This is a genomic window from Alkalicoccus luteus (genome assembly GCF_012034335.1).
GTDB lineage: Bacteria > Bacillota > Bacilli > Bacillales > Salisediminibacteriaceae > Alkalicoccus > Alkalicoccus luteus_A.
The window spans coordinates 173,015-214,514 of record NZ_JAATHJ010000002.1 but is presented as its reverse complement, the minus strand read 5'-3'; the positions used below and the strand labels follow the sequence as shown (position 1 = coordinate 214,514).

49 protein-coding genes (1 of these 49 only partly in view) are annotated in these 41,500 nt (G+C 47.0%); 41 read left to right on the top strand and 8 right to left on the bottom strand.

Annotated features, from left to right (window positions below; genetic code table 11):
- Positions 1–134 precede the first annotated feature (134 nt).
- Positions 135–395: a hypothetical protein gene (locus HCN83_RS02655; protein ID WP_168004768.1), complete on the top strand. Its 261-nt coding sequence runs from the start codon at positions 135–137 to the stop codon at positions 393–395.
- 127 nt (positions 396–522) lie between these two features.
- Here HCN83_RS02655 and HCN83_RS02650 read toward each other — a convergent pair whose 3' ends face one another.
- The gene (locus HCN83_RS02650; RefSeq protein WP_168004767.1) at positions 523–705 is read right to left on the bottom strand and encodes a DUF5325 family protein; all 183 of its coding nucleotides are present in this window, start codon (positions 703–705) and stop codon (positions 523–525) included.
- A 180-nt stretch (positions 706–885) separates the two neighbouring features.
- On the opposite strand from HCN83_RS02650, the gene HCN83_RS02645 reads away from it, so the two are divergent.
- On the top strand, positions 886–1,239 hold the full coding sequence (locus tag HCN83_RS02645) for a YlaH-like family protein (RefSeq protein WP_168004766.1): 354 nt from the start codon (positions 886–888) through the stop codon (positions 1,237–1,239).
- A 106-nt stretch (positions 1,240–1,345) separates the two neighbouring features.
- On the opposite strand, the gene HCN83_RS02640 is transcribed toward HCN83_RS02645, so the two are convergent.
- On the bottom strand, positions 1,346–1,549 hold the full coding sequence (locus HCN83_RS02640; RefSeq protein ID WP_168004765.1) for a YlaI family protein: 204 nt from the start codon (positions 1,547–1,549) through the stop codon (positions 1,346–1,348).
- Between the two features lie 164 nt (positions 1,550–1,713).
- Here HCN83_RS02640 and HCN83_RS02635 point away from each other — a divergent pair, with 164 nt between their 5' ends.
- Entirely contained in the window at positions 1,714–2,169 is a 456-nt protein-coding gene (locus tag HCN83_RS02635; protein WP_168004764.1) for a pyridoxamine 5'-phosphate oxidase family protein, read from the top strand.
- A gap of 33 nt (positions 2,170–2,202) precedes the next feature.
- A complete protein-coding gene (locus tag HCN83_RS02630; RefSeq protein ID WP_168004763.1) occupies positions 2,203–3,522 on the top strand; it encodes a PhoH family protein in 1,320 nt (439 codons plus the stop codon).
- Between the two features lie 82 nt (positions 3,523–3,604).
- On the opposite strand, the gene HCN83_RS02625 is transcribed toward HCN83_RS02630, so the two are convergent.
- Positions 3,605–4,099, bottom strand: a complete 495-nt coding sequence (locus tag HCN83_RS02625) for a peptidyl-prolyl cis-trans isomerase (RefSeq protein ID WP_168004762.1) — start codon at positions 4,097–4,099, stop codon at positions 3,605–3,607.
- Between the two features lie 161 nt (positions 4,100–4,260).
- Between HCN83_RS02625 and HCN83_RS02620 the strand changes: the two genes are divergently transcribed.
- Positions 4,261–4,557 carry a DUF1507 family protein gene (locus HCN83_RS02620; protein WP_168004761.1) on the top strand — a complete coding sequence of 99 codons (297 nt, stop codon included), beginning with the start codon at positions 4,261–4,263 and terminating at the stop codon, positions 4,555–4,557.
- 152 nt (positions 4,558–4,709) lie between these two features.
- Positions 4,710–5,159: a Dps family protein gene (locus HCN83_RS02615; protein ID WP_168004760.1), complete on the top strand. Its 450-nt coding sequence runs from the start codon at positions 4,710–4,712 to the stop codon at positions 5,157–5,159.
- A gap of 49 nt (positions 5,160–5,208) precedes the next feature.
- Here HCN83_RS02615 and HCN83_RS02610 read toward each other — a convergent pair whose 3' ends face one another.
- Entirely contained in the window at positions 5,209–6,108 is a 900-nt protein-coding gene (locus tag HCN83_RS02610; protein ID WP_205774459.1) for a COX15/CtaA family protein, read from the bottom strand.
- 392 nt (positions 6,109–6,500) lie between these two features.
- On the opposite strand from HCN83_RS02610, the gene cyoE reads away from it, so the two are divergent.
- From cyoE to HCN83_RS02580, 6 genes are all read left to right on the top strand, one after another.
- Entirely contained in the window at positions 6,501–7,430 is a 930-nt protein-coding gene (gene cyoE, locus HCN83_RS02605; protein WP_168004758.1) for a heme o synthase, read from the top strand.
- Between the two features lie 31 nt (positions 7,431–7,461).
- The gene (gene coxB / locus HCN83_RS02600; RefSeq protein WP_168004757.1) at positions 7,462–8,523 is read left to right on the top strand and encodes a cytochrome c oxidase subunit II; all 1,062 of its coding nucleotides are present in this window, start codon (positions 7,462–7,464) and stop codon (positions 8,521–8,523) included.
- 28 nt (positions 8,524–8,551) lie between these two features.
- Entirely contained in the window at positions 8,552–10,387 is a 1,836-nt protein-coding gene (gene ctaD / locus HCN83_RS02595) for a cytochrome c oxidase subunit I (protein ID WP_168004756.1), read from the top strand.
- Positions 10,387–11,010, top strand: a complete 624-nt coding sequence (locus HCN83_RS02590) for a cytochrome (ubi)quinol oxidase subunit III (RefSeq protein ID WP_168004755.1) — start codon at positions 10,387–10,389, stop codon at positions 11,008–11,010. The genes ctaD and HCN83_RS02590 overlap by 1 nt, the downstream gene beginning before the upstream one ends.
- 4 nt (positions 11,011–11,014) lie before the next feature.
- A complete protein-coding gene (locus HCN83_RS02585) occupies positions 11,015–11,359 on the top strand; it encodes a cytochrome C oxidase subunit IV family protein (protein WP_168004754.1) in 345 nt (114 codons plus the stop codon).
- Positions 11,360–11,460: 101 nt separating this feature from the next.
- Entirely contained in the window at positions 11,461–11,925 is a 465-nt protein-coding gene (locus HCN83_RS02580; protein WP_168004753.1) for a DUF420 domain-containing protein, read from the top strand.
- 105 nt (positions 11,926–12,030) lie between these two features.
- Here the strand turns inward: HCN83_RS02580 and ytvI are convergent, their stop codons facing one another.
- Entirely contained in the window at positions 12,031–13,086 is a 1,056-nt protein-coding gene (gene ytvI / locus HCN83_RS02575; protein WP_168004752.1) for a sporulation integral membrane protein YtvI, read from the bottom strand.
- 98 nt (positions 13,087–13,184) lie between these two features.
- The gene (locus HCN83_RS02570; protein WP_168004751.1) at positions 13,185–13,541 is read right to left on the bottom strand and encodes a YugN family protein; all 357 of its coding nucleotides are present in this window, start codon (positions 13,539–13,541) and stop codon (positions 13,185–13,187) included.
- Positions 13,542–13,706: 165 nt separating this feature from the next.
- Here HCN83_RS02570 and HCN83_RS02565 point away from each other — a divergent pair, with 165 nt between their 5' ends.
- The 5 genes from HCN83_RS02565 to HCN83_RS02545 all read left to right on the top strand — a co-directional run bounded on the left by HCN83_RS02565 (position 13,707) and on the right by HCN83_RS02545 (position 16,843).
- Positions 13,707–14,150: a YlbF family regulator gene (locus HCN83_RS02565; RefSeq protein WP_168004750.1), complete on the top strand. Its 444-nt coding sequence runs from the start codon at positions 13,707–13,709 to the stop codon at positions 14,148–14,150.
- A gap of 15 nt (positions 14,151–14,165) precedes the next feature.
- The gene (locus HCN83_RS02560; RefSeq protein WP_168004749.1) at positions 14,166–14,438 is read left to right on the top strand and encodes a YlbG family protein; all 273 of its coding nucleotides are present in this window, start codon (positions 14,166–14,168) and stop codon (positions 14,436–14,438) included.
- A gap of 143 nt (positions 14,439–14,581) precedes the next feature.
- Entirely contained in the window at positions 14,582–15,130 is a 549-nt protein-coding gene (rsmD, locus tag HCN83_RS02555; RefSeq protein ID WP_168004748.1) for a 16S rRNA (guanine(966)-N(2))-methyltransferase RsmD, read from the top strand.
- 87 nt (positions 15,131–15,217) lie between these two features.
- The gene (gene coaD, locus HCN83_RS02550; RefSeq protein WP_168004747.1) at positions 15,218–15,700 is read left to right on the top strand and encodes a pantetheine-phosphate adenylyltransferase; all 483 of its coding nucleotides are present in this window, start codon (positions 15,218–15,220) and stop codon (positions 15,698–15,700) included.
- Between the two features lie 93 nt (positions 15,701–15,793).
- Positions 15,794–16,843: a SepM family pheromone-processing serine protease gene (locus HCN83_RS02545; protein ID WP_168004746.1), complete on the top strand. Its 1,050-nt coding sequence runs from the start codon at positions 15,794–15,796 to the stop codon at positions 16,841–16,843.
- 108 nt (positions 16,844–16,951) lie between these two features.
- On the opposite strand, the gene HCN83_RS02540 is transcribed toward HCN83_RS02545, so the two are convergent.
- Positions 16,952–18,127 carry a nucleotidyltransferase gene (locus HCN83_RS02540; protein WP_168004745.1) on the bottom strand — a complete coding sequence of 392 codons (1,176 nt, stop codon included), beginning with the start codon at positions 18,125–18,127 and terminating at the stop codon, positions 16,952–16,954.
- A gap of 201 nt (positions 18,128–18,328) precedes the next feature.
- Between HCN83_RS02540 and HCN83_RS02535 the strand changes: the two genes are divergently transcribed.
- The 4 genes from HCN83_RS02535 to HCN83_RS02520 all read left to right on the top strand — a co-directional run bounded on the left by HCN83_RS02535 (position 18,329) and on the right by HCN83_RS02520 (position 20,339).
- Positions 18,329–18,850 (top strand): YceD family protein, encoded by a 522-nt coding sequence (locus tag HCN83_RS02535; RefSeq protein WP_168004744.1) that lies wholly within the window; start codon positions 18,329–18,331, stop codon positions 18,848–18,850.
- 21 nt (positions 18,851–18,871) lie between these two features.
- Positions 18,872–19,045 (top strand): 50S ribosomal protein L32, encoded by a 174-nt coding sequence (gene rpmF, locus HCN83_RS02530; RefSeq protein WP_168004743.1) that lies wholly within the window; start codon positions 18,872–18,874, stop codon positions 19,043–19,045.
- Between the two features lie 118 nt (positions 19,046–19,163).
- On the top strand, positions 19,164–19,895 hold the full coding sequence (locus HCN83_RS02525; RefSeq protein ID WP_168004742.1) for an enoyl-CoA hydratase/isomerase family protein: 732 nt from the start codon (positions 19,164–19,166) through the stop codon (positions 19,893–19,895).
- Between the two features lie 297 nt (positions 19,896–20,192).
- Entirely contained in the window at positions 20,193–20,339 is a 147-nt protein-coding gene (locus tag HCN83_RS02520; RefSeq protein WP_168004741.1) for a hypothetical protein, read from the top strand.
- Between the two features lie 335 nt (positions 20,340–20,674).
- Here HCN83_RS02520 and HCN83_RS02515 read toward each other — a convergent pair whose 3' ends face one another.
- On the bottom strand, positions 20,675–21,148 hold the full coding sequence (locus tag HCN83_RS02515; RefSeq protein ID WP_168004740.1) for an N-acetyltransferase: 474 nt from the start codon (positions 21,146–21,148) through the stop codon (positions 20,675–20,677).
- A 189-nt stretch (positions 21,149–21,337) separates the two neighbouring features.
- Here HCN83_RS02515 and HCN83_RS02510 point away from each other — a divergent pair, with 189 nt between their 5' ends.
- The 20 genes from HCN83_RS02510 to HCN83_RS02415 all read left to right on the top strand — a co-directional run.
- Positions 21,338–22,180 carry a 2-dehydropantoate 2-reductase gene (locus HCN83_RS02510; protein WP_168004739.1) on the top strand — a complete coding sequence of 281 codons (843 nt, stop codon included), beginning with the start codon at positions 21,338–21,340 and terminating at the stop codon, positions 22,178–22,180.
- The gene (locus HCN83_RS02505) at positions 22,177–22,548 is read left to right on the top strand and encodes a DUF3397 family protein (RefSeq protein ID WP_168004738.1); all 372 of its coding nucleotides are present in this window, start codon (positions 22,177–22,179) and stop codon (positions 22,546–22,548) included. Before HCN83_RS02510 ends, HCN83_RS02505 begins: the two co-directional genes overlap by 4 nt.
- 177 nt (positions 22,549–22,725) lie before the next feature.
- Positions 22,726–24,336, top strand: coding sequence for a bacillithiol biosynthesis cysteine-adding enzyme BshC (bshC, locus tag HCN83_RS02500; protein ID WP_168004737.1), 1,611 nt, complete (start codon positions 22,726–22,728; stop codon positions 24,334–24,336).
- A gap of 509 nt (positions 24,337–24,845) precedes the next feature.
- On the top strand, positions 24,846–25,271 hold the full coding sequence (gene mraZ / locus HCN83_RS02495) for a division/cell wall cluster transcriptional repressor MraZ (RefSeq protein WP_168004736.1): 426 nt from the start codon (positions 24,846–24,848) through the stop codon (positions 25,269–25,271).
- Positions 25,272–25,290: 19 nt separating this feature from the next.
- Positions 25,291–26,220, top strand: coding sequence for a 16S rRNA (cytosine(1402)-N(4))-methyltransferase RsmH (rsmH, locus tag HCN83_RS02490; protein ID WP_168004735.1), 930 nt, complete (start codon positions 25,291–25,293; stop codon positions 26,218–26,220).
- 15 nt (positions 26,221–26,235) lie between these two features.
- Complete coding sequence (gene ftsL / locus HCN83_RS02485) at positions 26,236–26,592, top strand: cell division protein FtsL (protein WP_168004734.1); 357 nt, start codon at positions 26,236–26,238, stop codon at positions 26,590–26,592.
- 98 nt (positions 26,593–26,690) lie between these two features.
- Positions 26,691–28,901: a penicillin-binding transpeptidase domain-containing protein gene (locus HCN83_RS02480; protein ID WP_168004733.1), complete on the top strand. Its 2,211-nt coding sequence runs from the start codon at positions 26,691–26,693 to the stop codon at positions 28,899–28,901.
- Between the two features lie 61 nt (positions 28,902–28,962).
- On the top strand, positions 28,963–30,432 hold the full coding sequence (locus HCN83_RS02475; protein WP_168004732.1) for a UDP-N-acetylmuramoyl-L-alanyl-D-glutamate--2,6-diaminopimelate ligase: 1,470 nt from the start codon (positions 28,963–28,965) through the stop codon (positions 30,430–30,432).
- Positions 30,429–31,622 (top strand): Mur ligase domain-containing protein, encoded by a 1,194-nt coding sequence (locus HCN83_RS02470; RefSeq protein WP_168004731.1) that lies wholly within the window; start codon positions 30,429–30,431, stop codon positions 31,620–31,622. The genes HCN83_RS02475 and HCN83_RS02470 overlap by 4 nt, the downstream gene beginning before the upstream one ends.
- A gap of 16 nt (positions 31,623–31,638) precedes the next feature.
- Positions 31,639–32,610, top strand: coding sequence for a phospho-N-acetylmuramoyl-pentapeptide-transferase (gene mraY / locus HCN83_RS02465; protein ID WP_168004730.1), 972 nt, complete (start codon positions 31,639–31,641; stop codon positions 32,608–32,610).
- Positions 32,611–33,987: a UDP-N-acetylmuramoyl-L-alanine--D-glutamate ligase gene (murD, locus tag HCN83_RS02460; RefSeq protein WP_168004729.1), complete on the top strand. Its 1,377-nt coding sequence runs from the start codon at positions 32,611–32,613 to the stop codon at positions 33,985–33,987.
- Positions 33,984–35,072: an undecaprenyldiphospho-muramoylpentapeptide beta-N-acetylglucosaminyltransferase gene (murG, locus tag HCN83_RS02455; protein WP_168004728.1), complete on the top strand. Its 1,089-nt coding sequence runs from the start codon at positions 33,984–33,986 to the stop codon at positions 35,070–35,072. The genes murD and murG overlap by 4 nt, the downstream gene beginning before the upstream one ends.
- A 23-nt stretch (positions 35,073–35,095) precedes the next feature.
- On the top strand, positions 35,096–36,001 hold the full coding sequence (locus HCN83_RS02450) for a cell division protein FtsQ/DivIB (RefSeq protein WP_168004727.1): 906 nt from the start codon (positions 35,096–35,098) through the stop codon (positions 35,999–36,001).
- A complete protein-coding gene (locus tag HCN83_RS02445) occupies positions 35,988–36,638 on the top strand; it encodes a DUF881 domain-containing protein (protein ID WP_168004726.1) in 651 nt (216 codons plus the stop codon). The genes HCN83_RS02450 and HCN83_RS02445 overlap by 14 nt, the downstream gene beginning before the upstream one ends.
- Positions 36,635–37,303, top strand: a complete 669-nt coding sequence (locus HCN83_RS02440; RefSeq protein WP_168004725.1) for a DUF881 domain-containing protein — start codon at positions 36,635–36,637, stop codon at positions 37,301–37,303. Before HCN83_RS02445 ends, HCN83_RS02440 begins: the two co-directional genes overlap by 4 nt.
- A gap of 2 nt (positions 37,304–37,305) precedes the next feature.
- Positions 37,306–37,638, top strand: coding sequence for a small basic family protein (locus HCN83_RS02435; protein WP_246238073.1), 333 nt, complete (start codon positions 37,306–37,308; stop codon positions 37,636–37,638).
- A gap of 110 nt (positions 37,639–37,748) precedes the next feature.
- The gene (gene ftsA, locus HCN83_RS02430; RefSeq protein WP_168004723.1) at positions 37,749–39,050 is read left to right on the top strand and encodes a cell division protein FtsA; all 1,302 of its coding nucleotides are present in this window, start codon (positions 37,749–37,751) and stop codon (positions 39,048–39,050) included.
- 47 nt (positions 39,051–39,097) lie between these two features.
- Complete coding sequence (ftsZ, locus tag HCN83_RS02425) at positions 39,098–40,231, top strand: cell division protein FtsZ (protein ID WP_168004722.1); 1,134 nt, start codon at positions 39,098–39,100, stop codon at positions 40,229–40,231.
- A gap of 170 nt (positions 40,232–40,401) precedes the next feature.
- Positions 40,402–41,082, top strand: a complete 681-nt coding sequence (locus HCN83_RS02420) for a YggS family pyridoxal phosphate-dependent enzyme (protein ID WP_168004721.1) — start codon at positions 40,402–40,404, stop codon at positions 41,080–41,082.
- Positions 41,083–41,106: 24 nt separating this feature from the next.
- Positions 41,107–41,500 carry the 5' portion of a cell division protein SepF gene (locus tag HCN83_RS02415; protein WP_168004720.1) on the top strand. The gene runs 38 nt beyond the window's last position, so the window shows 394 of its 432 coding nt (coding positions 1–394); its start codon is at positions 41,107–41,109; its stop codon lies beyond the right edge, outside the window.

Here is a 41,500-nt window from a genome sequence, read left to right as displayed (position 1 = left end):
TTCCTCTCTGTTTACCGGCGGAAGCTTGCCGTGGGCTGGCCTTCAGCTATTTCTCAGGGTGACCCCTGAGAAAGGATCTTCAGACTGCGCGGCTTCCACTGGCGTCTCCGCCGGACACATCGGGGAACGGATCTGTGCTTAGTGGAGAACAACGTCACAACAGGCAGACGCGACTGTTTTTTTCCGTTTATTATGCATTCGATGAAGGACTGGCAGCCCTATTTAACATCGAAACGTCTCATCGGGAAGGTTCTATCCGTATGGAAGTCGATCGTGCCTTCATAACCAGGCACATGAAACTCACTGCCAGCTGCCGGCATCGAAGGATCTCGACTCCGGGAGGATCAGAACGAGGCGAAGATCCAGCGATTCCGACAGCAGGAGGAATCGGTTAGCTGAGGCTGTTCCCTCCGGAAAGCGAGTGTCCGCAGATACAGGCAGATGCAACGTTATTCACTTAAAATGACTTTATCCACACTCTGAAAAACAGAGGCCCCTGAAAGGGGCCTCTGTTTATTGGATTCAGGCTGATGTACTCTGAAGTCTTTTTTTTCTTCTGAAACCGACAGCAAGAGATCCACCGAAAAGTCCGCCAAATAGAAGCAGCAGCGGAATGCTAAGCTGAGCCAGCGCAATGCCCAGCCCCATTATTCCAATTGTCCCCGTGCAGGCTAAAATAAAAAAAATAATATCAAACGAACGCATGTAAACGCCTCCTCTACTGATTTAGTTTACGATAGATCGGACTGAAATAAAAGCGTGCTGACAAAATGTGATTTCTTCCTGGTCGTGTGAACAATATGTGAATAAGTTATGTCCCGCCTGGCAAATGTGCTATAGTATGGTAGGCAGTGATTTATATCTTGATTTAGGAGTGTTATCATTATGCTTTTTGCCTCGCCTGAAGCGGCTCCCGCACCTTCCATGACACCGCTGGCAGAATTTTTGGGAGCATCTGATCCTGAAAACTTTTTAACCGCCTTTTTAGTGCTTTATCTTTTAACTAATGCGTTGAGTATTATCGTGTTTAATTTAGGCTTCGCCCGGAAGCTTCCCCTCTTAAAAAATGTCGTTATTTATTCATTAATGCTTTTTGGAAATATCTTTATTACGTTTTTGGCATTTACGCTGCCAATAATCGAATCTCTGTTTATTGCCGGCCTTGTCTTAGGTATTTACAAACTTCAGCTCAGGCGCCATAAAAAAGAAGAAGCAGATCCGGAAGAAGATCGTAGCTGATACGGTCTTTTTTTAGCACCGGGTTCTTTATTGAAAAGCGGCAAGCGAAAAGACGTACCGGTGTTAAAAGGCACCGGTACGTTTTTTTGCAAGTGGTTCCAGCTGATTAAATATAATCGTCCGTTTCCTCCACTGCTTTATGAGAACGGAATTTACCTGTCTGATGGCGCTCCGCTGTCCGTTCTGAAATACGATCATGACAGTCCCTGCACATGTACGTGTGAATAGGACGATTCCGAAGTTTCTTAGCGAGCGGAAGCGTGGAGGAAATCGTTTCAATTTTGTCACAAAGTACACATTTGACCCGCATGAAGTTCACCACCCGATTCATTTTACTTGTTCAGTATATCATGTGCGTTGACGGAAAAATATGTGTTTGCATGATTTACAGGAAGGAAAATAGAACAGATCCAGCGAATAATATATAGTATACGCGCTGCATGCGCGGGCGAAGTGATGAAAGGAGTGCTGACAATGGGAAACAGAATTGAGCAGGAGCTTACCGAGGACCTGCTCCGGGAACTTCAGGAAGAACATTACGTTATGTTAGCGACAATTGATCAAGATACAAAAGGGCCGAGTGTGAATGCTATATCATGGATTTACGCTGCAGACCGTAACACGATTCGCTTTGCAGTTGACCGGAAATCCAGAATCATTTCTAATATTCATGAAAACCCTGCTGCTGTAATGACAGTCATTGCGGATGGTTCTACGTATGCACTTTCCGGAAAGTCAAAAATTGTTCAGGAGAAAATAGATAATGTTCCAGTAAAACTCTCGATGATGGAGCTTCATATCCAGGAAGTAAAAGATGTGATGTTTTATGGGGCGAGGCTCACACATGAGCCGCAGTTTGAGAAAACGTACGATGAAGATGCAGCAGCGAAACTGGACAGACAGGTAATGGATGCACTTCAGTCTGTATAATCCGGTTGCGTATTTTGCAGTGGAGGGATTCATATGATCAAGACATATATCCTTGATACGAACGTGTTATTGCACGACCCTCTATCCATTCATTCCTTTGCGGAGAACAAAGTAGTAATTCCGGCAGTTGTATTAGAGGAAATCGATACGAAGAAGAGGCTGACGGACGAGATAGGCAGAAACGCAAGAGAGGTTGGCAGACTGCTGGATAAATTGAGGGAAACCGGAAAACTTCACGCGGGCGTTCCGCTTGAAAATGGCGGGAGACTAATGGTTGAACTGAACCATAAAGCAGCCGACCAGCTCGAAAAGCACGGACTTGAAAAGACTAACGATAACCGGATTCTTGCAATTGCTTTGAATTTAAAGGAAGAAAGTGACCATCCGGAGTCGGTCGTTCTTGTTACGAAGGATGCCCTGCTGAGGGTGAAGGCAGATGCACTCTATATAAAAGCAGAAGACTTTTTAACCGACAGAGTTGCACAGTTTGATCACATTTATAAAGGCTACAGTGAACTATATTTAGACAGTGAATTGATGGATGAGTTATATGAGAAAAAATCGCTCTCTATCAAAGACGCCGGAACAGGGGAAACGTACCCGCATCATTTTTACCTGTTTAAAGATCCTGCTCAGCCAAGCAGATCGGCTCTTGGCATGGTTGATGAACGATCACAGCGTGTGAACTTGTTTCTAGGTGATTCTGACGGAATATGGGGAATCCGACCCCGGAATGTCCAGCAGCGGATGGCTATGGAGCTGCTTACCAGAAAGGACATACCTCTTGTCACTCTCGTCGGTAAAGCCGGAACAGGGAAAACGCTGCTTTCTCTTGCGTGCGGCATGTTTTTAACAGAAGATGTACAGGCGTATAAAAAGCTGCTTGTTACAAGACCAGTTGTTCCGGTGGGGAAAGATATCGGATACCTTCCCGGCGAGAAAGACGAAAAGCTCCGGCCGTGGATGCAGCCAATTTACGACAATCTTGAATTTCTTTTTAACACGAAAAAAGATACGGAGCTGGAGGACATTTTAGCCGGTATGTCATCTGTGCAAGTCGAAGCTTTGACGTATATTCGGGGCAGGAGTATTCCCGATCAGTACATCATCATAGATGAAGCGCAGAATCTGACAAAGCATGAAGTGAAAACCATCATTACCCGAGTGGGGGAAGGCAGTAAAATTGTCCTCATGGGTGACCCGAAACAAATCGATCATCCTTACCTGGATGAATATACGAATGGACTTTCCTATGTAATTGAAAGAATGAAGCACGTAACGATATCGGGTCATATGAAGTTTGAAAAAGGGGAACGATCCAGTCTTGCACAGCTGGCGGCTGATCTGCTGTAAATGATAAAAAAGACGCCGACAGAAAATTGTCGGCGTCTTTTTTAAACGTTGTTAATGCAAATACAGACTAATTAAGAGTCGGTTACAGGACTTCAATTCTTTCAATTCCGGTAATTGGATTGTCGCGATTGGAGCCGTCGCTGTAGAAGAAGTGTACAGGACCGTCCTCAGTTAAAGGACTGCCTTTATGTGAAAATTGCAAGATACCTTCACCTGCTTCTTCAAGCGTGAGCGTGACATCTGCGTCTGACGCGCGGATGAATTTTACGGTGTCGGCGGTCTCATCCGGAGAACTGTTTAGTAAAAAAGGCCGAAGTCGAATGCCAAACGATTTTTCTTGCATATCTTTTCTGCTGACAGTGATTTTATTTGTCTGTTGCTGTGGGACCGCGCCTTCTGTGCGCTGTCTGTCAAATGCTTTTCCAAGCGCTGCAAATGACTCGTTGCTTTCTGACTCAGCAGATTGATCGAACGCCTTTTCCATATCGATGCGGCGTTCATCGAAAATCCAGGTTCCCGGGTCTAGCATCACGGGGTGCTTTACGTTCCCTACTATTTTTACGAGCATTTCTGCCATAGTTCTTCACCTGCCTTCTAGTTCATAGTATAGCTTCCATCCGGATATGTGTCATCAATTGATTCGCGAGTTGCATTTTTATCAAATAACCGATAAGATAAACGTAAATCATGAATCGGAGTAATACGGTCCGTGATCGTTTATATAGAGGAGGGATTCGCGTGTCAACTGAAATCCTGCCTGGTCAGAGTGAAAAGGCTTTTGCACTTCTGAAAGAGGATGCAGATAAAATAGTAAAATTGATTGAGGTTCAAATGAAGAATTTAACGATGCCTCAATGTCCTCTTTATGAGGAAGTTCTTGATACCCAAATGTTCGGACTCTCCCGCGAGATCGACTTTGCGATTCGACTTCAGCTTGTGTCCGAAGAAGAAGGACGGCGTCTGCTTTCCCAGTTAGAGCAGCAGCTCTCTTCTCTGCATGAGGCGACGATGAAAGCGCGGGGCGGCAGCGTATAAAGCAAAGATGAACACTTTCTGCAGCGTTATTGCTGACTGAAAGTGTTTTTTTTGTAAGTAAAACATGTATTTAGTCAGGCGCATGTTTAGTCCTGTTTTCTTACGGGAACAGATATCTATGTAAGTCATTACGAATAGGAGTGAGTGGGAACATGGCACACAAGCAAACTACCGAAATTCTAAACAGGCATGTAGCAAATTGGAACGTTATGTTCGTAAAGCTTCATAATTATCACTGGTATGTATCAGGTCCGCACTTTTTCACGCTTCACGAAAAATTTGAGGAGCTTTATAATGAAGCTCAGGAGCATATAGATGAGCTTGCCGAAAGGCTGCTCGCTCTAAAAGGTCGTCCTGTTGCTTCAATGAAAGTTTACCTGGAGACGTCGACGATCAAAGAAGCAGAAGGAGAACAGTCAGCAGATGACATGGTAGAGGCCCTCGTCCATGATTTCACTCAGCTCTCAAATGAGCTGAAAGAAGATATTGAAACGCTTGAAGACGACGCAGATGACGAAGCCACAGCTGATATGCTGATTGAAATCAGGCAGTCGGTAGAAAAGCATAACTGGATGCTTCGTGCATTTCTCGGAAAAAAATAATGAATTATAAAAGGCGCCGGACCCAGTTGAGTTCGGCGCCTTTTATGTGTTAACGAATCCTGCTTCTGGAGGCTATGACGGCCATGTAACTTAAAGATCCGAATAACAGACTTACAATAACAGCGTGAGCCATTGTCGCGTAGAGAGTAAATCCTGTAAAGATAACGACAGCTCCGCTGGCTACCTGGGCGGTAATAAAAATCATTGTCAGCAGGCCGCTGTAAAATAGCGGCTTGTTGTTAAGATGCGACTTTAAAAGCTTGATAAACATCATGAGGATCGTAATAAACAGCAATCCTGCAGCCATTCTGTGACCAAAATGAATGCCGGTGCTTCCTGTAAGCGAAGGTAAGAGGCTGCCGTTACAGAGCGGCCATCCTGCGCAGGCGCCGCCGGATCCCGTATGCTTTACATAAGCGCCTGTGTACACGACAGCATAAGTGAAAATGAGATTTCCGATCAACGTCCATCTCAAGCTTTTCGTGATGAGTGGCTTTGTTAACGAGGCTGGTTTTCCGTCTTCAAACGCCAGAATGGTCAACAGCAGTACGCTCGCAAACGAAATAAGGGAGAAGCCAAAATGAAGCGCCATGACAGCATCAGATTGTCCCCATACGACAGCAGCAGCTCCCAGCAGCCCCTGAAAAATAATGAATGTTACAGCTAGACATGCAAAAAGCTTCGTTTCTCTTAAGTGCCCGATTGCGCGCCAGCTCCAAATGCTGAGCGCAATGACCATGATGCCGAGAATCCCGGAGACAAGCCGGTGAGTGTATTCAATTAACGTTTCAACAGCGGGGTTTTCCGGGATGAGCTGCCCGTAACATAGCGGCCATTCTGCCCCGCAGGCGTCACCTGAGCCGGTCTGAGTGACAAGCGCTCCTTGAATGATAACAAGAAGCATACCAAGAGTTGTAATGATTCCAAAAAACTTTAACATGCGATGCATGGTGTTCACCGTCTTTCCACTACAAAAATAAACAGCCGCTTCGCTATATTAGTATAATGAATAGAGCGCGGCATCGTAACACATTCCAATCTATCTTATCAAACTGATGACCTGAAGAGGTAGCTTTCTTTCATAATAAATCAAATTATCAAAGATGAAATCAATTTCACATAATTGTCACAAAGCATGTGATAGATATAGTAACAACTAAAAAATGTGATGAAAAAGGATAGGTGTTCCTTTATAATGTGATATGAACGGTGCAAACTGTCATCTTTTTTGTTATGCGTACGTTCTCAGCCGGTCAGGCAGGGAGCGGACAGCATCTTGCATTCTTTTTTAAATTTCTAGCGGATGCAGAAAAGGTGGCCAATACAGGGGGTGAACTAAAGATGAGTAAACTCAACGCAATTTCTTCAGCGGAGTCTGTCGCCGGATTAAAGGAATCATCTGAGTCAGCTGTAACGTGGCGGGACTATGTATCCATTTCTAAGACTGGTATTGTGATGTCCAATCTGATTACCGTATTTGCAGGTCTTTACCTGGCTGCCTATTATACAGGTTCAACGCTTGCTGAAAGCTTTTGGCCTGCGTTCATGGCGATTACAGGGTCTGCGCTTATCATTGCCGGAGGGTGCGCGCTTAATAACTACATCGACCGGGATATTGATCACTTAATGGAGCGGACGAAAGACAGACCGACTGTCAGCGGAAGACTGACTGGTAAACAGACGCTTACATATGGTCTAGCATTATCAATCGCCGGTACCGCGGCTCTTGCAGCGGCTTCATTAACAGCTGCTCTGATCGGGGCTGCCGGTCTTATCATTTACGTTGTTCTTTATACAATGTGGACAAAACGGACGACAACGCTGAACACAATTGTTGGAAGCTTCGCCGGAGCTGTTCCGCCGTTGATCGGGTGGGCAGCGATCGACCCTGGTCTCCATCCTTATGCCTGGACGCTGTTTCTGATTATGTTTATCTGGCAGCCGCCGCACTTTTTGGCTTTGGCAATGCGCCGGCAGGATGAATATAAAGCTGCGGGCATTCCAATGCTGCCGGTAGTGGCAGGCAACGCGTTAACCAAACGTCAAATCATCTGGTATGTAGCCGCTCTGATTCCGGTATCGCTGTTAATAGCTGATTTCGGAGTCATTTATACTGCTGCAGCTGTACTGTTGGGCGGAGGATGGCTTATTTACGGCCTTATGGGGCTGCGAACTAAGGATGACATGAAGTGGGCGACCGGTATGTTCATCTACTCCCTGAATTATCTCACGATCATGTTTGTGCTGATGGTTCTTGTACACATGTTCTAAAACTGGAAAAGAAAGCGGGGGTTATGACGCGATGAAGCACATGCTAAAACTGCTTCCATTTTCACTTATTCTGCTGCTGGCAGGATGCGGCATGGAAAATCTCTCCGCACTGGATCCGCGAGGACCGGTTGCCGAGATGCAGCTGTCTCTCATTCAGCTGTCACTTTACATCATGATATTTGTTATCGTGATCGTGTTTTCCATCTACGCATTTGTACTTATCCGCTTCCGTGAACGTCCGGGCGATACACATATCCCTAAGCAGGTTCACGGGAACAGGACGCTTGAATTTATCTGGACGACGATTCCAATCTTACTGCTGCTTCTTCTGGCCATTCCGAACGTTATGGATACGTTTACACTTGCTGATACCGGTATTCCGGATGAAGGCGTAGACGAAGAGCTGCTGGATGAAGACGATGAGGTACAAGATTATGTTGTGATCGAGGCACATGCGCATCAATTCTGGTGGGAGTTCGTTTATCCTGATTTAGGCGTGAATGCCGGGCAGGATATGTATATTCCGACAGATACGCGTGTCATTGTTGAACTTGAGGCCAGTGACGTCATCCACTCGTTCTGGGTGCCTGCACTAGCTGGTAAGCAGGACAACGTGCCAGGGATCACAAACGATCTTTGGTTTGAAGCACCTGAAGAAGGCATCTACATGGGTAAATGTACAGAAATCTGCGGTCCGTCTCACTGGCTGATGGATTTCAAGGTCGTAGCTGTAGATCCGGATACGTTTGACTCATGGGCTGAAACAATGGCTGAACCTCCGGAAGATCAGCTTGAACCGGAAGGTGAAGTAGCGGTAGAAGGCCGCGATATCTTTGTGGAAAACTGTATTGCCTGCCACGCGATCGGCGATGAAGGCGGTAATACAGGGCCAAACTTCACGAATTACAGCGAACGAACGGTTGTAGCCGGATTCCTCGAATACTCGGATGACAACCTGCACGACTGGATCCGCGATCCGGATTCGCTTAAACCAGGTAATGAAATGCCTGGGTTCGGAGAAGAAGCCATCTCAGATGATGAAATGGATGCGCTGATTGAGTATATCAACACCCTTTCAGTGCTCGATGAATAACGCTTGAATAAAAGGGAGGTTTATATTCGTGGCGAACAGCTCACCTGCCAAAAAGAGCGTTCTCTGGGACTGGCTTACTACAGTCGACCATAAGAAAATCGGTATTATGTACTTCCTTGCCGGACTTTTCTTCTTCGCTGTAGCAGGGCTGGAAGCGATTTTAATGCGCATCCAGCTCATGTTCCCGGAAATGAGCTTTTTGGGCGAACAGACATATAATGAATTATTGACGATGCACGGAACGACGATGCTCTTCCTTGCAGCAATGCCATTATTCTTTGGTTTTATGAACTTTGTTGTACCGCTTCAAATCGGAGCGAGAGACGTAGCGTTTCCGTTTATTAACTCTCTCGGCTTCTGGCTGTTCCTTTTCGGGGGGATTATCCTGAACGTCAGCTGGTTTACCGGCGGTGCACCTGACGCGGCTTGGACATCCTACGTTCCGCTGTCATCGGATTCACCTGGCCATGGTGTCGACTATTATGTCATGGGTCTGCAGGTAAGTGGTGCAGGTACACTCATGTCGGGGATTAACTTCCTCGTTACAATTGTGAACATGCGTGCACCGGGTATGAGTATGATGAGAATGCCGCTATTCACATGGAGCACGTTTGTTACTTCCATGCTGATTCTGTTTGCATTCCCGGCTTTGACAGTAGGACTTCTTCTGCTTATGCTGGACCGGATATTCGGAGGAGCATTCTTCGATGTCGCAATGGGCGGAAACGTCGTTATCTGGCAGCATTTATTCTGGATATTCGGCCACCCGGAAGTTTACATTCTTATTTTGCCGGCATTCGGTATTTTCTCAGAAGTTATTTCAACGTTTGCAAAAAAGCGTTTGTTCGGTTATTCAGCAATGGTTTTTGCGACGCTTATTATCGGGTTCCTCGGATTCATGGTATGGGCGCACCACATGTTTACGGTGGGCATGGGGCCTGTTGCGAACGCGATTTTCGCTGTAGCAACGATGGCGATCGCGGTCCCTACTGGTATTAAGATCTTTAACTGGCTTCTGACGCTCTGGGGCGGAAGAATTCGATTCACCGTCGCAAACTTATTTGCACTTGCCTTTATCCCATCCTTTGTCATGGGCGGGGTAACCGGCGTCATGCTTGCTACGAGTGCAGCGAACTATCAGTTCCATGACACGTATTTCGTTGTGGCACACTTCCACTACGTTATTATCGGTGGTTCTGTATTCGGTATTTTCGCAGGAACTTTTTACTGGTGGCCGAAGATGTTTGGCTACCGCCTCAGCGAAGCCTGGGGTAAATGGTTCTTCTGGTTATTCCTGATTGGCTTCCATATGACATTTTTCGTTCAGCACTTCCTCGGTCTCATGGGAATGCCGCGACGGGTCGCGTCCTACCTGGATGGCCAGAACCTGAATGATCTGAACTTTATCTCTACAATGGGCGCGTTCTTTATGGGAACAGCATTCATCCTGCTCGTTATTAACGTGCTTATTTCCAGAAAGAATACGGAAAACACGGATGACCCTTGGGACGGTCGAACCCTGGAATGGGCAACGACTTCTCCTGTACAGGAGTACAACTTTGCTCAGACGCCTCTCGTCAGAGATCTCGATGCATTGTTTTACGAAAAAATGAATGGGGACGGTCGTATGAAAGCGGCAGAGCCGCTCGGTGACATCCACATGCCAAATGGATCCATTCTGCCGATCTTTATCGCACTTGGGCTTTCTATTGCAAGCTTTGGTGTTATCTATTACTCATGGCCGGTTATCATTGGCGGACTTGTCGTTACATTCTTTACAATGATGCTCCGCTCAGTAATTGAGGACCATGGATATAATATCCCTGTTTCAGAAATAACCGGTGAAAAGGGGGAGGACAAATAATGGCTGATAATCAAGTTGTGGAGCCACAGGTTCTTCCACCGAATCCCGAAAAAGCGACGCTGGAAGGCCGAAACAAGTTTTTAGGTTTCTGGTTTTTCCTTGGGGGAGAGACAGTTCTCTTCGGCTCCCTTTTCGGAACCTATCTCGGTCTCCGTACTAGTACCGAGGGAGGCCCTGGTCCGAGCGAGCTGTTCCACCTCGATCTCGTGTTTATCATGACGATGATCCTGTTAACAAGCTCTCTTACCAGTGTGTTCGCTATTATTAATATGAAGCGTGGTAACTTTAACAAGCTTTTGATCTGGATGTGGGCCACCGTTGCACTTGGTGTCGCATTCCTCTCGTTTGAGATTTACGAGTTCTATGATTATTATTTTAATTACGGACTCGGCTTTACTGTAAGTGCCTTCGCATCATCATTCTACACGCTGGTTGGTACGCACGGGGCGCACGTGGCGTTCGGTGTCGGCTGGATCACGACGCTTCTGATCCGTTACCGTAAAGCGGGTATTACGCTTGCGAACGCGCCTAAATTTTACACAGCGGTTCTCTACTGGCACTTTATTGATGTCGTATGGGTATTCATCTTCACCGTTGTTTATCTTCTTGGAGCAGGAGGTTGATTGAATGGCACATGTAGATCCAAGTGCTCCTCTGGAGGGTAGACCCTCCAAGGAGACTGAACGGAAGCTGAAACGCGAATCACGTACGCAAATTGTTTCATTCGTGTTTATGATTTTCATTACGTCTACGGCATTTTTAACGATTGCCAGTGACGCAATTCCTACAGGATTCGCAATTCCATTTATCCTTCTGCTGGCAGCAGTTCAAGTCGTTATGCAACTGTATTACTTCATGCATATGAACGGCAAAGGTACCGGCTGGGTAAATGCAATGATCTGGTCCGGACTATTTGTTGCTGCTATGACAGTGGCTGCTCTAATGCTGCTTATCGGTATTGTGAAATACTAGGTTTCACATTCAGAAGAGCGTGCCGCTATATGCGGTACGCTTTTTCTTAAGCGTCTGCTCAGCAGCAGCTAGACATGTTTATCATTGGAAGGAGCAGGCTGATGGCAACCTTTTTACCATTTGTAAGCACAATCTTTATTGCGTTAAGTGCTATGTTTGTAGCGGTCGGCTGGATATTAGCCGCTCAGCGCCGCATTGCTGCACATCAGACGGTCATGTTTTGGGCAGCGGTGCTCGCCGTTATTTTCTTCATCACTTACTTGTCAAAAACATTTTTCATTGGGTCAACCTCATTTGGAGGACCGGACAGCGTCGCGCTTTACTACACGGTGTTTTTGTTGTTTCATATTACGATGGCGACAATTGCAGCAGTTCTTGGCATTATTCAGCTCATTTCCGGCTACAAGGACAATCGTCGTCTGCATCGTAAATTAGGACCGGTCACATCATTAATCTGGTTCGTATCGGCATCTACCGGTATCGCTGTGTATCTGCTGCTGTATGTTATTTATCCTCCAGGGGAGACAACGAGGTTGTTCGATGCGATTCTCGGAATTGTAATTTAGTAAAAAAGAAGCCGCCTGCCTGACCGTATTGTACCGGTCAGGCAGGCGGCTTCTTTAATCGTGCGGTAGTGCATCTGTACAAAAGTAGAAATTCTCTGTTTTACATCATACCTTTACATTCATTTTAATAAGGCCGGCTTCTCTTGCGCTTGTAAAAAGAATTACTGTAAGCGGGCCTAAAATAAATCCGATGGCACCGAAAAGCATAAGACCGATATATAAAGAAATAAGGGTAGCAAGCGGGGAAAGACCAATGTGGTGCCCCATTACTTTAGGCTCTACCGTCCGGCGGATCGTAAGCAGAATAACAGCAAGCACGATCAGCTGGATGCCCATGGCGGTATCGCCGGCAAAAAAGTGATACAGTGCCCATGGCGCAAGCACCACGATCGACCCGATAATGGGAATAAAGTCAATCAGCCAGATAATGATCGACATAATAAGCGCTACTTCCGGTGCGATCAGAAGAAGACCAATGAAAGTAACGACAAAAATGATAATACTGACTAAAAACTGAGCTTTAAAAAAGCCGAGAATAACGTATGAGAGCCTCGACGTCATAAACTGAACTTTTTCAGCCGTCTCTTCTTTAAAATAAGCATACGTTTTTTGTCTTAGCCGCGGCAGATCGAGTAAAAAGAGGTATAGCGCAATTAAATAAACGAGCAGGGAAACGATGTAGGACGGAATGCTGATAATCACATTCGTCACCCATCCAATTACGTTCATTTCCTGAAGGTTCGTGCGCAGTCCTGAGAGCAGCGTAGTTACTTCCGCATCAATCGTATCGACAATGTCTTCGCTTAAGTGGTCGAACTGACCCCGCAAATTTTCCAGCAGGTTCATCCACGCCAGGTTGATTTCATTGATCATCATCGGCAGGTTCTCAATGAACGCATTGAGCTGCGTTAACGCTCTGGTCAGCAGAAAGTATGCCAGCAGCGCAATCGTCGCCGTAAACAGAATGAACACAATAAAGACTGCAAAGTTACGTGTTAAGCGCGTTTTCTGGTGAAGCGTCCGGACGGCGGGTGATAAAAACAAGGCGGTAATAAACGCCAGGATCAGCGGAACGGATACCGGCAGAATAAAATAAAGGATCGCAGCCGCAGCAGCCACACCTAGTCCGATAAACAGATACTTTTTCAGTTGTGGGGACAATGCTGGTCTCCTTTCCGCTCAACGTGTAGTATGTACCGATAAAAAAACTTCCGATCCCGTGGGCATAGCCGTCAGAGATCGAAAGTTTCCAGGGCTGCTCAGCCTACTGCAGAAGCGCTGAGTTTTTCACGGACCTGTTCAATCTTTTTTTTGCACTTCTCCACGATGCGCTCAGGAAATACTTCATCATACTCAACGCCGTGCGGATAGTAGTGCTTTCCAAGGTAAGGCTGAAGCAGACGGACTTTAGATGACTCTTTTGGGAATTCGCCTTCGTGCACGACTCCCGGAAAACGGAAGTAGTAAATATCATCCTTTACTTCATCCAGAATCTTATAATCATACGTGCACCGCTCGTAGTCCCATTGAGCATCAAAACCGGCTTCTTCCATAATTTCACGGAAGTCGGCAAACGGTACAATTTTGTCTTCCAAACCTGACTGTTCAAATTTCATAATTTCCCTCCTACAGACGATATAACTGTTCCATTACTAATCATATTATGAAATGTTTCCCGTTGCAATGAAGAGAAAAAGATTTAAATGGAAGTTCACAGAATAACCATACTTTCTGTGCACAGACTTCCCGTGCTATACTGACATTACGGAGGTGGCGCGGCCATGATGATTATAACAGATATTTCGCTGGTGGAGGAAGCGCAGGACCTCAGTGAAATGATTACACAGTCCGAGCTTTTTGAAAATTACACCAGGGCAAAGCTTGCCGTTCAGCATAACCGGGAGCTTCAGAGAAAAATTAAGTCTTTTCAGGAGCTCAAAGATAAATATGAAGATGTTCAGCGTTTTGGAAAATACCACCCTGATTTCAGAACGATTACAAAAGAAGTCCGGGAATATAAACGAGAGCTGGACACACATCCCGATATTGCAGCATTTAAATCAGCTGAAACAGCATTACATGAGATGCTCAGTGAAATAAGCCTGCTGCTTGCAGGACAAGTGTCCGATAATATTAAAGTGCCGACCGGTAATCCGTTTTTCGATGCTCAGCAGTCTTCCTGCAGCGGAGGATGCGGATCGGGCGGAAGCTGCGGATGCGGTTAAAGGAGGACATAAGCTATGAAAGACCGGATTGGACTGGCTGTATATATTCAGTCTCTTAAGCAAGTTAAGCAGTTAAAGCGGTTTGGCCATGTTCATTACGCATCCAGGCGAATGAAATATGTGATCGTTTACTGTGATCTGGAGCAGGTGGAGGACACTGTTGCGAAAATTAATAAAATGCCGTTCGTTAAATGTGTTGATCGTTCGATGCGTCCCTGGATTAAAACAGAGTATCAAGGAATAACTAAAGAGCCTGTGAAAAAAGAAGATTATCATATGGGCTTGTAATCAGTCGTATAAAGATGATAGGGCTGAATATTTCATTCGATACGTGCTTCAGGATACGACGTTGTCCTGAAGCATTTCGTCTGTTTTCGGGACATTGAATCACCGCCTGTCAGGCTCTAGCACGTTAATTAAGGAGGCAACCAATGCGAATTATAAGCGGTGAATTTAAAGGAAGGCAGCTAAAAGCAGTTCCGGGGATGAATACAAGGCCCACTTCGGACAAGGTGCGCGAAGCTTTTTTTCACGGGACAGGACCTTATTTTGAAGGTGGGTTATTTCTGGATTTATTCGGGGGGAGCGGAGCAGTAGGACTTGAAGCTCTGTCAAGAGGGTTTGAGCGTGCTGTTTTTGTGGAAAGAAACGGTAAAGCATTTGCCGTGTTAAAAGAAAATGTAAATAAAACAGGCGCAGGAGACAGGGCCGAACTGTATCGAAGCGAGGCCGGGAGAGCATTAAAAGCAGCAGTGGGCCGAGAGCTCGTGTTTGATATGATATATATGGATCCTCCTTACGACGATGATTCGTATGAAGAAAAAATCAGCTACATAGCGGACAACGGTCTGCTGCATTCAGATGGTTTACTCGCAGCTGAGCACCGCAACGATAAACAGCTGCCTGAAGAAATTAGCGGACTTAAACTTCTGCGGAGAATGGATTACGGCAGCACAGCATTGACTTTGTATCAGCATTAGTAGTGAAGTATACCTTAATTATCATACTGGCTTGGTTTTATTGAAGAGAAAACCAACTAAAAAAAGCTTTCTGTAAAGGGTGAGACGATGACAACTGCAATTATACCTGGAAGTTTTGATCCTGTGACAAATGGTCACGTGGACATCATAAGGCGCAGTTCTCAAATGTTCGACCAGGTAATTACAGCGGTAATGCATAACAGCAGCAAAAAACCGCTGTTTTCCCTCGATGAAAAACTCGAACTCCTCCGGCTCAGTACGGAAGGGATCGATAATCTGGAGATAAAGGCATTTGATGGCCTGCTGGCTGAGTTTGCTCGCAAAGAAGGAGCTACCGTACTTGTGAAAGGTCTGCGCTCTGTTACAGACTATGAGTATGAAATTCCGATGGCTGTGATGAACCGGGAAATAAACATAGAGCTGGAGACCGTGTTTCTCCCGACTTCTCCTCAATACCGGGCATTAAGTTCCTCTATTATTAAAGAGGTAGCCCGCTTTGATGCAGTACCGCAAGGTTTGGTGCCTGCGCCAGTTGAAAAGGCGCTAAAGCAGAAATTATCTGGACGCTGAGAGCAGTCTGCTGGGAATCTGCATGCTGATCCTGTATGTTAGAACTATATTAATGATGCTGCAGTTTAAGCTCAGCGATAGAGGTGTTAATCAATGGATGGTAGTGGTCAGCAACCCCGCAGAAATAAAGGGTGGATAAAGTGGGTAGTTCTGGTGGCAGTCCTGCTCGCTCTGAACTTTGTCCAGCTCCCATACTACTTTTCAATGCCCGGAGACGCACAGCCTTTGACGGAAGTGATTGAAGTAGAGGAGCGGAATGACTATGAAGGAAGCTTTTCGTTAACAACAATCAGAATGGGGCAGGCGAATCCTGTTAACTTCATCTGGTCCTATTTCAGTGACCGCCGGGAACTGATGCCGGCAGATGAAGTAAGGCCGCCTGGTGAAACAGATGAAATGTATCAGCACAGACAGCTGATGATGATGGCTAGCTCTCAGGAGCAGGCGATTCTCGTAGCGTATGAGGCAGCTGGATTTAATGCAGAATTCGAGGAATACGGTGTACTTGTGACCTCTGTTATTCCTGACATGGATATCGAAGACAAGCTGGAGCCGGGTGACCGGATCACAGCTATAAATGGAACGGAAGTGCTCTCTATTGAAGAAATGTTCGCCGAACTGGAATCAGCGGAAATCGGAGACCGTGTCGAAGTAACCTTCGAACGGGAGGACGAGGAGATGAAGGAAACAATTGAAGTACAAACATTTCCAGAAGAGATCGGTGCTGAAGAAGGAGCTGGCGGACTTGGCATTTCCAACCCTGTGACAGACCGTGAACTGATTCGGGATCCGGACGTGGAAATTGATACAAATACAATCGGCGGTCCGTCGGCAGGTTTGATGTTTGCTCTGGAGATTTATAATCAGCTGACGGAAGAAGACATTACGCGCGGCTTCGATATTGCCGGAACGGGCTCCATTGATGAGGATGGAAATGTCGGCAGAATCGGCGGTGTTAAACAAAAAGTGTATGCGTCAGATGAAGACGGCATTGATATTTTCTTTGTGCCCGTAGAAGAGGGGAGAGAGGATTCCAACTATCAGATCGCAGTTGATACAGCTGAAACAATCGGTTCTGATATGGAGATTGTGCCGGTCGGTACGTTCGGAGAAGCAATGGAATTTCTGGAATCGCTCGATTAATTGATCGTAGAAGCAGGGTCATCATGTGTTAACTGAAAAGTAAAGCCGTTCCAATTGACTGCGGAACGGCTTTTTCTTCGTTTTTAACATGATACATCACCAAAAAGATCAGATCATTACCGCATGCTGCTGATAGGAAATAAGCCGGCTTTTCACCGGGAAGGCGAGCTGATGGACATCGAAAGCGGAAGCACTGAGCGGGTCTGATTTACGCTGACTGCTCCCTTTTACTGTCGGTCGTATATCTTTGTCGCCTATTAGGCGCAGATGTTTTCTTCCCGCTGATGTGGCTGCAAGCAGATGAAGCGGAGGTTCTACTGATAAAGCCTGTTCCATGTCCGCTGCGGTGGTATTCGTTAAAATGTGTGTACTGAGTCTCTGCAGGCTCGTTTGCGTATAGCGTTTGGATTTTAACCGGTACATAAAACGGCTGAAATCAGGCTCTTCGGCAGCTGCTTTCAGCCGAAACTCAATCCCCTCTCTGCATTCGGCTATCTTCATCAGTTCTTCAGTTGATGACGTTAAAATCCGGTACTGCAAATAAGGGTAATAATTCTCCCAGCCCGGAATGATGCCCGTTGCTTGAAGCTGCTCGGAAATAGCCGAAGCGGATCGTTCGGGTACATATGCAAAAGCCTCTTTTGTCCTGTTCGAAGAGAGCATAATGCGAATGGACGTAGCACTTGCGATATGTGAATCGGTTGGCTCAGGATCATGATAATCCGCCGCAATCCGCTGAATGGTGTCCACGGAAATTTCTTCCCGAATTGCAGATTTTACATAATGCAGGCCGAGAATATTGTTCGGTTGTTTAACGTCCAGAGAATGGGGGACCGAAAGCTCGTTAACTGCTTCAGAATAAGCAGCGGGAAAGCTTATTCCTTTATTCAGTTTACTTCGTAAAATCTGCTTCAGCTGCAGGGAATGAGTCTTTTCTATATCAGCTTGTTCTAAAAATGGATCGATGCTGCCCTGTTCACTGCCAAAGCAGATGCCTGTAGCTCCTGCTTTTTTCAGAAGCCTTACAGCACCGTCTGCGAACCGGTCAGCAGACTGAACGGCATAAGCATATGGCAGTTCAAAAACCAAGTCACAGCCCGTCTTTGCTGCAACAGCCGCTCGATCGTAGCTTGAGAGCACAGCCGGTTCACCGCGCTGGAGAAATGACCCGCTCATGATTGCTATAGTAAGATCAGCTTCGGTTTTCTCCTTCGACGCCTGCAGGTGGAAGGCATGGCCATAGTGAAATGGATTGTATTCGACAACAACTCCAAGAATGTTCATATTCCAGCTCTCCTTTCGGCAATAGTATAGCATAGGATAGTTGCATGTAGACGTTCAGTATGTTTTCATAACTATAGGGCAAACAGCTGTTTCAGGCTGATGTTGTCTCTGGTGTGACGGTATTTTTAATGTAAAGAGATTACCTTGACATTTATTTTTTGCAGCGATATAATTACATTTGTTGTCTTGAGGTGAAAACTAATGAAATGGTCGATACAGCAGCTGCAGGCTTTCCGTAGAGACGGCCTGGAGCTCGATGAAACAGTCGACGTCTCACAGGTAAAAGAAGGCGACCGTGAAATTCGTGAGGTAACGCCGGTACACGTAAAAGGTACCGGTTCAATATCAAAAGATCTTGCGACGTTTACACTCACAATTGAAGGAAGCATGACGCTTCCATGTGCCCGGACGCTGAACGATGTGGACTTCCCCTTTGTAATTGAAGCGATTGAATCGTTTAAATTATCGGAGTGGGCCACCTTCGATGAAGAGGAAGAAGATGACGTTCATGAAGTAGAGGGCAACACGGTCGATCTTATGCCTTATGTGCGCGAGCGGATTCTGTTAGAGAAGCCGCTGCGTGTATTCAGCGACAAGCCGGAGGGTCCGGCACCGGAATCCGGAAGCGGCTGGGAGCTCCAGGCTGAGGAGCAGGAAGCTGCAAAGGAGAAAAAGGTGGACCCCAGATTGGCGAAGCTGAAGCAGTTATTTGATAAGGAATGATTTCAAGGAGGTGGGACTGAAATGGCAGTACCATTCAGAAGAACGAGTACAACCCGTAAAAACAAGCGTCGTACACACCTGAAGCTGCGTGTGCCAGGCATGAATGAGTGCCCGGACTGTGGAGAAATGAAACTTTCTCACCGCGTTTGCAAATCCTGTGGTTCCTATAAGGGCCGCGACGTAGTATCCAAGTAAGACTGGGCAGGGATTTTATTCCCTGCTCTTTTTTATCGTTTTTTTCAGAAGGAAACCATTCTCATTTGTCGAAATTCATGTAAATCATGGAATGTTCAAGAGAGGACGTGCGCATAAAATGAAACTAACAACCGGCTTCGCGAACGGTATCTTTCACGTGCAGTTAAATCGGCCTGAACAGAAAAATGCAGTAGATTTCGATGTGATTCGAGAACTATCCGAAGCACTTTATGAAGCAGAGTCCAATCAGAACATTCACACGTTCTTCCTGACAGGCCATCCTGGAGCTTTCTGCTCTGGTGGAGACGTGCAGGCCTTTCATTCGCTGCGAACAAAGGAAGAAGCCTTAACGATGCTTCGTCCAATGAATGATAATCTGATCCGTTTGCGAAAGCTGCCATGTGTGACAGCTTGTTTCATAGACGGACCAGCTGTCGGAGGCGGCGCAGAACTCGCTGCCGCCTGTGACCGGATTTACATATCTTCCAAAGGGAAGGCAGGCTTTATTCAAGGGAAGCTGGCACTCTCTACCGGTTGGGGAGGTGCAGCTTGTCTGAAAGAAAAAGTCGGCGCAAAGCACGCTTTTCATATGCTGGCGACTGCGTCCGTATATGGATCGGATCGTCTCCTGGAAACAGGATATGCAGATGCAAAAGCCGAAAATATTGAAGAGGTACTTGCAGATTTGCTGCCGGTCACAGTCCCCGGTGAGGCGCTCAAAAGTTACAGAGAGCCGCTGGATGCCTCCCTTTTTTACAAGGAGATGGCGTTTGAAGCAGACCGCTGTGCGGCCCTTTGGGAATCTGATGAGCACCATAAGCAAGTTGAGTTATTTCTTAACAGGAAGTAGTGTAAACAAAGACGTCCCGTTTAACCGGAAGAGAAAGAATTGCTTTTTAGCCATACATGAAAAAGCCGCTCCGGACAATATGTCCGGAGCGGCTCCAGGCTGTTGAAAAAGTCTTACAACTTACATGTTTATTCGTTTGGTTGTATTTCCCCTCTGTTTACCGAGCCTGCCGTGGGCTGGCCTTCAGCTATTTCTCAGGGTGACCCCTGTATGAAGGGAAGAAAGGCACGGCTTCACTCGGACACAGGCTTCTTACAAGAAGCCTTCAAGACCCAGTCCGGCTCCGCTCGTGCGTTGATGCCGTTCGCAGATCTGAACGGCACGGAATCTTCAGGCTGCGCGGCTTCCACGGGCGTCCCCGCCGGACACATCGGGGAAACGGCTCTGCTTCGTGGAAAACAACGTCACAACAGGCAGACGCGACTGCTTTTTGTACTTTCATAATGAATTCTAAGAAGTACGGACACCCCTGTTCAACATTGAAACGTCTCATCGGGAAAGTTCTATCCGTATGGAAGCCGATCGTGCATTCATAACCAGGCACTTGAAACGCACTGACAGCTGCCGACATCGGAGGACCTCGACTCCAGGAGGATCAGAACGAGGCGAAGATCCAGCGCTTCCGGCAGCAGGAGGGAAAGCCGAGCCCGTTCCCTCCGGAAAGCGAGTGTCCGCAGATACAGGCAGATGCAACGTTATTCACTTAAAATGACTTTATCCACACTCTGAGCCGCTCCGGACAATATGTCCGGAGCGGCTGGTCGTGCCGGGGTAGCTGCTTATTTCTGTTCCCCAACGCCCTTTGGAAACCATACATACGTATTTTCCCCGCGGTCACGTGCAGGGTCATACGTAACCGGCTCGAAGCCCTGCTTGGTCCAGAAATCATCTGAACGCTGGCGGGCATTCGTTTTAACGGGCAGGCCTTCAGATTTTGCAAAATCCACCATAACCTTGCCAATGCCTTTGCCCTGAAAACCAGGAAGAACTTCAAGCTTCCACAGCTCAAAGTAGTCCTGAGGAGGATCAAAATAACGGTCATATTTTGCATCAATACGGTACAGGCTCATTCTGGCAACGAGCTTATTGCCGAAGTAAACGCCGTAAAATGGAGACTCACTGTCATTCTCGACGATGTTGTCCTGCAGATCTTCTTTCATGGATAGTTCCTGAATTCCGTATTCCCGAAAATTTTCAAAGTGTTCAAGTGTTTTAAAATTAATTTTTAATCTTTCTACTTCGTACTGATCCATGTGCAGTCCCTCCAGTATCTGAAATCTCGCTTCAGGCTCCCACATTTGAAAGCGCTGTCTCTATTATACCGGAATACCATTTTAGATGGAAGGCTCTCCCTGTAAAGGAAGCAGAGGATTTTTCATCTGCTTCTCTTTTAATCAATGATACATATGATAAACTTATGCAAGGAAAGAGGTGGAAAAGCAGTGAGGATAGGTATTGCAGGAGGAGGATCCCTTGGTCTCCTCTGTGCCACGCATTTAATGGCTCAGAAACATGAGGTGTTTCTGCAGCTGCGAAATAAAGAACAAATAAATAAGGTGAACAGTTCCGGCATTCGTCTGGAAGGAGACGATAACCTCTATGTACCGAAAGCCGGACGTGAAACGACAGAACAGATGGACATCTGGTTCTGCACAGTCAAGCAGCATCATGTGAACGAATTGTTTCTTAAATGGAAACCTCATGCCCCGGTGCTAATGCTTCAAAATGGCATTGGACACATGCATGCTGTGCCGGATGAAGTGGAGGCTTATCCTGCTGTGGTGACTCATGGTGCCCTTCGTTTATCGATAAACGAAGTACGTCATACGGGGCTGGGAAACATTGCAGTTCCGAAATCTGCAAATAAAGTGCTCCAGAAGCTTATTTCACAATCCGGGCGGCTTCAACTTGTGGAGGATCAAGACATACAGAAGCGCATATATAAAAAGCTGGTGATGAACGCTGTAATAAATCCATTAACGGTATTATATGAGAAGCCAAACGGCTGGCTTTTGCTGAGTTCTGAAGCGAAGGAAGAGGCTCGTCAGCTTTGCTTGGAGGCGGCCTCTATAGTAGGCCTTGAAGAAACGATCTGGGAGGAAGTACAAGAGCTGATAGAGCGAACGGCCGCAAACCGGTCCTCGATGCTTGCTGATTTTGAAGCAGGCCGGCCGCTCGAGATAGAAGCGATCAATGGAGCTCTTATTGCACTCGCTGCCCCTGGGAGAGCAGCTCGTCATCAACACATCGTTCATCTTGTCCGGAAAAAGGAGGAAGAACGATGATGGAAATAGCTGCTGGAGCAGCTGCAACAGCTGTAACCGTTCCGCCGCTTGTATTTATTGGCGTTTTTTTAGTATTAAAAAAGCTTTCAGGAAGATCCGGTATTTCACTTCGCCTTTCAGCCGACATGACTGCCTTGTTATTCATGATCAGCGTCTATTACATGATCGATTTACTTTGGGGCATGGCAACAGGCTGGTTCATCTTTATCGGCTTTTTATCAGTTGCATCACTCTTAACCATTCTTCAATGGATTGTCCTGGAAGAAGTCCGAATGGCAAAAGTGTTGAAGCAGACGTGGAGGTTTCACTTCTTAGTCTATGCAGTTCTTTACACAGTGCTGGCAGTCATTGGGCTTTTTATTATTTAACGGTGGAGTCTGTCAGAACATTTTGGCAGACTATTTAGAAAAGTGGTGAGCAGCTGCACTTCGTCAACCTCAATGCCTGCATAGGCTTGACAAGAAAAGCCGGAGTCTCTTCGTTTTAGGACAAGGCCTTCATCTGCTATACTAAACGGGATATTGTTAGGAGAAAGGTTGGCGGACATGGACGTATTTAGTGAATTATTACCAACTGAAGGTACCCCGGCAGCTTTATATGAGCAGAGGGATCCGGCAGTAACATCTCGATATGACTACATACCCGGTCAGGAAAAGGATAGGTTAGCGGAGCTGTTGTCACGGTCTTTTAACCGGACAGAGCTTGCAACTGTTCTTACTTCCTATCATCAGAAGTATTTTCCCTGTCCGGCTTCATACAGGCAGATTGAACGACTTAGAGAAGAAGAAGCAGTTATCGTTGCCGGAGGTCAGCAGGCTGGATTGTTTTTAGGTCCGATGTATACGGTCCATAAAATCATTTCGATTTTACTTGAGGCCGACTTGCAGGAAAAGAAGCTTAACCATCCTGTTATTCCGTTATTCTGGATTGCCGGGGAAGATCATGACATTGAAGAAATCAATCACGCCTATGTTTATCACGAGGCAGGTGTAAAAAAAGTAAAAAGTGCAGGTACAAATAAATGGAGGCGATCCGCTTCGGAAACCAGCATTCCGCTAAAAGAAGCGGAAGATGCTGTCAGGGAAGCTGTTTCCTGGCTTGGCGAAACGAAATGGACAAAGCAGATGTATCGGGAGCTGCTTGATACGATTTGGGATGGAATGAGCTACACGGAATGGTTTGCGGTATTAACTGGTAAACTATTCTCCGGAACTGGTCTCGTGATTTTAGACGCACACGATCCAGCAGTCAGGAAGCTTGAAAAGGAAAGTTTTGAACAGCTGCTTCATCGTACAAAACTGCTTCAGGACGCTGCATCTCAGGGAGCAGAATACTTCCAACATGCAGCCGGTGCAGAACCGGTCGATCCTCCAACCTCAACAGCGCATCTTTTCATCCATGAAAATGGTCTGCGTCAGCAGTTGTTTTTTGAAGAAGGCCGCTTTTTTACAGAGCAAAACCCTTCCGGCTGGACTGAAGGGGAGCTGCTTACACTTTTAAAGCAAAAAGCTGTAGGTATGAGTAATAATGTAGTTACACGTCCGCTCATGCAGGACATGCTTTTACCTGTACTGACGTTCACTGCCGGAGCAGGAGAGCTTGCCTACTGGGGCACATTAAAAGAAAGCTTCCATTTACACAATATGCGGATGCCGGTGGTCAAGCTGCGTCATTCTGTCACATTTCTTTCACGGAGAACGCAGAAAACAATGAAGCAGTATGAGTTGACTTTTAAGGAGCTTCGATCCGGTAAGGCTGTGCTTAAGGCGGAATCGTTGAAAAGCGGCCTCAATTTACCCGAAAAAGATCCAGTATTTACTGATGCCTATAATAATCTCAAGCACCTTGCTGATCACGCCGCTGACGCCTACGGCCTGAGAAGAGATTTTAACGAACGATGGGAATCTAAATTCCATTCGCTGCTGCACTCATTTGAAGAGGCTATTGTCGAAAGACAGAAAGAAGACATTGAAGCAGATCTCAGACGGCTTATTGCCGCAGACGAAGAAGTGCGTTTGAAAGAAAATGCACAGGAGCGATGGATGTCGATTCTGACTCTGTGGAATAAATACGGATCGTCAGCAGCGGTAAAGCTGCTGCAGGCTCTGCAGCCAATGCATACGGAAACGCCTGCTCATTTTGTGATCAAGGAATAATCCTTATCTCCTTAATCACCTGTATACAATTACACCAGCAGCAAGGCATCTTTTTTCGTAAGTTGGATGAGTAAATAATTTACCGGCACATACGAAATTCGATGGGACAGGGACATTTGCCGGCAGATCATGAAGATAAAAAGAGCGACTCTCTCAGAGGGTCGCTCTTTTTAGAGTGTTCATAAAGTGGTGTTAGGTGAATGACGCTGGATCTGCCTGATTCTGCGTTCACTCGCTTTCCGGGAAGAGCGTCCTCGGCTTTTACCTCAGAACCGCACTTCTGCAGCTCCAGCATCAAAATAAACGGACAGGCGTTTCGAGTAACAGGATGGAATCTGACACTCTGGTTGCTTGCATGTTCCAGCTGATTCAGAGCAGGTGATTATCAAAAATTGTGACTGTTTCAGAAAAAATTCAGAATATTTATCAACGATTTCCAAAATAAGTGGTAGAGAGTGGGGAGATGTGGTAGATTAGAAATAAGAAGTGGGAAAAGGGGTGGAACTAGCATGTTCATCGGCGAATTTGAGCATCAGATGGACACAAAGGGACGAATGATTATTCCGGCTAAGTTCCGTGAAGACCTCGGATCCGGTTTTGTTGTAACAAGAGGGATGGATCAATGCCTGTTCGTCTACCCTCAGGAAGAATGGCAGAAAATGGAATCGAAATTACGAGAGCTTCCTTTTACGAAAAAAGATGCCAGAGCATTCACACGATTCTTTTTCTCAGGGGCGACTGAATGTGATCTGGACAAGCAAAATAGAATTAATATTCCTGCATCGCTTCGGAATTATGCAGGTCTTGAAAAAGAATGTGTCGTTATCGGAGTATCCTCCAGAGTGGAAATTTGGGATAAAGCAGCCTGGGATTCCTATATGGATGAATCGGCTGATGCATTTGCAGAGCTGGCAGAGGGTCTGTTTGATACATAAAGGAAGGGGAGGGCAGACGTTGTTTGAGCATGAAACAGTAATGAAGGAAGAGGCAGTAGCCGGATTGCGCGTTAAGCCCGCAGGAACATACGTCGATTGTACACTCGGGGGCGGCGGTCACAGCAGCCGTATTTTAGACGAATTGACAGAAGGCGGGCGCCTTTACGCATTTGATCAGGATGAACATGCTTTGCAGGCTGCCGCGGAAAGATTGAAGGGAAGGCCGGTTACATTTATACAGGATAACTTTAAAAATCTTAAATCACGTCTGGCAGAAAATGGTGTAGAAAGTGTCGACGGCATCCTGTTTGATCTTGGAGTTTCCTCCCCTCAGTTTGATGTCCCTGAACGGGGCTTCAGCTACCGGTTTGATGCCCGACTGGATATGCGGATGGATCTTTCAAGTGAGCTGTCTGCCTATGAAGTTGTGAATGAATGGAGCTTTCAGGATCTCCACTATATTATTCATACATATGGGGAAGAGAAATTTGCTAAACAAATTGCGCGCCACATCGAAAAAAGAAGAGCGGTTCAGCCGGTTGAGACAACGTATGAACTAGTCGACATCATTAAAGAAGCGATACCGGCCCCTGCACGGAGAAAGGGTGGGCACCCAGCTAAGCGAACCTTTCAGGCTTTACGAATTGCAGTTAATGATGAACTGAAAGTATTTGAAGAAGCACTCAGTCAGGCTGCAGAGCTTTTAAATCCAGGTGGAAGAATCGCTGTTATTACCTTTCATTCATTGGAAGACCGGATATGTAAAGTCTTCTTTAAGAAAAACAGCAGTCTGCCGGAACTTCCGAGAGGAATGCCGGTAATACCGGATGGAATGGAGCCGGACCTGAAACTGATTACTAGAAAACCAATCACCGCTGGCACGGAAGAGCTTGAAAGCAATAACAGAGCTCACTCGGCCAAGCTGAGAATCGCTGAAAAACGAACATAACAGGGGAGGATTACTATGAGTCCATTAGTGAAGCAGCACATTCCGGCTCCGGCACGAAAAACGAAGACGGTCGTCAGACGAGTACATAAAAGCGGGATTACTAAAGGGGAGAAGCTGCTTTACGGGCTTGCTGTTCCACTTATTATAGCGGCAGCATTTATGATCGTATCGAATTACGCTTCCCTTTATTCGCTGAATTACGATGCCCAAGGAACAGAGGCAGCGATAACGGAACAGACAAGTGTAAATGACGGTCTTACTCTGCAAGTCAAAGAACTCTCCGATCCGGATCGTATTTTAACAATTGCGCAATCCGAACTCGGTATGTCTTTGCACGATGAACAGGTGAGAGTGCTTCATCAGCAGAATTAATGTCGTCTTACTACCAGAAAAACTTTTTCGGTCTGAGCGTTCCGAAAAGGTTTTTTCTGCTGTTAGCCCCGTAAAGTCAGAAAGCAGGAGGAGAGTACATGGAAGCGGATAAACAAAATGTCATTAGCCGCAGAGCACTGATTATTCTGATGATCTTTGCTGCAGCTATCTTAATCATGTTTTCCCGGTTTGCTTACATACAGGCATCGAAAGAAGTGCAGGAGGTAGACCTTGAAGACCTGCTGGAACGACGCTGGACGCAGACGATGGAAATAGACGGGGAGCGAGGGTCTATTCTTGATCGTACCGGCGAAGTGCTTGCAGAAGAGATTCCTTCCTATACGATTGTTGCTGTGCTTGATGACAGTCAGTCTTCTTACGTGGAAGACCCTGCGTATACGGCTTCTCAGCTTGCTGAGGTGCTCGAAGTGGACCCTGCATTTCTTGAAGCTCAGCTTTCCCGTGAGTCTCACCAGGTGGAGCTTGGCCCTGCTGCCAAAAACATGAGCTTTGAAAAAATGAGGAGAGTTGAAGAGCTGGAGCTGTCTGGAATTGTGTTTCGTGAAGACCCTCGAAGGTATTATCCGATGCAGACGTTTGCATCACACGTAATCGGCTATACAGAGCGTGATATGTCTGAAGCAAGAATGGGTCTCGAAAACAGCTTGAATGAGTATTTGCAGGATGAACCCGGTGAAATTTCTTATCAGCAAGACGGTCGTGCAATCCCGCTTGCAGGAGCAGAAGAGCGAATTAAGGAACCGGTGAACGGATCAGATGTGTCGTTAACGATAGATTCGAGAATTCAGACAGCCATGGAACAGACGATGAATCAAGTGGATGAACTTTATGAGCTGGAGCGGATGATGGCAGTGGCAGCTCATGCTGAAACTGGAGAAATTCTGGCCATGTCCAACCGCCCGAGCTTTAATCCGAATGAGTATGAAGATATCGAAAACTTCACGAATTATGTAATATCGTCCAGATTTGAGCCTGGTTCAACGATGAAAATATTTACACTCGCTGCAGCGATTGAGGAAGGGGTGTACGACGGGGACGAGGAGTTTCTGTCTGGCTCCTATGAGATTTTTGACAGAAGAATTCATGATCATAACAATGGAGAGGGCTGGGGAGACATCACATTTGATGAGGGGGTTCAGAGATCGTCAAACGTGGCTTTTTCCAAAATTGCAATGGAAATCCTCGGTCCTGAAAAATTGTACGAGTATGTAACTGCCTTTGGTTTCAGGGAACCGACAGGTATCGACCTTCCAAATGAAGTGAACGGAGGGGACGTTGCAGAGACGTATCCGATTGATGCAGCAACAACAGCCTTTGGGCAGGCAACCTCAGTCTCGCCAATGCAGCAGGTTAAAGCAGCAACGGCAATCGCCAATGACGGAAAAATGATGAGTCCGTACATTGTTTCAGCTATTACAGACGGAACAACCGGCGAGCCGGTTTACGAGGCTTCACCTGAAGTTGCTGGTGAACCTATTTCGCCTGAAACAGCCGCTGAAGTTCGTGAAATTATGGAAACAGTTGTGACTGAAGAAGCTGGTACAGGACGAGCATACGCCATTGATGGATTCGACGTCGCCGGCAAAACCGGAACGGCGCAGATCCCTGCCGAGGAAGGCGGGGGGTATATGGCCGGTCATGGAAAGAATATATTTTCTTTTATCGGGATGGCCCCTGCAGAAGATCCAGAAGTGATTGTCTATGTAGCTGTTGACCGGCCTGAACTAGAACCGACTCAGCTTGGCAATGAACCAGTTTCAATGATCTTCAGACAGGTAATGGAGCAGAGCCTGCAGTATTTAAATATCGCACCAACAGAAGAGTCACAAATTGATTCTGAAGGCGGTACTGAAATTATTATCGAAGACTACAGCGGGGAACAGGCATCAGATGTTTCTGAAAATCTTCTCTCCGAGGGACTGCAGGTTTATGTACTTGGTGATGGAGAAGAGATAGTGGCCCAAAGTGCCGAAGAAGGCCTGGCTCTTGCACACGGAACAAAGTTTTTCCTCCGGACAGAAGGGGAAGCAGTTATGCCTGATATGTCGGGCTGGAGCTTGCGTGCTGTGCAACAGGCAGCTGCGTTGCTGGATATGCAGGTAGAGGCAGAAGGTCAGGGATTTGCGGTTGACCAGCGACCGGAGCCTGGAAATTCCACGCAGGGAGCCGGTACAATCCGGGTTCTGCTCGACATGGATGAGCCGGACCAAGATGAAGAAAATAATGAAAGTGATGAAGACGCTGGAGAGAACGATGAAGAAGAGGATGAAACTTTCTTTATGGATTAACGACCAATTCATTCGGGTAATAAGATATATTTAACAGTGAAGATGTCGAAGGGTGATACTAATGAACGCACAACTATACGATCTGGCAAAACGACTTCCGACAAAACAAATTTACGGTAGTGACATTGCTATTTCTGGCATGCAGATGGATAATCGAAGGCTGAAGAAGGGGGATCTGTTCTTTTGCATTCCAGGATATACGGTGGACGGTCACGCTTTTGCTGCAGCTGCAAAAGCAGCAGGAGCAGCTGCGCTTGTTACAGAAAGAAGGCTTGATATAGGTTTGCCTGAAATTGTTACAGGCAGTTCAAGACGTGCAATGGCTGTAATGGCAGCAGATTTCTATCAACATCCGAGCTCTTCCTTAGATATGATAGGCGTTACCGGTACCAATGGGAAGACGTCGGTAACCCATTATATCGAGCAGCTTCTGGAGATGCAGGGAGACACGTGCGGTGTCATTGGTACGATGTACACTCGCTATGCAGGGAAAACGCAAGAATCTGCAAATACAACTCCTGAATCAATCACGCTGCAGCAGCTGTTGTATGAAATGAAAGAGGCCGGAACCGAAACCGTCGCGATGGAGGTATCTTCGCACGCTCTTGCAGGGGGCAGAATTCACGGAACGGCATTCCAAACTGCAGTTTTTACTAATTTATCTCAGGATCATCTTGACTATCACAAAAACATGGATGACTATGCTCACGCCAAGAGTCTGCTGTTCTCCCAGCTGGGTTCCTCGTTTAACAGGAAACCACTCCCTGTATCAGTAATCAATCTTGATGATGCTTATGCTCCTGTCATGATCAAAGCCTCGGCGGTTCCGATCTTGACATACGGAATTCGTTCAGAAGCAGATCTGAAGGCATCCGATTTGAAGCTGGACCCGTCCGGCAGCCAGTTTCGTCTGAGTGCGTTTGGTGAATCTTATAAGGTGCGGATTGGACTTCCCGGACGTTTCTCTGTTTATAATGTGCTTGCAGCAGCAGGCGCTCTTTTCGCTCAGGGTGCAGAGCTCGGGAAAATTGCAGCAAACCTTGAAAAACTGCACGGCGTAAAAGGCAGATTTGAACCGGTTGAAAGTGATCGTCCTGTCCATGTTATTGTAGACTATGCTCATACTCCCGACAGCCTCGAAAATGTGCTTGATACCATCAGGGAAGTATCATCCGGTAATATCATAACAGTTATTGGGTGCGGCGGGGACCGTGATAAATCGAAGCGTCCGCTCATGGCAGCAGCTGCTGATAAACGAAGTTCAAAGACGATTCTCACCTCTGATAACCCCAGAACGGAAGATCCGGAAGTCATTTTAGAAGATATGAAACAGGGAATGTCGTCGGATAACTATGAAATGGAGGTCGACCGCCGCCTCGCGATTAGAAAGGCTGTTCTGCAAGCGGGTGAAGGAGATGTCGTGCTGATTGCAGGGAAAGGTCACGAGACATATCAGGAAATCAACGGAGTCCGTAAAGAATTTGATGACCGGAAAGAAGCTGAGTCCGCATTGAAGGAGTGGAGCCATTGAGTATTTTTGTGACACCGGAATTATTGTCAGCGTATGCCTCATCACTTCGAGGGAGTACAGATGTTCAGGAATTTGCCAATGTTACAAGCAGTATTTATGAAGTAGAGGAAGGAAGCTTATTCGTTCCCGTCAGGGGAACCCGCTATGACGGACACCAGTTTATTGAAGCAGCTGTGGAAGGCGGAGCGGCAGCTGCTCTATGGCGTAACGGAGAGCCGGTTCCTGACACGATACCGGAACACTTCCCACTTTTTATGACTGATAGTCCGGAACAGGTTTGCAAAGATCTCGCCGCTTACTATTTGCAGCAACACACGGCAAAAGTAGTTTTGGTGGAAGGTGATTATACAGCTGGTGTTATGTTGCGAATGATGACTGCATGGATGAAAGGAAGGAAAACAGCTGTGTTAAACGAACGTCAGCTGGAATCTGCTTCAGATGCAGAGCTAATTCTGTCTCTTGATACAGACACAGAATTCGTTTTTTTGCATATTGAAGAAAATGAAAAGCGACGGGAATCGCTTGCTGGTCTGCTGAAGCCGGAGATTACGCTTATCTGTACAGTTGAAGCGGATCAGACAAAGGCTCATTCGGATGCAGGTACCATCGTCAGCACTTTATTTCCGCCGACACCTTCAAGCAGCCGTGACGATCTGCCGGAATGGCTGGCAGTATATGCACCGCTCATTCAAACAGCCGAAGATAGCTACAGAAGACTCACTGGTAAAGCACATCCGCCAGCCTCTTTTTTAAGGCCGGAAGTATTCGGTTTCCAGGTTATGCCGGCTGTGAACGGGGGGTACGTCCTTTTTGAGTCAGAGGCGATGGAAGAGGCGGAGCTGGATTATTCATTAGGATGGCTTTCGCATACCGGGAGCTACGACCGCAGATATTTGATTATCGATGAAGGCTTTCAGTCAGACAGGTACCATAAAGCTGTGCATGAATTATTTGCAGAGCATATCACGATCGCAATTACCGACGTGATCGCGGTGGGAGAGAAAGCTTTCTGGGTGCATGATGCACTGGAGCGCGCCGAGCGTGATGACGTGGTCTCGTTTTACTATAAAACACATGTCGATGCTGTTGACAAGCTGAAGGAAGCGCTCGTCGGCAACAATTTAATTATGTATAAAGGCGCCAACAGGGAAATGATCTATGAAATTCTGCAAGAACTGAACAGAGATTAGAGAGGGGTACTACTGCATGTTTGACACCGGGCTGATTCCTGCCTTGATTACAGCATTTATATTAACGGTGATTATTTCACCGATCGTAATTCCATATTTACGAAGACTGAAGTTTGGACAAAGCATACGTGAGGAGGGGCCTCAGTCTCATCAGAAGAAAACAGGTACACCTACGATGGGCGGTCTGATCATTTTAGGGGCAGCTGTCATAGCGTCGGCTGCAGCCTCAGCTTTTTATTACGGGTTTAACATTGAGCTGGTGCTGATTTTCATCGTTCTGCTCGGCTTTGGACTGCTCGGCTTTCTGGATGATTACATTAAAGTTGTTAAAAAACGAAATCTTGGCCTCACGTCTAAGCAAAAGTTTTTAGGTCAGGTAGGGATTTCAACGCTCGTTTACATCATTCTGCTTGCAACCGGACTTTCAACAGAAATAGGGGTCCCGGGTACGGACCTGTCCGTTGACATTGGATGGCTTTACTTCCCTCTGATTATCGTAATGCTTGTCGGAGCAAGTAACGCAGTCAATTTGACAGATGGCCTGGATGGCCTGGTCGCAGGTACTGCTGCTGCCGCTTTTACGGCTTTTGCGGTTATTGCCTATTCTGCGGGACTATTTTCAACAGCCGTTTTCGCAATGGCGCTGACAGGTGCATTGTTAGGATTTCTAATCTTCAATGCCCATCCGGCAAAAGTTTTCATGGGTGATACCGGTTCACTCGCTATCGGCGGAGCACTCGCGATGACAGCAGTGCTTACAAAAACAGAGCTGCTTCTCGTTATCATTGGCGGGGTTTTCGTTATCGAAACGCTCTCGGTCATTTTACAAGTGGCCTCCTTTAAATTAAGAAAGAAACGGATTTTCAAAATGAGCCCGATCCATCACCACTTTGAACTATCGGGATGGAGTGAGTGGCGTGTTGTAGCAACATTCTGGACCATCGGTGTGCTGTGTGCAGCAGCCGGAATTATGCTGGAGGTATTATAGATGTTTTCTAAAAAGGAATGGAAAAACAGGAGGGTACTTATTTTAGGACTGGCGAGGAGCGGAACGGAGGCAGCTAACCTGCTTCATCAGCTCGGCGCAGAGGTAACCGTAAATGACAGTCTGGCATTTGAGCGCAATGAGCTTGCTCAGGAACTTGACAGGCTGGGGATTCGAACGGTCTGTGGCAGCCACCCTCCGGAACTGATTGAGGAGATGCCGGACGTGCTCGTAAAAAACCCCGGTATCCGTTATGATCATGAACTCGTTCAGAAAGCCGTGAAGGCTGGAATACCAGTTATTACTGAGGTGGAGGCTGCCTTTGATACAGCTCCGTGCGATATGATCGGGATCACAGGTTCAAATGGAAAAACAACGACTACAACGTACATCTATGAAATGCTTAAAGGCAGCAGCCGTAAACCGCTTCTGGCAGGAAACATAGGAGAAACCGCTTCTAAAGTTGTCCGTAGTGCAGAAAAAGAGCATGTGATGGTTACGGAACTTTCCAGCTTTCAATTGATGGGGACGATAGATTTTCGCCCGAATGTTGCCGTTCTGCTGAACATTGCGGACGCGCATCTGGACTACCACGGCTCAAAAGACGCTTACATAGAGGCAAAATCGATGCTTTTCCGTAATCAGACTGAAACTGATACGCTCGTTTATAACGCAGATGATCCGACTGTGTGCAGCATGGTCGAATCGGCCGCTTCAAAGAAGGTGCCGTTTTCGACAGAAAAATGGGTTGAAGAAGGTGCCTGTCTAATGGACGGCTGGTTATGGCTGCATGGCGAAAAGCTGATTCTTGAAACGGAATTCTCTCTGCCGGGAAGCTATAACATTGCAAATGGCCTGGCAGCAGCAGCGGCGGCAGCTGCTGCCGGTGCAAAGATTGAACAAATAAAAGCCGTGCTCCGTCAGTTCGGAGGAGTGGAACATCGTCTTCAGCACGTAATGGAATGGAAGGGCAGATCCTTTTTTAATAACTCCAAAGCAACGAACGTACCCGCGGCAGTTACTTCTTTGCAGGCATTTACCCAGCCGGTTGTTTTAATTGCAGGGGGACTGGACCGCGGACTTTCATTCGATGAACTGGTTCCAGAATTGTCTAACGTATATGGACTCGTCTCTTACGGGGAAACAGCACCTAAGCTGGAAGAGGCAGGGGCTGCAGCAAATGTACCGGAACGTCACCAGACAGAGATCTTGCAGGAAGCTGTGGTAAAGGCGATTCAACTGTCTCGGGAGGGAGATGTAATTCTATTATCTCCTGCCTGCGCTTCCTGGGATCAGTTCTCTACATTTGAAGAGCGTGGCAGAACATTTATTCAGGCAGTTGAACAGGCAACCGGACAGAAAGCGGGGGATCATGCATGAGAATTGCAGTATCAGGCGGAGGCACAGGCGGGCACATTTACCCGGCTCTGGCACTCATCCGTCACATGCAGCGTAAAGAAGCAACCGACGTCCTCTATATCGGTACGGAACGCGGGCTTGAATCCACGCTGGTTCCAGAGGCTGGCATACCATTTAAGAGCGTTCACATAACAGGATTTAAGCGCAGCCTATCATTTGAGAATGTAAAAACAGTCCTTCGGTTTGTGAAAGCAGTCCGTCAATCTAAAGCTTATTTAAAAGCGTTTAAGCCTGATGTTGTCATTGGCACTGGAGGCTATGTATGCGGACCGGTTGTATATGCCGCAGCGAAACTTGGGATCCCGACGCTTATTCACGAACAAAACAGTGTGCCGGGAATCACAAATAAATTTCTCGCTCGTTACGCTGACAAAGTTGCCGTATGCTTTGATGAAGCTGTTACCAGGTTTCCGGAAAACAAAGTTGTTTACACCGGAAATCCACGAGCTTCAGAAGCAGTGGAAGCCGAAGATAATCCTTCTGTTTTAAAGGAGCACGGGTTCAATCCCGACAAACCGGTATTTGTAATAGCCGGCGGCAGTCGCGGAGCAGCACCGATTAATCAGGCAGTACTGGATGCATACAGCGAGCTTGCGAAGAAAGACTATCAGATCCTTTATGTGACAGGCAGCGTCCATTATGAAGCAATTCAGAAGAAACTGCCTGCTTATGAAGCGGACTCCATCATCACTGTTCCTTATGTCGAGAATATGCCGGTGCTCTTACGGCAGGTACGTGGAGCGGTCGGTCGGGCAGGAGCGACTTCAATCGCTGAATTAACGGCACTTGGTGTACCGGCAGTTTATATTCCTAGTCCGTATGTGACGGAAAACCATCAGTTCCATAATGCAGATGCTTACGTCAAGAAGGGTGCAGCTCTCATGATCGAAGAAAAAGATCTGAACGCAGAGACGCTCATTGCGGCGCTGGATTCTTTGCAGGACACTGCTTTTGCGGCTGACATGAGCCAGAAGGCAAAGGAAGCTGGAATGCCGCAGGCAGCAGCCATGCTCGCAGATGAGCTGAACGCACTGGGCCGCTCATAAAAGCAGTTTAAAGGAGGGAAAGAATGAGCAGGGACAGAGTAGTCGATCTTGAACATAAGCTGCCGAAGCTGCAGGCTGACAGAAAGAGACGAGCGCGCAAACGTTTCCTGCTCTATCTTTCTGTTCTGCTGCTTTTAATAGGCACCGCTGTTTATCTTCAAAGCAGCCTGAGTGACGTTCGTACGATCCACGTTAACGGTGCTGAATTTACAACGTCAGATGAAATAGAAGCAGCATCAGGAATCGAAAGAGGGATGAAGATGTGGGGACTCGATCTGGAGGAGCACACAGAGGCAATTCTTTCTCATGAAACGATAGAAGGTGCAGCGATTCGCAGAACCTGGCCTTCCACCGTCCGCATTGACGTTGAAGAATACAGCACAGCAGCATATGCAGCTGACGGCAGTTCCTACAAGCCAGTCTTAAGCAGCGGGAACATTGTTGACGCGGACAAAGCGCCTGGAGATGCACCTGTTCTGCACGGATTCGAAGAGGGAGAAATGCTGACTGATCTGGCTGCAGAGATCGGCCGTATGCAAACTTCCGTTCAGTATGCTATATCTGACATCATCCATGATCCAGTCGAAAACGACCCGGAAAGACTGACATTATATATGAATGATGGAAACATAGTCAGCACAACGGTTTCGTCATTCGCTGACCGGATGGAGCCGTATCCGGCGGTTGCCGGTCAATTGGACAGCGGTGAAGAAGGTATTATTCACATGCGAATTAATCCGTACTTTGAATCATTTGCTGAGCTTGAGGACGAGGAAGACGTAATGGAAGGTGAAGAGTCCGGCGGAGGGATCGTGGATGAAAATCCTGATGACGCTTCCGTTGAAGAACCGGAAGAAGAACCGTCAGAGGATTCACCAGAAGAGTCAGTGGATAACGGGGAGGCAGCAGACGCGAATGAAATGGATTAGTGCGGCAGCTGTCTTTTTGCTCAGTGTGCTGGCGGGACTATCTTTTAGCAGTACGATTGAAGTGCCGGTAGACGATGGCAGCGGAGCCAGAGTCACAGCAATTCAAACTGAAAATCAGCTGCTCGAGGAACAGATTGTAAGCTTGCAGGCTGCATTAAGAGAACAAGAGGAGAAATCAGCTGCAAGGGAGGCATCAAAGGTTAGCGAGGAACAGCTTATGAGGCTTCGAATGCTCGCCGGAGATGTTGCCGTTAAAGGAGAAGGACTTCGAGTGGAGCTGAACGATACTGCAACGGACAGCAGTGATCCTGCAGCTTTTCTCGTGCATGAACAGCACGTTCAGCGAACAGTCGATGAGCTTCTTACAGCTGGAGCAGAAGCAGTGTCCGTTAATGGAGTCAGACTTGGTCAATCCTCCTACATAAAATGTATAGGCCCGGTAATTGAGGTTGATGGTATTCGGTCTTCTGCACCTTTTGTCGTTGAAGCAATCGGGGACAGCAGTGTGCTTGAAGCTTCTATGGAACTTCGCGGAGGTGCCGTTTATGAACTGCTTGCCGATAACGTTCAGGTACGAATGGAAACAGTGAATGAACTCATTATTCCGGAGATCCGAACAGGAGGCGAGCCTGGATGAAATATGCAGTAACAGGGTCAATCGTCTTTTTAATCGCTGCAATCGTAAGTTATGCTGCTGGCAGCAGTATCTCCTTCCTGCCCACTGACGATAGAGAAGGCAGTGTTCAGCAGCAACTGTTATATGAAGCAGACAGACAGGAAGAGCTCCTTGAAGAAGCGGCGGTGCTGGAGCGGCGGCTTGCTTTTCTCGATGAGCCGGAAAGCGGATCAGCAGCTGATTCAGCGGTTCAGAGGTTGGAAGCAGAGGCTGCTTTGTCAGATATAGAGGGTGAAGGAATCGTCATCACCGTGGAAGTCAGAGACGCTGCGGATGGCCATCTGCCGCCGGAGTTACTCCGGCTTCTATTAAACGACAGCTTCCAGGCAGGGGCAGAAGCCGCAGCTTTAGGTCAGGAACGGATAACTGCCCGGACATCAATCAGGGAAGTCAACGGCCGCACGCTGGTGGATGGTCACAGTGCCGGTTTACTGCCGCTGGATATTTTACTTGCCGTGCCGGTGCCGGAGCTTTCGGCGCAGAGAATTCAAGAATCTGAAGCGTCACTAATTCTGCATGCTGAAGGATATGACCTGACGGTTGAAACGAAGATAGTTGAACTGCCCGGATACAGTGGCTCAATGAGATTGCAGACGGCAGAGCCTGCTGAGGAGGAAGACCAGTGAAAATGCTTATCATCACAGTGTGCGCTGCATGTGCGGGCATTTTGACGGGAATTCTTTACCACGGTGAAATGCCGGATGTTTTCGGGCCATTTGCTGCAGTGTGGCTTCTAACGATATTGCTCACAATCATTGGCGGAGTGAAAGCATTTGTCGAACGTGTGTTTTGTGAAAAAATGTTTTTTTACGGATTTCTAACGAATCTGATTTTAGGTACGATAATCGCTTTTCTAGGACTCCAACTTAGTGTAGACTTGTACATAGTCGTTTCCATTGTATTAACATTACGAATATTTCGCGATGCCTCTGATATAAGGAAACAACTTTTCAGCAATTAATTGATTTTTTTCTGGGACTTTACGGCAGGACTTTCAGCAGTATGAACGAAATAGTTTATATAGAACGTGATTATTTACCGAATGATTAACCGGGGGAGGTGCCTGATTGAATGAATTATGAGCATACATATGTAACGCTTGATATTGGTACATCAAATGTTCGAGTGGTAATCGGTGAAGTATCGAGCGGTGCCCTTAACATTATCGGGGTCGGCGAAGTTCCGTCATCCGGACTTCGTAAAGGAGCCATTGTGGACATTGATGAGACTGTCCGGTCCATTAAAGAGGCAGTAGCAAAAGCCGAGCGTATGATTGGTATGGAGATTCGCAACGTCATTGTAGGAGTCACTGGCAATCACATTAAATTGCAGCCTTGTCATGGTGTCGTTGCTGTTTCGAGTGAACACCGTGAAATTGGCGATGAAGATGTAAATCGGGTGATTGATGCTGCACAGGTGATGTCTATCCCTCCTGACAGAGAGATTATTGACGTTGTACCAAAGCAATTTATTGTAGACGGACTTGACGAAATCAATGATCCGCGCGGCATGATTGGCGTCAGGCTTGAAATGGAAGGATTAATCGTTACCGGATCCCGGACGGTTCTTCATAATTTGCTCCGCTGTGTTGAGAAAGCGGGTCTTACGACTGCAGATATCGTTCTTGAACCGCTCGCGGCAGGGGCAATTGCTCTTTCTAAAGATGAGAAAAGCCTCGGTGTTGGTCTCATAGATCTTGGCGGGGGATCAACCACCATATCTGTGTTTCAGCAAGGTGCTCTTCAAGCCGTCAGGCAGATACCGGTGGGCGGAACGCATATCGCTAATGACATTTCTGTTGGGCTGCGTACATCGACAGAAGAAGCAGAAGAAGTAAAAGTGCAGTATGGCCATGCACTGATTGAAGAAGCGTCTGATGATGAAATGTTTGAGGTTTCTGAGATCGGAAGCGATCAGCCGCAGGAATTTTCCCAGTGGCAGCTTGCCAATGTCATTGAACCGAGAGCCGAAGAAATTTTTATGCTGGTGGAGCAGGAGCTTCGCCGTATGGGATATGATGATCTGCCGGGTGGATTTGTGCTGACAGGCGGCAATGCTAAAATTCCAGGCATGCTAGACCTGGCAAGGGATATTTTCCAGCAGAACGTTCGAATTTCAGTGCCTGACTATATCGGTGTCCGGGAACCTCAGTATACAAATGGCGTCGGCCTGATCACGTTCGCTCATAAAAACGCACGGATCCAAGGAAAAGATCTTGATGCAGGACTCGAAAGTTCACCGGTTGCAGCAGGTGTGCAGGAAGAACCGAGACGTGAACGGGAGCGCCCGCGTCCGCAAGCTAAAAAGCCTGCGAAAACAGGCCCGGGTCTGAAAAAACGAGTCTCAAGCATGTTTAAATCTTTTTTGGAATAGCCTGACCCGGACTGGTTCCGGCAATATCGGATTGGAGGATCGCTACTATGTTAGAGTTTGAGATGGAAACAGAATCACTTGCAACGATAAAGGTAATTGGCGTTGGCGGGGGCGGCAGCAATGCCGTAAACCGTATGATTGAAAATGGACTTCAGGGTGTTGAATTTATTGCCCTTAATACAGATGCACAAGCACTGCAAATGTCGCAGGCTAGTGAGCGGCTGCAGCTTGGCGGCAAACTTACACGGGGGCTTGGAGCGGGTGCTAATCCCGAAATCGGTAAAAAAGCTGCCGAAGAAAGCCGTGACCAGCTCGAAGAACATATGCAGGGAGCAGACATGGTATTTATTACTGCTGGTATGGGCGGCGGAACAGGAACAGGCGCTGCGCCGGTCATTGCAGAAATTGCAAAAGATGCAGGTGCACTGACAGTCGGTGTTGTCACTCGCCCGTTCACATTTGAAGGCCGTAAGCGTATGACTCAGGCTGCTGCAGGTATTGAAGCACTTAAAGAAAAAGTGGATACGCTTATCGTTATTCCTAATGATCGTCTGCTTGAGATCGTAGATAAAAACACGCCGATGCTGGAAGCCTTCCGGGAAGCAGATAACGTTCTTCGTCAAGGTGTGCAGGGTATTTCAGACCTCATTGCAGTGCCCGGGCTGATTAACCTTGACTTTGCTGATGTAAAGACGATCATGAGCGAGAAAGGCTCTGCTTTAATGGGGATCGGCGTTGCAACAGGAGAAAGCAGAGCAGCAGAAGCTGCAAAGAAAGCTATTTCTTCTCCGCTTCTTGAAACAAGCGTTGATGGAGCGCAAGGTGTTCTGATGAACATTACAGGCGGTGCAAACCTCAGCTTGTTTGAAGTACATGAAGCAGCAGAAATTGTTTCTTCTGCCTCCGACGAAGAAGTGAACATGATATTCGGGTCCGTAATCAATGAGAATCTCAAAGACGAAATCGTCGTTACGGTAATCGCCACCGGATTCGATGAAAAAATACAGCAGCGTACTCAGGTGAAAGCTGGCCGCACGTCCAGACCACAGCAGGCACAGGCCGGCAAGGAAGTACCGAAGCAGGAGCCTCAGCCTCAGGCAGAGCATCATGAGCCTGAACAAGATCAGCAGGAAGAAGCTCTTGATATCCCTGCTTTTCTGCGTAACAGAAGAAAGCGCTGATCTGTCCAGCTGCTCATGAGCCCGGGAGAAGCTCTTCCCGGGCTCATTTTCTGTAACTGATGAGCCAGATGCCGCAGCCAGGTGCTTCCTTAAATTGAAGAAAAGATTGCCTGTTGTCTTTATTTTCTTTATGATAAAAGGTACAAGAGTGAAGTGGGAGGTCGACAGCAGTGTCCGTTTCGGAACAGTTAGAAGCCGTCAAGGAGCAGATACGAGCTGCATGCTTCAAAAGCGGCAGAAGTGAAAAAGAAGTAACGATTATTGCGGTTACGAAATATGTATCAATAGAGCGCGCACGTGAAGCCGTTGAGGCAGGCATTGAAGATTTTGGAGAAAACCGGCTCGAAGGCGCCCTGGAAAAGTACGAAGCTCTCGGTAACCAGGTTAACTGGCATTTTATTGGATCACTGCAATCCAGAAAAGTAAAAGAACTGCTTCATGCCTACCGAATTATCCATTCGCTGGACCGGAAATCACTTGCGAAAGAAATTCAGAAGCGTTCAGAAGAAGGACAGACGACTGACTGCTTCATCCAGCTCAACGTGAGCGGGGAAGAATCAAAAGCGGGAATTGCCGCCGATGAACTTGCGGGTTTTCTGGATATGCTTAAGGCTTATCCGGCGGTCAGAGTGATCGGACTGATGACCATGGCCCCGTATACGGATGATCCGGAAGAAGTCAGACCTTATTTTCGAAAACTACGGGAGCTGCGCGATGAAACTGCAGCTAAACATTTGCCGCATGCGCCTTGCACAGAGCTTTCCATGGGGATGTCGAACGACTATCACATTGCAGTGGAAGAAGGAGCAACGTATATCAGGCTCGGTTCATCGCTTGTAGGGTCTGAATAATCTTCTGATCGAAAGGAGACAGCCATGACGTTTAAAAACAAGTTAAAACGGTTCTTCGACATGGAAGATGAATATGAAGAAAAAGAAATTATTGTTGAAGAAGAGCCGGAAGAATACGAGCCGCCTGCCAGAATTAAAAAGACGAAGAAGCAGGAACGTCAAAATGTAGTCAGCCTGAGTTCCGTGACTTCGCAGCAGGGCTCCAAAGTCATGCTGCTGGAACCGCATTCTTACGATGAGGTGCAGGACATTGCCGATGAGCTTAAAAACAGGAAAGCAGTCGTGATCAATTTGCAGCGGCTTCCCCGTGACCAGGCAAGGCGCATCGTCGATTTTTTAAGCGGTACAGTTTATGCGATTGGCGGAGACATTCAAAAGCTTGGTGAACAGATTTTCCTCTGCACTCCGGATAACGTTG

Coding starts and splice junctions, on each gene's coding strand:
- ftsA (WP_168004723.1), top strand. CDS start 37,749: ATGAATTATGAGCATACATATGTAACGCTTGATATTGGTACATCAAAT.
- HCN83_RS02475 (WP_168004732.1), top strand. CDS start 28,963: ATGAACGCACAACTATACGATCTGGCAAAACGACTTCCGACAAAACAA.
- coaD (WP_168004747.1), top strand. CDS start 15,218: ATGACAACTGCAATTATACCTGGAAGTTTTGATCCTGTGACAAATGGT.
- HCN83_RS02615 (WP_168004760.1), top strand. CDS start 4,710: ATGGCACACAAGCAAACTACCGAAATTCTAAACAGGCATGTAGCAAAT.
- murG (WP_168004728.1), top strand. CDS start 33,984: ATGAGAATTGCAGTATCAGGCGGAGGCACAGGCGGGCACATTTACCCG.
- ftsZ (WP_168004722.1), top strand. CDS start 39,098: ATGTTAGAGTTTGAGATGGAAACAGAATCACTTGCAACGATAAAGGTA.
- HCN83_RS02645 (WP_168004766.1), top strand. CDS start 886: ATGCTTTTTGCCTCGCCTGAAGCGGCTCCCGCACCTTCCATGACACCG.
- bshC (WP_168004737.1), top strand. CDS start 22,726: ATGGACGTATTTAGTGAATTATTACCAACTGAAGGTACCCCGGCAGCT.
- HCN83_RS02515 (WP_168004740.1), bottom strand. CDS start 21,148: ATGGATCAGTACGAAGTAGAAAGATTAAAAATTAATTTTAAAACACTT.
- HCN83_RS02610 (WP_205774459.1), bottom strand. CDS start 6,108: ATGCATCGCATGTTAAAGTTTTTTGGAATCATTACAACTCTTGGTATG.
- HCN83_RS02625 (WP_168004762.1), bottom strand. CDS start 4,099: ATGGCAGAAATGCTCGTAAAAATAGTAGGGAACGTAAAGCACCCCGTG.
- HCN83_RS02565 (WP_168004750.1), top strand. CDS start 13,707: ATGATGATTATAACAGATATTTCGCTGGTGGAGGAAGCGCAGGACCTC.
- ftsL (WP_168004734.1), top strand. CDS start 26,236: ATGAGTCCATTAGTGAAGCAGCACATTCCGGCTCCGGCACGAAAAACG.
- coxB (WP_168004757.1), top strand. CDS start 7,462: ATGAAGCACATGCTAAAACTGCTTCCATTTTCACTTATTCTGCTGCTG.
- mraZ (WP_168004736.1), top strand. CDS start 24,846: ATGTTCATCGGCGAATTTGAGCATCAGATGGACACAAAGGGACGAATG.
- HCN83_RS02635 (WP_168004764.1), top strand. CDS start 1,714: ATGGGAAACAGAATTGAGCAGGAGCTTACCGAGGACCTGCTCCGGGAA.
- HCN83_RS02525 (WP_168004742.1), top strand. CDS start 19,164: ATGAAACTAACAACCGGCTTCGCGAACGGTATCTTTCACGTGCAGTTA.
- HCN83_RS02640 (WP_168004765.1), bottom strand. CDS start 1,549: ATGCGGGTCAAATGTGTACTTTGTGACAAAATTGAAACGATTTCCTCC.
- HCN83_RS02440 (WP_168004725.1), top strand. CDS start 36,635: ATGAAATATGCAGTAACAGGGTCAATCGTCTTTTTAATCGCTGCAATC.
- murD (WP_168004729.1), top strand. CDS start 32,611: ATGTTTTCTAAAAAGGAATGGAAAAACAGGAGGGTACTTATTTTAGGA.
- HCN83_RS02580 (WP_168004753.1), top strand. CDS start 11,461: ATGGCAACCTTTTTACCATTTGTAAGCACAATCTTTATTGCGTTAAGT.
- rpmF (WP_168004743.1), top strand. CDS start 18,872: ATGGCAGTACCATTCAGAAGAACGAGTACAACCCGTAAAAACAAGCGT.
- HCN83_RS02590 (WP_168004755.1), top strand. CDS start 10,387: ATGGCTGATAATCAAGTTGTGGAGCCACAGGTTCTTCCACCGAATCCC.
- HCN83_RS02540 (WP_168004745.1), bottom strand. CDS start 18,127: ATGAACATTCTTGGAGTTGTTGTCGAATACAATCCATTTCACTATGGC.
- HCN83_RS02435 (WP_246238073.1), top strand. CDS start 37,306: ATGCTTATCATCACAGTGTGCGCTGCATGTGCGGGCATTTTGACGGGA.
- mraY (WP_168004730.1), top strand. CDS start 31,639: ATGTTTGACACCGGGCTGATTCCTGCCTTGATTACAGCATTTATATTA.
- rsmD (WP_168004748.1), top strand. CDS start 14,582: ATGCGAATTATAAGCGGTGAATTTAAAGGAAGGCAGCTAAAAGCAGTT.
- HCN83_RS02650 (WP_168004767.1), bottom strand. CDS start 705: ATGCGTTCGTTTGATATTATTTTTTTTATTTTAGCCTGCACGGGGACA.
- HCN83_RS02585 (WP_168004754.1), top strand. CDS start 11,015: ATGGCACATGTAGATCCAAGTGCTCCTCTGGAGGGTAGACCCTCCAAG.
- cyoE (WP_168004758.1), top strand. CDS start 6,501: ATGAGTAAACTCAACGCAATTTCTTCAGCGGAGTCTGTCGCCGGATTA.
- HCN83_RS02480 (WP_168004733.1), top strand. CDS start 26,691: ATGGAAGCGGATAAACAAAATGTCATTAGCCGCAGAGCACTGATTATT.
- HCN83_RS02545 (WP_168004746.1), top strand. CDS start 15,794: ATGGATGGTAGTGGTCAGCAACCCCGCAGAAATAAAGGGTGGATAAAG.
- HCN83_RS02445 (WP_168004726.1), top strand. CDS start 35,988: ATGAAATGGATTAGTGCGGCAGCTGTCTTTTTGCTCAGTGTGCTGGCG.
- HCN83_RS02520 (WP_168004741.1), top strand. CDS start 20,193: ATGCCGTTCGCAGATCTGAACGGCACGGAATCTTCAGGCTGCGCGGCT.
- HCN83_RS02450 (WP_168004727.1), top strand. CDS start 35,096: ATGAGCAGGGACAGAGTAGTCGATCTTGAACATAAGCTGCCGAAGCTG.
- HCN83_RS02630 (WP_168004763.1), top strand. CDS start 2,203: ATGATCAAGACATATATCCTTGATACGAACGTGTTATTGCACGACCCT.
- HCN83_RS02505 (WP_168004738.1), top strand. CDS start 22,177: ATGATGGAAATAGCTGCTGGAGCAGCTGCAACAGCTGTAACCGTTCCG.
- HCN83_RS02535 (WP_168004744.1), top strand. CDS start 18,329: ATGAAATGGTCGATACAGCAGCTGCAGGCTTTCCGTAGAGACGGCCTG.
- HCN83_RS02560 (WP_168004749.1), top strand. CDS start 14,166: ATGAAAGACCGGATTGGACTGGCTGTATATATTCAGTCTCTTAAGCAA.
- HCN83_RS02570 (WP_168004751.1), bottom strand. CDS start 13,541: ATGAAATTTGAACAGTCAGGTTTGGAAGACAAAATTGTACCGTTTGCC.